The sequence below is a fragment of the Dysgonomonas sp. ZJ709 genome, assembly GCF_011039195.1.
Lineage (GTDB): Bacteria > Bacteroidota > Bacteroidia > Bacteroidales > Dysgonomonadaceae > Dysgonomonas.
The window spans coordinates 57,672-115,342 of the sequence record NZ_JAAKEM010000009.1 but is presented as its reverse complement, the minus strand read 5'-3'; the positions used below and the strand labels follow the sequence as shown (position 1 = coordinate 115,342).

At 35.8% G+C, this 57,671-nt stretch carries 53 protein-coding genes, 3 tRNA genes and 1 riboswitch (2 of these 57 cut by a window edge); of the genes, 31 read left to right on the top strand and 25 right to left on the bottom strand.

Going from position 1 to position 57,671, the window contains the following annotated elements:
* The 3 genes from G7Y56_RS08530 to G7Y56_RS08520 form a co-directional block, all read right to left on the bottom strand.
* On the bottom strand, nucleotides 1-2,726 hold the 5' portion of the coding sequence (locus G7Y56_RS08530) for a translocation/assembly module TamB (RefSeq protein WP_255498690.1). 1,738 nt of this gene lie to the left of the window's left edge; only the first 2,726 of its 4,464 coding nucleotides appear in the window; its start codon is at nucleotides 2,724-2,726; its stop codon lies off the left edge, out of view.
* Nucleotides 2,727-2,886: 160 nt separating this feature from the next.
* Entirely contained in the window at nucleotides 2,887-4,143 is a 1,257-nt protein-coding gene (locus tag G7Y56_RS08525) for a DUF5103 domain-containing protein (RefSeq protein ID WP_165042710.1), read from the bottom strand.
* Between the two features lie 90 nt (nucleotides 4,144-4,233).
* The gene (locus G7Y56_RS08520; RefSeq protein ID WP_165025708.1) at nucleotides 4,234-4,959 is read right to left on the bottom strand and encodes a YebC/PmpR family DNA-binding transcriptional regulator; all 726 of its coding nucleotides are present in this window, start codon (nucleotides 4,957-4,959) and stop codon (nucleotides 4,234-4,236) included.
* A gap of 212 nt (nucleotides 4,960-5,171) precedes the next feature.
* Here G7Y56_RS08520 and G7Y56_RS08515 point away from each other — a divergent pair, with 212 nt between their 5' ends.
* The 5 genes from G7Y56_RS08515 (at nucleotide 5,172) to G7Y56_RS08495 (ending at nucleotide 12,655) form a co-directional block, all read left to right on the top strand.
* A complete protein-coding gene (locus tag G7Y56_RS08515) occupies nucleotides 5,172-7,535 on the top strand; it encodes a TonB-dependent siderophore receptor (protein ID WP_165042708.1) in 2,364 nt (787 codons plus the stop codon).
* 8 nt (nucleotides 7,536-7,543) lie between these two features.
* Nucleotides 7,544-8,707 carry a PepSY domain-containing protein gene (locus G7Y56_RS08510; protein ID WP_165042706.1) on the top strand — a complete coding sequence of 388 codons (1,164 nt, stop codon included), beginning with the start codon at nucleotides 7,544-7,546 and terminating at the stop codon, nucleotides 8,705-8,707.
* A gap of 103 nt (nucleotides 8,708-8,810) precedes the next feature.
* Complete coding sequence (locus tag G7Y56_RS08505) at nucleotides 8,811-9,704, top strand: PhzF family phenazine biosynthesis protein (RefSeq protein WP_165042704.1); 894 nt, start codon at nucleotides 8,811-8,813, stop codon at nucleotides 9,702-9,704.
* 12 nt (nucleotides 9,705-9,716) lie between these two features.
* Nucleotides 9,717-10,787 (top strand): glycosyltransferase family 4 protein, encoded by a 1,071-nt coding sequence (locus G7Y56_RS08500; RefSeq protein WP_165042702.1) that lies wholly within the window; start codon nucleotides 9,717-9,719, stop codon nucleotides 10,785-10,787.
* 57 nt (nucleotides 10,788-10,844) lie between these two features.
* Nucleotides 10,845-11,106, top strand: a riboswitch (cobalamin riboswitch).
* 145 nt (nucleotides 11,107-11,251) lie between these two features.
* Nucleotides 11,252-12,655, top strand: coding sequence for a DUF5074 domain-containing protein (locus tag G7Y56_RS08495; RefSeq protein WP_165042700.1), 1,404 nt, complete (start codon nucleotides 11,252-11,254; stop codon nucleotides 12,653-12,655).
* Between the two features lie 103 nt (nucleotides 12,656-12,758).
* Here the strand turns inward: G7Y56_RS08495 and htpG are convergent, their stop codons facing one another.
* Nucleotides 12,759-14,648 carry a molecular chaperone HtpG gene (gene htpG / locus G7Y56_RS08490; protein WP_165042698.1) on the bottom strand — a complete coding sequence of 630 codons (1,890 nt, stop codon included), beginning with the start codon at nucleotides 14,646-14,648 and terminating at the stop codon, nucleotides 12,759-12,761.
* Nucleotides 14,649-15,041: 393 nt separating this feature from the next.
* Between htpG and G7Y56_RS08485 the strand changes: the two genes are divergently transcribed.
* From G7Y56_RS08485 to G7Y56_RS08470, 4 genes are all read left to right on the top strand, one after another.
* Nucleotides 15,042-15,578 carry an RNA polymerase sigma factor gene (locus G7Y56_RS08485; protein WP_165025691.1) on the top strand — a complete coding sequence of 179 codons (537 nt, stop codon included), beginning with the start codon at nucleotides 15,042-15,044 and terminating at the stop codon, nucleotides 15,576-15,578.
* 162 nt (nucleotides 15,579-15,740) lie between these two features.
* Nucleotides 15,741-16,196: a DUF4494 domain-containing protein gene (locus G7Y56_RS08480; protein ID WP_165025689.1), complete on the top strand. Its 456-nt coding sequence runs from the start codon at nucleotides 15,741-15,743 to the stop codon at nucleotides 16,194-16,196.
* Nucleotides 16,197-16,212: 16 nt separating this feature from the next.
* On the top strand, nucleotides 16,213-16,881 hold the full coding sequence (locus tag G7Y56_RS08475; protein ID WP_165042696.1) for a YggS family pyridoxal phosphate-dependent enzyme: 669 nt from the start codon (nucleotides 16,213-16,215) through the stop codon (nucleotides 16,879-16,881).
* Nucleotides 16,882-16,901: 20 nt separating this feature from the next.
* Nucleotides 16,902-17,843, top strand: coding sequence for a hydrogen peroxide-inducible genes activator (locus tag G7Y56_RS08470; protein WP_165025683.1), 942 nt, complete (start codon nucleotides 16,902-16,904; stop codon nucleotides 17,841-17,843).
* Between the two features lie 141 nt (nucleotides 17,844-17,984).
* On the opposite strand, the gene G7Y56_RS08465 is transcribed toward G7Y56_RS08470, so the two are convergent.
* Complete coding sequence (locus tag G7Y56_RS08465) at nucleotides 17,985-18,722, bottom strand: hypothetical protein (RefSeq protein WP_165042694.1); 738 nt, start codon at nucleotides 18,720-18,722, stop codon at nucleotides 17,985-17,987.
* Nucleotides 18,723-19,005: 283 nt separating this feature from the next.
* Here G7Y56_RS08465 and G7Y56_RS08460 point away from each other — a divergent pair.
* A tRNA-Ala gene (locus G7Y56_RS08460) sits at nucleotides 19,006-19,079 on the top strand.
* A gap of 192 nt (nucleotides 19,080-19,271) precedes the next feature.
* Here G7Y56_RS08460 and G7Y56_RS08455 read toward each other — a convergent pair.
* Entirely contained in the window at nucleotides 19,272-20,123 is an 852-nt protein-coding gene (locus G7Y56_RS08455) for a GNAT family N-acetyltransferase (protein ID WP_165042692.1), read from the bottom strand.
* A gap of 153 nt (nucleotides 20,124-20,276) precedes the next feature.
* Nucleotides 20,277-20,438 carry a hypothetical protein gene (locus G7Y56_RS08450; RefSeq protein ID WP_165025298.1) on the bottom strand — a complete coding sequence of 54 codons (162 nt, stop codon included), beginning with the start codon at nucleotides 20,436-20,438 and terminating at the stop codon, nucleotides 20,277-20,279.
* A 393-nt stretch (nucleotides 20,439-20,831) separates the two neighbouring features.
* Between G7Y56_RS08450 and G7Y56_RS08445 the strand changes: the two genes are divergently transcribed.
* Nucleotides 20,832-20,972: a hypothetical protein gene (locus G7Y56_RS08445; protein WP_165042690.1), complete on the top strand. Its 141-nt coding sequence runs from the start codon at nucleotides 20,832-20,834 to the stop codon at nucleotides 20,970-20,972.
* A gap of 122 nt (nucleotides 20,973-21,094) precedes the next feature.
* Here the strand turns inward: G7Y56_RS08445 and G7Y56_RS08440 are convergent, their stop codons facing one another.
* From G7Y56_RS08440 to G7Y56_RS08415, 6 genes are all read right to left on the bottom strand, one after another.
* A complete protein-coding gene (locus G7Y56_RS08440; protein WP_165042688.1) occupies nucleotides 21,095-21,262 on the bottom strand; it encodes a hypothetical protein in 168 nt (55 codons plus the stop codon).
* Between the two features lie 135 nt (nucleotides 21,263-21,397).
* Nucleotides 21,398-22,603, bottom strand: a complete 1,206-nt coding sequence (locus G7Y56_RS08435; RefSeq protein WP_165042686.1) for a DUF418 domain-containing protein — start codon at nucleotides 22,601-22,603, stop codon at nucleotides 21,398-21,400.
* Between the two features lie 74 nt (nucleotides 22,604-22,677).
* Nucleotides 22,678-23,097 (bottom strand): helix-turn-helix domain-containing protein, encoded by a 420-nt coding sequence (locus G7Y56_RS08430; protein WP_165042684.1) that lies wholly within the window; start codon nucleotides 23,095-23,097, stop codon nucleotides 22,678-22,680.
* A gap of 349 nt (nucleotides 23,098-23,446) precedes the next feature.
* Entirely contained in the window at nucleotides 23,447-23,839 is a 393-nt protein-coding gene (locus G7Y56_RS08425; protein WP_165042682.1) for a hypothetical protein, read from the bottom strand.
* 23 nt (nucleotides 23,840-23,862) lie between these two features.
* Nucleotides 23,863-24,264, bottom strand: coding sequence for a hypothetical protein (locus G7Y56_RS08420; protein ID WP_165042680.1), 402 nt, complete (start codon nucleotides 24,262-24,264; stop codon nucleotides 23,863-23,865).
* 330 nt (nucleotides 24,265-24,594) lie between these two features.
* On the bottom strand, nucleotides 24,595-25,872 hold the full coding sequence (locus G7Y56_RS08415; protein ID WP_165042678.1) for a porin: 1,278 nt from the start codon (nucleotides 25,870-25,872) through the stop codon (nucleotides 24,595-24,597).
* Between the two features lie 453 nt (nucleotides 25,873-26,325).
* On the opposite strand from G7Y56_RS08415, the gene G7Y56_RS08410 reads away from it, so the two are divergent.
* Nucleotides 26,326-27,633 carry a Na+/H+ antiporter NhaC family protein gene (locus G7Y56_RS08410; RefSeq protein WP_165042677.1) on the top strand — a complete coding sequence of 436 codons (1,308 nt, stop codon included), beginning with the start codon at nucleotides 26,326-26,328 and terminating at the stop codon, nucleotides 27,631-27,633.
* An 89-nt stretch (nucleotides 27,634-27,722) separates the two neighbouring features.
* Here the strand turns inward: G7Y56_RS08410 and G7Y56_RS08405 are convergent, their stop codons facing one another.
* Complete coding sequence (locus tag G7Y56_RS08405; RefSeq protein ID WP_165042675.1) at nucleotides 27,723-29,399, bottom strand: M23 family metallopeptidase; 1,677 nt, start codon at nucleotides 29,397-29,399, stop codon at nucleotides 27,723-27,725.
* 236 nt (nucleotides 29,400-29,635) lie between these two features.
* Between G7Y56_RS08405 and G7Y56_RS08400 the strand changes: the two genes are divergently transcribed.
* Together G7Y56_RS08400 and rpsT are read left to right on the top strand one after the other, a co-directional pair.
* Nucleotides 29,636-29,707: transfer RNA gene (locus G7Y56_RS08400), tRNA-Glu, on the top strand.
* Nucleotides 29,708-29,746: 39 nt separating this feature from the next.
* Nucleotides 29,747-29,998: a 30S ribosomal protein S20 gene (gene rpsT / locus G7Y56_RS08395; protein ID WP_165025325.1), complete on the top strand. Its 252-nt coding sequence runs from the start codon at nucleotides 29,747-29,749 to the stop codon at nucleotides 29,996-29,998.
* An 87-nt stretch (nucleotides 29,999-30,085) separates the two neighbouring features.
* On the opposite strand, the gene G7Y56_RS08390 is transcribed toward rpsT, so the two are convergent.
* Together G7Y56_RS08390 and G7Y56_RS18575 are read right to left on the bottom strand one after the other, a co-directional pair.
* A complete protein-coding gene (locus tag G7Y56_RS08390) occupies nucleotides 30,086-30,694 on the bottom strand; it encodes a hypothetical protein (protein WP_165042672.1) in 609 nt (202 codons plus the stop codon).
* 73 nt (nucleotides 30,695-30,767) lie between these two features.
* Nucleotides 30,768-31,613 carry a hypothetical protein gene (locus tag G7Y56_RS18575; protein WP_255498689.1) on the bottom strand — a complete coding sequence of 282 codons (846 nt, stop codon included), beginning with the start codon at nucleotides 31,611-31,613 and terminating at the stop codon, nucleotides 30,768-30,770.
* A gap of 368 nt (nucleotides 31,614-31,981) precedes the next feature.
* On the opposite strand from G7Y56_RS18575, the gene G7Y56_RS08380 reads away from it, so the two are divergent.
* Both G7Y56_RS08380 and G7Y56_RS08375 read left to right on the top strand, forming a co-directional pair.
* Complete coding sequence (locus G7Y56_RS08380) at nucleotides 31,982-32,428, top strand: helix-turn-helix domain-containing protein (RefSeq protein WP_165042670.1); 447 nt, start codon at nucleotides 31,982-31,984, stop codon at nucleotides 32,426-32,428.
* 136 nt (nucleotides 32,429-32,564) lie between these two features.
* Nucleotides 32,565-33,275, top strand: a complete 711-nt coding sequence (locus G7Y56_RS08375) for a DUF1003 domain-containing protein (protein WP_165042668.1) — start codon at nucleotides 32,565-32,567, stop codon at nucleotides 33,273-33,275.
* Nucleotides 33,276-33,279: 4 nt separating this feature from the next.
* Here the strand turns inward: G7Y56_RS08375 and G7Y56_RS08370 are convergent, their stop codons facing one another.
* Entirely contained in the window at nucleotides 33,280-35,268 is a 1,989-nt protein-coding gene (locus G7Y56_RS08370) for a DUF4954 family protein (protein WP_165042666.1), read from the bottom strand.
* Nucleotides 35,269-35,455: 187 nt separating this feature from the next.
* On the opposite strand from G7Y56_RS08370, the gene G7Y56_RS08365 reads away from it, so the two are divergent.
* On the top strand, nucleotides 35,456-36,355 hold the full coding sequence (locus tag G7Y56_RS08365) for a PfkB family carbohydrate kinase (RefSeq protein WP_165025331.1): 900 nt from the start codon (nucleotides 35,456-35,458) through the stop codon (nucleotides 36,353-36,355).
* A gap of 79 nt (nucleotides 36,356-36,434) precedes the next feature.
* Here G7Y56_RS08365 and G7Y56_RS08360 read toward each other — a convergent pair whose 3' ends face one another.
* Entirely contained in the window at nucleotides 36,435-37,433 is a 999-nt protein-coding gene (locus G7Y56_RS08360; protein WP_165042664.1) for a class II fructose-bisphosphate aldolase, read from the bottom strand.
* 116 nt (nucleotides 37,434-37,549) lie between these two features.
* Nucleotides 37,550-38,455, bottom strand: a complete 906-nt coding sequence (locus G7Y56_RS08355; protein ID WP_165042662.1) for a sugar phosphate nucleotidyltransferase — start codon at nucleotides 38,453-38,455, stop codon at nucleotides 37,550-37,552.
* A gap of 212 nt (nucleotides 38,456-38,667) precedes the next feature.
* On the opposite strand from G7Y56_RS08355, the gene G7Y56_RS08350 reads away from it, so the two are divergent.
* The 4 genes from G7Y56_RS08350 to G7Y56_RS08335 all read left to right on the top strand — a co-directional run bounded on the left by G7Y56_RS08350 (nucleotide 38,668) and on the right by G7Y56_RS08335 (nucleotide 41,558).
* On the top strand, nucleotides 38,668-40,182 hold the full coding sequence (locus G7Y56_RS08350; protein WP_165042660.1) for a DUF3078 domain-containing protein: 1,515 nt from the start codon (nucleotides 38,668-38,670) through the stop codon (nucleotides 40,180-40,182).
* A gap of 124 nt (nucleotides 40,183-40,306) precedes the next feature.
* Nucleotides 40,307-40,378, top strand: a tRNA-Met gene (locus G7Y56_RS08345).
* A gap of 118 nt (nucleotides 40,379-40,496) precedes the next feature.
* A complete protein-coding gene (locus tag G7Y56_RS08340) occupies nucleotides 40,497-40,997 on the top strand; it encodes a hypothetical protein (protein ID WP_165025339.1) in 501 nt (166 codons plus the stop codon).
* 171 nt (nucleotides 40,998-41,168) lie between these two features.
* The gene (locus tag G7Y56_RS08335; RefSeq protein ID WP_255498688.1) at nucleotides 41,169-41,558 is read left to right on the top strand and encodes a DUF1398 domain-containing protein; all 390 of its coding nucleotides are present in this window, start codon (nucleotides 41,169-41,171) and stop codon (nucleotides 41,556-41,558) included.
* A 62-nt stretch (nucleotides 41,559-41,620) separates the two neighbouring features.
* Here the strand turns inward: G7Y56_RS08335 and G7Y56_RS08330 are convergent, their stop codons facing one another.
* A complete protein-coding gene (locus G7Y56_RS08330) occupies nucleotides 41,621-42,322 on the bottom strand; it encodes a hypothetical protein (RefSeq protein ID WP_165042658.1) in 702 nt (233 codons plus the stop codon).
* A gap of 98 nt (nucleotides 42,323-42,420) precedes the next feature.
* Between G7Y56_RS08330 and G7Y56_RS08325 the strand changes: the two genes are divergently transcribed.
* Nucleotides 42,421-42,708, top strand: coding sequence for a hypothetical protein (locus G7Y56_RS08325; RefSeq protein ID WP_165025346.1), 288 nt, complete (start codon nucleotides 42,421-42,423; stop codon nucleotides 42,706-42,708).
* 62 nt (nucleotides 42,709-42,770) lie between these two features.
* Here the strand turns inward: G7Y56_RS08325 and G7Y56_RS08320 are convergent, their stop codons facing one another.
* Nucleotides 42,771-43,919, bottom strand: coding sequence for an FkbM family methyltransferase (locus G7Y56_RS08320; RefSeq protein ID WP_165042656.1), 1,149 nt, complete (start codon nucleotides 43,917-43,919; stop codon nucleotides 42,771-42,773).
* Between the two features lie 168 nt (nucleotides 43,920-44,087).
* Between G7Y56_RS08320 and G7Y56_RS08315 the strand changes: the two genes are divergently transcribed.
* Nucleotides 44,088-46,244, top strand: coding sequence for a S9 family peptidase (locus G7Y56_RS08315; RefSeq protein ID WP_165042654.1), 2,157 nt, complete (start codon nucleotides 44,088-44,090; stop codon nucleotides 46,242-46,244).
* Nucleotides 46,245-46,257: 13 nt separating this feature from the next.
* Complete coding sequence (gene lipA / locus G7Y56_RS08310; RefSeq protein WP_165025354.1) at nucleotides 46,258-47,100, top strand: lipoyl synthase; 843 nt, start codon at nucleotides 46,258-46,260, stop codon at nucleotides 47,098-47,100.
* A gap of 155 nt (nucleotides 47,101-47,255) precedes the next feature.
* On the opposite strand, the gene G7Y56_RS08305 is transcribed toward lipA, so the two are convergent.
* Nucleotides 47,256-47,699, bottom strand: a complete 444-nt coding sequence (locus tag G7Y56_RS08305; RefSeq protein WP_165042652.1) for a helix-turn-helix domain-containing protein — start codon at nucleotides 47,697-47,699, stop codon at nucleotides 47,256-47,258.
* Between the two features lie 378 nt (nucleotides 47,700-48,077).
* Between G7Y56_RS08305 and G7Y56_RS18570 the strand changes: the two genes are divergently transcribed.
* Genes G7Y56_RS18570 through G7Y56_RS08285 form a run of 4 tightly spaced genes read left to right on the top strand, consistent with a single transcriptional unit; the run spans nucleotide 48,078 to nucleotide 51,635 of the window.
* Nucleotides 48,078-48,749, top strand: a complete 672-nt coding sequence (locus G7Y56_RS18570; RefSeq protein ID WP_255498687.1) for a hypothetical protein — start codon at nucleotides 48,078-48,080, stop codon at nucleotides 48,747-48,749.
* Nucleotides 48,750-48,755: 6 nt separating this feature from the next.
* Entirely contained in the window at nucleotides 48,756-49,532 is a 777-nt protein-coding gene (locus G7Y56_RS18565) for a hypothetical protein (RefSeq protein ID WP_255498686.1), read from the top strand.
* Nucleotides 49,533-49,538: 6 nt separating this feature from the next.
* The gene (locus G7Y56_RS18455) at nucleotides 49,539-50,594 is read left to right on the top strand and encodes a pyocin knob domain-containing protein (protein ID WP_185153987.1); all 1,056 of its coding nucleotides are present in this window, start codon (nucleotides 49,539-49,541) and stop codon (nucleotides 50,592-50,594) included.
* A gap of 6 nt (nucleotides 50,595-50,600) precedes the next feature.
* Nucleotides 50,601-51,635: a hypothetical protein gene (locus G7Y56_RS08285; protein ID WP_165025363.1), complete on the top strand. Its 1,035-nt coding sequence runs from the start codon at nucleotides 50,601-50,603 to the stop codon at nucleotides 51,633-51,635.
* A 67-nt stretch (nucleotides 51,636-51,702) separates the two neighbouring features.
* Here G7Y56_RS08285 and G7Y56_RS08280 read toward each other — a convergent pair whose 3' ends face one another.
* From G7Y56_RS08280 to mdh, 3 genes are all read right to left on the bottom strand, one after another.
* Nucleotides 51,703-54,060, bottom strand: coding sequence for a family 20 glycosylhydrolase (locus tag G7Y56_RS08280; RefSeq protein ID WP_165042650.1), 2,358 nt, complete (start codon nucleotides 54,058-54,060; stop codon nucleotides 51,703-51,705).
* 159 nt (nucleotides 54,061-54,219) lie between these two features.
* A complete protein-coding gene (locus tag G7Y56_RS08275; RefSeq protein WP_165042648.1) occupies nucleotides 54,220-54,708 on the bottom strand; it encodes a hypothetical protein in 489 nt (162 codons plus the stop codon).
* A gap of 120 nt (nucleotides 54,709-54,828) precedes the next feature.
* The gene (mdh, locus tag G7Y56_RS08270) at nucleotides 54,829-55,770 is read right to left on the bottom strand and encodes a malate dehydrogenase (protein ID WP_165042646.1); all 942 of its coding nucleotides are present in this window, start codon (nucleotides 55,768-55,770) and stop codon (nucleotides 54,829-54,831) included.
* Nucleotides 55,771-56,026: 256 nt separating this feature from the next.
* Here mdh and G7Y56_RS08265 point away from each other — a divergent pair, with 256 nt between their 5' ends.
* From G7Y56_RS08265 to G7Y56_RS08255, 3 genes are all read left to right on the top strand, one after another.
* On the top strand, nucleotides 56,027-56,917 hold the full coding sequence (locus G7Y56_RS08265) for a hypothetical protein (RefSeq protein WP_165042644.1): 891 nt from the start codon (nucleotides 56,027-56,029) through the stop codon (nucleotides 56,915-56,917).
* The gene (locus G7Y56_RS08260) at nucleotides 56,917-57,411 is read left to right on the top strand and encodes a GNAT family N-acetyltransferase (RefSeq protein WP_165042642.1); all 495 of its coding nucleotides are present in this window, start codon (nucleotides 56,917-56,919) and stop codon (nucleotides 57,409-57,411) included. The genes G7Y56_RS08265 and G7Y56_RS08260 overlap by 1 nt, the downstream gene beginning before the upstream one ends.
* A 123-nt stretch (nucleotides 57,412-57,534) precedes the next feature.
* A protein-coding gene (locus tag G7Y56_RS08255; protein ID WP_165042640.1) for a hypothetical protein crosses the window boundary here: on the top strand, nucleotides 57,535-57,671 show its 5' portion. The gene runs 865 nt beyond the window's last position; the window shows 137 of its 1,002 coding nt (coding positions 1-137); the start codon lies at nucleotides 57,535-57,537; its stop codon lies beyond the right edge, outside the window.

The following is a 57,671-nucleotide window of genomic DNA, read 5'->3' as shown; positions in this document are numbered from 1 at the left end:
TTACTTATTATTGCTCCGCTAAGAATAACTTTATTAGTTTCGTCGTCAAGCTCACTGAATAGTTTCAGTTTACCGAGTTCAGTGCCATTAAATTTGAAATCTTCTACTTCCAGATTCGTATTAGCATAAGGTTTCTTTTCTATACTCGAAAGGAATAAACTACCCGTTGCTTTTCCGCCGAATTTCAGGACATCGATAGCAAGTGTTTGAAATATATATTCAAGATTAATATTCTTGAGTTCAGTCTTTAAAATTTCTTTAGGACTGTTATTCGAGTACTTCCCATTGATCTTTATTTCCTGACTACCATCATCATTATATACCAGGAAATTATCAATTCCGACAATATTTTCTTGTATATGGATGTGTGATTGTTCCATTTTCCAAACGGCATTGTTAAGTACCAGTTCGCTAGGTAATACATCTACATCGATTTGTAATGGCTCTTTATTTTCTCTTGTAAACAAAGTTGAGATTGCAAATTCTCCTTTGGCTTTCTGTTTTCCATCGTTAGCAAACGTTATGTTAGTGGTAACAAGATTATTTGATGCAGTTGCTGTAAGTGCAATGTCGTTAATCGAATTATTTTTGCCGGCCATCAGTAGATTCACTTTAGTCGTAATCAGGTTATTCTGATTGTCAGCGACAACATATCCCGATTTTATATTTGATCCCGCAGCTTTAATCGATGGAGCGAATACCTCTACTTTAAATTTATCCTGAACATTATTATAAAACCCTATAATCTTAGCGGGGCTAAGTACCACTACAGGTAAATTGAGAATATTACTCAGGCTCTCTGAATTATTTATCTGAAACTCGAATGTCAGATTATTTTCTTTTTCGTCCGGCTTCTTTTTTTGCGGAGCGTTGATTAATGCTGGTAAATAAGGATGCAGTGTTTGCAATACACTATTAGCCATCGTGGTGAAAGAATACGCCCCCTTAACTTCACCATTTAGTATATCCGATTTTATATTCAATTGATTCATAGCAGAATCTTTCGACGCTTCTATCAAGAACTGATTCATATGGAAATGTTTATCTCCACTCACAAAATCCAACGTATCTATTCTAAGGTAGCCTACCGCATCGTCTATATTTGCTCCTTTGAAATTAGCACGCATTACAAAAGACAGATTAGAGTCTTTTAATTTATCTGCCAACTTCAAATCGTCTAATTCCAGATTGTATGCGTGGGCTTCGAAGTTGAGTTCCGGTAAATTTTTATCAGATAAATCAAATAAACCTTTTATGTTTAATTCGCCATTAGGCGTGTTTGCATGTAATTTTCCATCGACACGCAGACCATCATAATCCGCGTCGAACGTGATATCTTTATATTCGTAGGTTTTGTATGCAAAATCGTGAATTATACCTTGTGCATTCCCTCTTAGCTTACCATATTTGGGTTGTTCGAGGTCAACAGTAATATTTAGCGATGTTTTGCCAATATCTTTATTGTCTAATAGCCTGCCTAAATCGAAATTTGAGGTGTATACTTTTCCTTTTGCGTATGAGTTTATTCCTTTTGTCGGATTGATTCCAAAAAGTATATCTGTCTTGACGATGCCAAGTTGTGTATCTAGGCTACCAAATGCAGTCAATTGGTTGAGATATCCCGATATATCACCTTGGAACGAGATAGTCCCCAGATTGGTTATTTGCTTTGGTAGTTTATTTTTGTTTTTGGAAAGATTGCCGACTATTTCTTGTATTCCTTCACTACTAACAGTCAGGTTATCTATGCTTCCGAGTATGTACATCTTATCAGACTGTCTTAGATCCTTTATTTCTACATTCGAGATGAGGTGCATCTTATCGCCTAAGTCGAGTGAGAAATCTTCTACTTGTAGATTGTCTATCGTTCCCGATATATGCCCTCTCAATGTCACATAATTGTTGAAGTTTTTCAGAAGCGGTACAAAGGCTGATACATCTTTGGGCGCTATGTACGATGGTGCAATTATAAGATCTAGGTTCGCGTAATCGAGAATGTCTGTATGTACCGAATCCGCAGGTTTAGCAAGATTGACTTCGCATTTGTCGAACTGTAGAAATGACGAAGGCATATCGAGTCTGAACCCTCTCAGGTACGCTTTATTGTCTTGAGTGATAAGCCGACCGGTAAGATTTGTGATTTCAAGTCCGCTTTTCTCCTTTAGGTTTATACTCTTTATCTGGATGTTGAGAGAGTCGGGTAGGAGTGATTTTAGAGCGATTTTTGCGTTTAGATTCGAAACCTGTATGTGATTTTCATCGAATATATTCTCTTTAGCGGGTTTATCCTTTACATTGTAATAAAATTGTCCGTTCGAAATATTAACAGCACTCAACTTGATGTCGAGCTGACTTTTAGGTTTATCGTCTTTTGATTTGAATGCTTCGATAATGTACTGAATATTCAATGGCGCATTCGTAGAATCTTTTGATAAATGGACTTCGAAGTCAGACAGCCATGCAGAGGTAATAACTATCTTACTCTTAGCTAAAGCAAAAAGATCGATGCTGGCTGATATTCTATCTGCCATTAATACTTTTTCGTTCGATTGATCGTAAAGGTAAACGCTATCCAACTGGATGGAGTTGAACGGTTGGAAGCTAAGTTTTCCTATGCCTAATTCTGTGCCTATCTTAGCTTTAAGCTCGTCAACAATAATACCTTTGGCATATTCCTGCACTGCCGGCATATTCAGTAATCCGAATACTAACGTGATCAGTCCCAAGATTACACCCAGAAAGGTTAGAAATATATGCTTAAATCGTTTTATAGCGCGATATTTTTAGTACTACAAATTTATTAAAAAAAAAGGGTTTGCACCAGTTTATCGTTTGCTATATTTTACTATAATTTAGCTATTAAGAATATTTAAGGACATGAGCTCGCTATTTCTCTCTCGATTGTAACCTTGTTAATCCAATAAGGCTGTCATATCGTTCTCCGATAGGTCGATAATAGACAAAAATAGTGTATTCGTTTTCTGTCTCGAAGTAATTCCCTTCGATTGGGCCTGTCGAATAATTATTCCCCATTTTGGTGAGATATTGGTAATTATATAACCCTTGTTTCAGTAATAGAGTAAGTTTATATTCTTTTGTATTATAATCGTATTTCATCTCATATTTATCAGAGAATGTATTATTTGTAAAGTCTCCGTTTATATAGATACTTTCAAGTAGAGGTTCGTTCATAGCTAACGTAAAATGAGTGAAGAAATAATCGGCCTCAGTGTCGCTGAAATTGCTTTCTCGGCTACGTATTACGAAACGTCCGTTTTGGTCTTGGTCGTAACTGTAAGAGCGATTTGCCCGTACATTGTCAGTAGCTATATACATCGAATAATAAGGCTTGTCGTATTTGATATGCGCAACATTCATGCCATTAGCTCTGTAACTACCGGTTTCGAATCGGCGATATTCGTTTCCTGCTTCAAATATGAGATCACGACTGTGCTCATAGATCATTCTACTGGTATTTATAAAGCTTGGTTTGGTCAATTGTCGTTCATTATCTATTCTGTTATTCTGTTGAACGAATACTTTTAGTTCAGACAGTGGCTCCCGAATACTTAGATTGGGAAAATTGACGGTGATTCCTAATTGCTGGTGTTCCTTATTTGAATCTATATCTGTATTTGTCGATATCACATAACCGACATTTACCTTTGTGTCGAGTACCGAAAAACATGCCATTAGCAGTATGTTATCAGGATTATCTTCTTCGTATACCTCTACTGCATAATTTCCTGCAAACCTCAATTTCACATCTCTATTTGGAATATCCAGATTGAAATGTGTATATATCATTGTCGTATTTATAGATGGAGCGTCATCTTCTATCGGATTATCGTTAAATCCATCGAGATATTCTATATCGGATAGTTCTTTCGATTTTTTCCAATTGGCATCACAGTGTGTAATGCGGTATCTAAGTCTGTGAAACGAATTTTCCGAAATCCGGTCAAACCCAATATGGACATATTCATTGCTGTTTAGCTTCATGATAGGCTCTCTATTCCAATCGCCATTTATATTCACCTCGATAGTATGTATTTCGGGCGATATAGCTAGTGTTCTATAAGCTTGCGACCATGCTGTAATACAGGTCAATAGAAAGATGACAGTAAGTTTGAATCTATTCATGGGGATATAGAAATGGGTATACGCAAATGTAATAAAAAAAACTGCAAGGTGTAATTCTTGCAGTTTTAGTTATATAATTTAACAGAGTTATTATTCCTCTATATCTTCTTTCATATTGTGGAATACATTCTGAACATCTTCGTCATTTTCAAATTTGTCGAGAAGTTTCTGTATTTGCTCTTGTTGTTCCTTATTAAGCTCTTTCAGATCATTCGGGATGCGTTCGAATTCTGCACTATGAATTTCAAATTCATTTTCTTCAAGATATTTTTGAATATCAGAATACGACTTGAATTCTCCGTAAAGAATGATATCCTCGTCGTCGTTTTCTATTTCATCTACACCATAATCGATAAGTTCCAGTTCCAGATCTTCGAGCGAAACACCTTCTTTGGGTGCTATTTTGAAAACACATTTATGATCGAACAAGAATTCAAGGCTGCCCGATGTTCCTAGCGAACCACCAAGTCTATTGAAGTAGCTGCGTATGTTGGCAACAGTACGGGTTGGATTGTCGGTAGCAGTTTCCACGGCAATAGCAATACCATAAGGGCCATATCCCTCATATAGAACTTCTTTGTAGTCGGCTCCGTCTTTGGCTGTAGCTTTCTTTATGGCGCGCTCCACATTTTCCTTCGGCATATTCTCTTTCTTCGCTTGTTGCATCAATACACGAAGACGAGGATTTGTATCAGGTTCAGGACCAGCCTCTTTAGTTGCTATTGTAATTTGTTTACCAAGTTTAGTGAACACACGAGCCATATTGCCCCAGCGTTTCATCTTAGTTGCTTTGCGATATTCAAAAGCTCTTCCCATAGGTTTTTCTATATATATGTACGGTAATAAATTTTCTGTATGCAAAATTATAAAAAATATTCATATACCGCTAAAAAGAATGCACTCACTAATTATAATGATTTTTATTAGTGAATATAGCAATATTTAGGGATTGCCGCAGTGTTGATCTTTCTTTTCCTTTGCGTCGTTTTACCAACGTAAAAATAAATTCAATAAAAACAATCTTAACAATGAAAAAAAATAGCATTTTGCTACTTATTCTGTGCTGTATTACTGTTTTTTGTCAGGCCAAAGATATTCGGGGATCAGTAAAAAGTTCGGACGGTGAAAATCTCGAATATGTAGCTGTTCATATAGTTGGTACCCAGAGTGGTAGCATAACCGACTCTTTAGGTGTATTTATGATCAAAAATATAAATCCCGGTAATTATAAATTGACAGTTTCTTTACTCAATTATAAAACAAGGACAATCGATGTAGCTGTCCGTTCAAATACGGAGGTAACGGATGTTCCGGTAATTATATTGGAAGAATCTGCTCAGAATTTGGGCGAGGTTGTTGTCTCGGCTCAAGCTCACAGATATACCACTCAACGTATATCGGGTTCTATTCGTCTCAATGAACCATTGATTCAGATTCCTCAGAACATACAAGTTATCAATAGCGATATAATGCTCGATCAGCAAATAACCAGTATGAGTGACGGTATTACCCGTAATGTCAGCGGGGTAACCCGTCTTGAGCACTGGGGCGATTCATATACGCGCGTAAACATGCGTGGTAGCCGTGCTGCTGCGTTTCGCGAAGGTATGAATGTTACTTCCAACTGGGGGCCTCTAACGGAGGATATGAGCTTTGTAGAACGTATCGAATTTGTAAAAGGACCAGCCGGCTTTATGATGTCGAACGGTGAACCTAGTGGTATTTATAATGTGGTAATGAAGAAACCCACAGGACAGAGAAGAGGACAAGCTTCGTTTATGTTCGGTAGCAACGATCTGTATCGTGCTACATTAGACCTAGATGGTGTAATGGATAAAGAAGGTAAACTATTATATCGTTTAAACCTGATGGGACAAACGATGAATTCGATCAGACAATATGAATTCAATAAGAGATATAGTGTTGCTCCGGTTATTACATACGATATAGATGATAAAACGAAGTTGACAGCAGAATACGCTTACCAATACATGGAGTCTTCTAATACAGGATCGTTTTACAGTTTCTCTCCGAATGGATATGCCGATCTTCCATACGATTACTCAATATTAGAGCCAGGGCTAGAACCCACAGTTATAAAGGATCATAGTCTTATCCTTAATCTTCAACATGAGTTGAGTAAAAACTGGAAGTTGACCGCTCAGGCTGCATACTTCAATTATAATAAAGAGGGTAGTTCTATGTGGTATGGATCTGTGGCAAGCAATGGTGATATGATCAGAACCGTAAGTATAGGTGATGCTATTAATGAGATGAAGTTTGGTCAGGTCTTCGTAAATGGAGAAGTGAAAACGGGAGCCGTCAACCATCGTATATTAGGAGGTTTGGATATTGGTGATAAACATTTTTGGGGAGACTGGAGCCAAACTCATGCATTGGATTCAGTTGGTACATATAATATTTATGACACAAATCGTAAATCGGGTAATCCATATTGGGGATATCCTCAATTCGACAGAACCCGAAGTATGAAAGAGAGAGCTAATACTACTCAAATTTCGCAATCGTATACAGGATTGTATGTGCAAGACGAATTAGGTTTCTTTGACGAAAGACTAAGATTAACTCTTGCCGGTCGTTATACATTTGTGAAAGATGATTCGTATGGAACTACTGTGACTGATGAGAAACATTTCTCACCCCGTGTCGGTCTTAGTTTCTCTATGGATAAAAACTCGTCAGTGTATGCTCTTTTCGATCAAACTTTCAGTCCGCAAATGGGATTGCTTCGTGGCGGAGATAAAGTGAAACCGATAACCGGTAGTAATTGGGAATTAGGTTTGAAACGTATGTGGTTTGGTGGTCGATGGAATACAAGTCTTTCGGTATATCAAATAATGAAAAATAATGAAACAACTTCTGACCCTGATAACAAAGGAGATGAAACTTACCTTATTCAAGTTGGTCAATCGAAAGCTCAAGGGGTAGAATTCGACATGATGGGTGAAATCGTTAAGGGGTTGAGCGTTGTTGCTAACTATGCTTATACCGATTATAAAGTGACAAAATCGATAAACGAAAAACGACCTGTTGGTATGCGTTTACCAGGACATGCTAAGCATCTTTTCAATATATGGTTGAAATATCAGTTTTCAGAAGGTATTCTTAAAGGCTTCAATATTGGTGGAGGTCAAACCTCGATGCTCGATCGTAGTACATGGGGAGGGCTTGTCGATGGCAAGTCGGGTTTACCTGATTATTATAAGTTTGATGCGGTTGCAGGTTGGCGCAAAGGAAATTTGATAATAGGATTGAATGTATTTAATGTCTTCGATAGATATTTATACAGTGGTTCTGTGTCGGGTAATGTATATTATTGGCAGTCCGAGCCTAAACGTAACTTCAGAATGGGTATTACCTATAATTTCTGATCGTTGAAATGAAAAAACTATCATTTAGAAAAATAGCTTACTGGTTGCATCTTTGGCTCGGGGCACTTTCGTCACTTGTAATATTCATTGTAGCTGTCACAGGATGTATTTACGTTTTTCAATTAGAATTACGAAGCATTTTTCAACAATCGCAATATGTGGAGATACAAGATAGACCGTTTTTGTCACCCTCGGAGCTAAAAGAAAAAGCTAACCAGTATGTATATGCAGTGGCGGCCGATAGCGCCAATGTTATCTATGGCGTAGCCTATGGCAAGAGGGATAAGGCTGCCACGCTTGCGTATAATCATTACGAGGATGGATATACAATATTAATGTTGAATCCTTACTCGGGAGATTACATTTATAAGCAGACATTGAAAGGCGATTTTTTCAGAATCATTCTTGCAGGACATCGTAGTCTGTGGTTGCCTTACGATATTGGACGTCCTATTGTAGGCTGGTCGGTTCTGGTATTTGTTATTGTAACTATTTCGGGAATCGTACTTTGGATACCTAAAAGATGGAATAGAAAATCGTTGAAATCTATTCTTACGATCAAGCGGAAATCAAATTCATATAAGCTCAATTACGATTTGCATAAAGTTATAGGATTCTATGTGGCACTGATCGCCCTTATAATATCTATAACCGGTCTGACATGGAGCTTCAAATGGTTCGCAAATTCTTATTATACTGTTATCTCGGGTGGAGAAGAACTGAAACAATGGAAACCGGCTTTGTCTGATACGACATTGACAGCCTCGACTCTCAACTTGGATGATCGACTATGGGATCAGGTGAAGCAAGAGTATCCGATAGGAGAGCAAGGTACATTTATGTTCGATTTCCCTAACAAGAAAGCGGATGCTTATCGCATTTGCTTCAATCCGGCGAATGATGATACATATTACAAAAGACATTTTCGTTTCTTCGATCAGAACACGCTGGAAGAACTCGAAGGTGGTGGTATCTATGGCACTGCTTACGAAGATTCGTCTGCCGGTGATAAGCTTTATCGTATGACCTACGATATTCATGTTGGAGCTATTGGCGGACTACCGGGTAAGATAGTCGTTTTTCTTGCAAGCTTAGGTATTGCCAGTTTGCCGGTCACCGGATACATCATTTGGCATAAGAAAAGAAAGAAATCAAAGAAGGGGAAGAAATAGATATATAAACTTTCTACCGATAAAAAGCAGATATAATTAATATGAATTATATTTGCTTTTTCTTTTATACGAAAATATCTACACATAGCTTGAAAACAATAAGATGGAAAAACTTAGATATCTGAAACTAGATGCTTTTATTGCCGGAGAGTCTAATGGGAATCCTGCTGCATGCATATATCTTGAAAAGGATCAGATTTTATCTGAATCTGATATGCAGAATATAGCTAAGGAGCATAAAGGCTTTGTGTCCGAAGTTATTTACTGTGCTATGGTTGATAGCTCTTCGTGTAATTTGAGATATTACTCGTCGGAATGCGAAGTCGATTTTTGCGGACATGGTACAATTGCGTGTATGTACCATTTATTAAAAACGGATGAACAGCTCAAACAACTACCCGAAATAAAAATAAATACAAAAAAAGGCAGTTTAGTAGTTTATAACGAGCTTCAATCTTTAGATGCAGTTTTCATAACAGCTCCAAACCCCGAGTATTTATCGGTGACAGTTGCAGCAGAAGAAATCTCCGAGAATTTAGGTGTTATACAAAATATGCTTGATAAGCAATATCCTATTAATTTTATTAATGCCGGCTTAAGAACTCTTATAATACCGATTACCAATCTGGATAATATATTAGCCTTAAATCCAGATGAAGAAACATTGAAAGCTTTCTGTATAACAAATGAGATTGACATTATACTTGTTTTTACTACAGATGTAACTAATGAGAATAATAAGATAAGAACTCGTGTGTTTGCTCCTAAATTTGGTTATCTGGAAGATGTAGCCACAGGATCGGGCAATTCTGCTATGGGTTACTATATGCTTAAGCATAATCTATGGAACAGAGAACCTATTTCTATTGAACAAAACGGAGAACAAAACGCTTATAATGTAGTTAAATTAAAAATGAGTGAAAGAAAAGTTCTTTTTGGAGGCAGTGCTTCTGTGAAAATAGAAGGAACTTATTTTCTTAATACAAGTGATAAGTAAAATAAATACGTAGTGAATAAATCGACTAAGATAAATTTTATTCTACCATTCAAACCTCGCCGTCCGGCAGGTGGATTTCGGGTAATGTATGAATATGCCAACCGATTAGCAAAGAAAGGATATTCGGTTCATCTTACATATCCTATCCGTACACAGTATATGGAATATCGTTTGCCTTATGTCGCTCGTTATATTCTGTCTAAGGTAGAAGGCTTTCGTAATGACAAGTGGTTTAATTTCGATCCGTCTATTACGATGTCTTATGTTCCCCAAGTAGATGACAGATATGTAGTAGATGCAGATGTTGTAATTGCTACATGGTGGTCTACTGTCTTAGAAATGGGTAGGCTAGGTGCGGCGAAAGGTAAAAAGATAAATCTTATTCAAGGTTTTGAAAACTGGACAGGGCATGAAGACCTATTATATGCTTCGTACGATATGCCTGATACAACAAATGTTGTTGTAGCCTCTTACCTTAAAGAGATTGTAGAGCAGCATACATCTAAGCCTGTTGCATTAATATATAATGCTGTCAATAATAAAGAGTTTTTTGTAAAAGATAAAATAGAAGAGCGAACGCTTGCAACAGTTGCGATGACCTATTCTATACAAGAAATAAAAGGGTCTGAATATGGTCTGAAAGCATTAATGCTTGTGAAAGAAAAATATCCTGAGTTGCAAGCCTATCTATTCGGTGTGTGCCCTCAGCCGGAAGGTTTGCCCGACTGGATCAAGTTTTATCGTGCGCCAGATAATCTTTGCGATATATATAATCGTAATGCGATATTTCTTTCTAATAGTTTTACCGAAGGTTTCCCACTTACACCTGCCGAAGCTTTATTCTGTGGATGTGCATTAATTTGTACCGATATAGCCGGACATCGTGAATTTGCTATTGATGGAGAAACGGCTTTACTTGTTGAGGTGAAAAATGCAGAGCAGATGGCTGAAAGAATTTGTTATTTGATCGATAATAATGAAGAGCGCATCTCATTGGCGCATAGGGGTAATAATTACATTCAACGTTTTAGTTGGGAAAGTGCCATTGAGAAGATGGAAAATTTAATTAAACAGATTGTATAATATATTGAAGATTGTAAATATTTTGCACATTTACTTGTTATCTCTTAAATAATATATATTTTTGTAAACGTATTTGGTTTGGATAATTCATTTCGGATTATCTGATTAAAAGGGAATCAGGTGAAAATCCTGAACAGACCCGCTACTGTAAGTTCTAACGAACAACATTTTGACATTACCCTCGCCACTGTTAGAAACAGTAAGCAGTGAACAGTAAACAACAATTTGGTTGATAACTGATGACTGACAACTGATATGATGGGAAGGCCGTTCAAAATGAGAACAAGTCAGGAGACCTGCCAGACAAAATAAATATTCAGACTTTCGAGGAATAAAGTCTTGAGATCAAATGCACATGGTTGCACGTTTGTATTTATACATTTTGATTATCATTTCATTTCTTCTGTTAAGACTATTCAACTTTAGTCTGGATTAGTATTATACTAAATAAACTGATAATTATAATGAAAAGAAAGTACTTAGGTTTAGTGGCATTTTTTGCTTTGACTTTTACATTCGCATCATGTTCTGATGACGACGATGTAACAAATTCTGATGAAACGGTTGTAATAGAAAATGATAAAGCTCCGGCTACTATGGCTGCCGATGGTTTTTATATTTTGAATGAGGGTAATTTTACTACAGATAATGCCAGTTTAAGTTTCTTCAATAATGACGGAGCTATATCTTATCGCGCGTATGCTGCTGCAAATTCGGGAGAGACTCTAGGTAAAACAGGGCAATTTGCAACAATTTATGGTGATAATGTTTATATAGTATCGTTTGGCGGAAATAGGCTTGTAGTAGCAGATGCTAAAACATTGAAGAAGAAGGCGGCTATTGAAAATATTGCAGGGAGCGACAATGCGGCACGCTCTTTTGTAGGGGTGAATAGTAAGAAAGGCTATATATCTACTAATAGTGGAATTAGCCTCTTTGATATTGAGCAGTTGAAAGTAGGTACAACTATTGCTGGTATTTCCGGCGAAGTTGTTAATATGTGTCTTGCAGGTAAATATGTATTTGCAGCTGTTATCTCGGAAGGTATTTATGTTATAGATACTTCAACTGATAAAGTAGAAAAAGTTATAAAAGACAATACAATAAATTCAGTTGCACAAAGCAAGGACGGAAATATTTGGGCTGGTGCTACCAGTAAACTGATTAAGATAAATCCATATACATTTGAAGCAACGACAGAAGTTTCGTTTTCAGATACCCATATCGAATATTCTTGGAATGTAGGGAGTTTTTGTGCCAGTACTCAACAAAATGTTTTGTATTGGAAAGATGGGAATAAAGTTGCTAAATATGATATAAATAGTAAATCGCTTAATTCAGCATTTTATACGCTGGGTAAGCATGATAATGGTGACCAGCTTCTTTTTTATGGTGCAGGATTAAGAGTAGATCCTTTAACCGACAATATAGTTTTGTCAATGACAACAGGTGTATGGGGTAATGATATAAATGTAGTACAGTTATTGACACCTCAAGGAGCATTGAGTAAAACGATAAACGTAAAAGGAGGTGCAGATAATACCGATTACTATTGGTTTCCGGCTATGCCATTCTTTAAAGACGTAAACGCTCCTGCTATATTGACTAATCAAATCGTGTTGAAGCCTAACGAAGAAAAGACAATTGATCTGAATGAAGTAATTATAGATGCCGATAACGCATCATCATCTATAATTAAGAGTCTGCTTACTTCGTCTGCTGAGGGTGATATTGCTCAATATGAATTGCAAAAAAATATGCTGACCCTGAAATCTTCGGCTAAGACCGGAAAGATGGTTATTAAACTACAAGCAAATTCAAATGGCAAGATCGTAGAAAAAGATATAAGAATAGATGTCAGAAATTGACGCTTGTTTTATTTGTGTATAGGTAAAAGAGAGAGGCTGTTCGTGGTGGAACAGCCTCTCTTGATTTAAGCCCTTTTCGGATTCACTACTTTACTTAATTTATTTAGATCATATCAGTGCTTCTCTTGATGAAATTGTTCAGAGCTTCACCTTTCAGCATGCCATTCGATAATAGAGCCAAATCGATAAGTTGACGTACGGTTTTGCTTTCAGCTGCATAAGCCGTTACAGCATCTTTTTCTTTGCCCTCTACATCTGCCATAACCTTTTTGATCAGTGGATGTTCGGTATTCAATACCAAATTGTAATTATTAGGCATTTCACCATAGAACGACATTCCGGTTTGCATAGCAGACATCTCTCTCATACGACGCATAAACTCGTTTTGAGTGATTTGTATTGGCTGCGCTTTTTCACCTAATGCTTTATAATCGATTGTAAACTCTGTTTTCTCAATTTTAGGAAGTTGAGAAGTGAATGTTTCGCTCAATTCTTCTTTTTGTTTATCGGTGAGATTAACCTCTACTGCGTCTTCCTTTGCAATAAGATTGTCAGCTGTATCGCTATCTACACGCACGAAGCGGCTTTTCTCGAATTTTTGTTCAAGTAGTCCGGCCATGTGTACATCTAGCTGCCCATCGAATAAAATTACATCATATCCCTTTTCGGTAGCATTGTTAATATAGGTATATTGCTCGTCTTTATTACTTGCATACAAATATATCAGATTACCTTCTTTATCTGTTTGATCGGCAGATATAAGTGTCTTATATTCTTCGAACGTAAATGCTTTTCCATCTGTATTTTTTAGTAGACAGAATTTTTGAGCACGATCGTAGAATTTCTCGTCAGTCAGCATGCCATATTCGATAAATACTTTCAAGCTATCCCATTTTGCTTCAAATTGGGTGCGATCGTTTTTGAATATTTCCTCTAATCTGTCAGCTACCTTCTTTGTGATGTGATTAGATATCTTTTTCACATTCTGATCGCTTTGCAGATATGAACGGGATACATTCAACGGAATATCCGGAGAATCGATAACACCATGCATCAGTGTTAAGAACTCAGGAACGATTCCTTCTACCGAATCGGTTACGAATACCTGATTGCTGTATAATTGTATCTTATTTTTGTTGAGATCTACATTGCTCTTTATTTGAGGAAAATATAAGATACCTGTCAGTTTGAACGGATAATCGACATTCAGGTGAATCCAGAACATCGGTTCGTCAGACATCGGGTATAGATCCTGATAGAATTTTTTATAATCTTCGTCTTTCAGGTCTGCAGGTTTACGTGTCCAGATTGGATTCGTGTCATTGATTATGTTGTCTTCTTCGGTTTCTACCGATTTGCCATCTTTCCATTCTGTTTTTTTACCAAAAGCAACAGGTATAGGTAAGAAGTGACAATATTTCTTTAATAAACGACTGATTTCACCTTCTTCAAGAAAGTTCTTGTTCTCATCATCTATATATAAGATAATGTCGGTACCTCTTTCAGCTTTTTCTACATTCTCCAATGTATATTCAGGAGAACCGTCGCAGCTCCATTTAACAGCCTGAGAATCTTCCCTGAATGATTTAGTAACGATTTCTACCTTTTGTGATACCATAAATGAAGAATAGAAACCTAACCCGAAGTGTCCGATGATAGAATTCGCGTCATTTTTATATTTATCGAGAAACTCATTTGCAGAAGAGAAAGCTATCTGATTGATATATTTTTCAATTTCTTCGGCATTCATTCCTATACCTTTATCCGATATAGTGAGTGTACCTTTCTCTTTATCAATGCTTACACGTACAGTGATATCTCCAAGTTCTCCTTTGAATTCGCCCAAAGAAGAGTATGTTTTTAGCTTTTGTGTAGCATCTACTGCATTCGATACTAATTCACGAAGAAATATTTCGTGATCGCTATACAAGAATTTCTTTATGATGGGGAAAATATTATCGGTTGTAACCCCAATTTTGCCTTTTTGTTCCATAATGATATTTTAAGTTATTAGTTATATTATTTTGATTCTATTAAAGCAAATAAGATGCCAGACAGATCGGACGTGTCATATTGTCTTGTTAGATCCTTAATGTTCTTAAAATGAATAAATTATTGAGGGCTTAAATTGTTAAAAATAGGCTTATTTTGGCTGATAGATTTTTTTTATGTCATATTTAACATGTTTTCTGCATGTGTTAAATATCTATTAATCAATACATTAATTTGTAGCTATTAGTTGTTTTGACAATTGTTTCTTAAAAAAACTATATTTATTTCATTTTAACTAAAAAAACTCGTTACATTTGCTTTATAATTAATAAGAAATAAAGATTCTTATGACTTGAAAACTAATGGATTATTTATCACGCTAAATACTGAAATTATGAACACAACTAATCACAAAAATAATAAAGAGTTTGAAGATAAATTAGTCGATCTTCAAAACAATATGATGAATTTTGCATTAACTCTTACATCTAACAGAGAGGAAGCAAAAGATTTGCTACAAGAAACAACACTAAGAGCGCTTGATAATAAAGAGAAATATTATGAAAACGTAAATTTCAAAGGTTGGGTGTTTACTATTATGCACAATATATTTGTGAATAACTATCGTCGTGTGGTTCGTAGCCAAACAATGATAGACCAAACCGAAAACCTGTACCATTTGAATATGCCTCAGGATTCAGGCTTTGATACTCCTGATGGTGCTTATACAGTGGCTGAGATTACAAAAGTGATCAATAGTTTCTCTGACGAGTACAAGGTGCCTTTTACAATGCATGTTTCAGGGTATAAATATGAAGAGATTGCTCAAAATCTTGTTTTACCTATCGGTACAGTAAAAAGTCGTATTTTCTTTGCAAGAAAAAGACTGCAAGAATTGTTGAAAGATTACAGATATCAAGATAAAGACTAACTTCCGATATAAGTTCGCAAAAGGGTCTGCAATACAATATTGCAGACCCTTTTTATTTTGAGAAATAAACCTCTTTTAATAAATAAAACAAATGTTATATCACGTTTATTTATTAAGTTTGTACAAGAAATTATAAATAATCACGATTTTAATTAAGTTTATATGCACAATTGGTTTGAATGTAAGGTGAGTTACGAAAAAATGCTCGAAAATGGAATGCAAAAGAAAGTAACAGAACCTTATTTGGTTGATGCCTTATCTTTCACTGAAGCAGAAGCACGCATTACAGAAGAAATAAGACCATATATAACAGGCGAATTTACAATAGCAGATATAAAAAGAGCAAAGCTGTCGGAGTTGTTTTTTAATGATAATGGAGATCGCTTTTTTAAAGCTAAAGTTTTCTTTATCACACTGGATGAAAAAAGTGGATCAGAAAAGAAAACTGCAGTGCAAATGTTGGCACAGGCCTCTGACCTTAAGGAAGCTCTTCGAGTAGTTGAAAAAGGTATGGAGGGAACGATGGCCGATTATACTATTGGATCGCTAGCCGAAACATTGATAATGGATGTTTTCCCATATTCGGAAGATGCCAAAAGGAAAATTATATTGACTTAAGTTTAGTATTTGGTAGATGAGTGTTGCTGAAAATATAATAAAAATAAAAAAAGACTTACCAGCTAATGTAAAGCTTGTTGCTGTATCTAAATTTCACCCGGCAGATACTGTCCGCGAAGCTTATGATACAGGGCATCGTATTTTCGGCGAAAGCCGAATGCAAGAACTGAGTGAGAAGCATCAGCAACTGCCCGACGATATAGAGTGGCACTTCATAGGCCATTTACAGACAAATAAAGTAAAAGCTATAATTCCATACACTCATGCAATACACAGTGTAGATAGCTGGAAGCTATTCGCCGAGATAGAAAAGCAGGCTGCAGCATTTGAGAAACCTATATGCTGTTTACTGGAAGTGCATATTGCAAAGGAGGATAGTAAATATGGTTTTTCTTTCAACGATTGTCGGCAATTTATGGAGCAAGGCGAGTGGAAGAAGTACAAATATGCTTATATTGGTGGTTTGATGGCAATGGCTACTAATACTGAAGACGAAACTCTGATACGAAAGGAGTTTAAAAACCTAAAATCTTTCTTTGATGAACTGAAGGCTAACTATTTTTCAGAGGATGATTCGTTCTCCGAAATATCAATGGGAATGTCAGGTGATTATAAAATTGCTGTAGAAGAGGGATCAACTATGGTGCGCATAGGTTCGTCCATTTTCGGAAATCGGGAGTATTAATGCAAAATACAAAATAGATTATGAATATACAACAGTTGGAATATATTATCGCCGTAGATAATCATCGGCATTTCGCTAAGGCTGCTGAAGCGTCTTTTGTAACTCAACCTACCCTGAGTATGATGATTCAGAAGCTTGAGGATGAGTTGGGGGTGAAAATATTCGACCGTAGCCAGCTACCTGTTCAACCGACTGTTATTGGTACGCAGATTATCAATCAGGCACGTGTTATCGTTTCGCAGGTTAAACAAATAAGAGAAATTATTCAGGAAGAAAAAGGTGTTGTGCAAGGGATATTCAAGTTGGGTATAATCCCAACGATTGCTCCTTACCTTTTGCCAAAACTAATGCAGATTCATGACAAGAATGGTTTCGATATAGTACTTGTGATAGAAGAAACTACGACAGGGCAGATAATAGATAAGCTACTGAATGGTGCACTTGATGGCGCTATTTTGGCCACACCATTGAAAAATGATAAGATTAGCGAGCATCCGATTTACTATGAACGATTCTATGCATATGTATCTCCCCGCGAGACTTCACTATATGCCAAGAAAGAATTGGAAGAGGATGATTTGAATGTTAATCGTCTATGGTTACTCGAAGAGGTTCATTGTTTCCGTAGTCAGATATTACGTATTTGCAACACTCGAAAACGTAAGAGTTCTCATTCTTTATTCTCGTATGAGGCCGGAAGTATCGGGACTTTGGTAAACATTGTCGACAACAATAGTGGATTGACTATAATACCCGAAATGGCGATTGAAGAACTGTCTGAAAAACAAAAGAAGAATATTCGTCCATTAAAAGGGATGAATCCTGTTCGTGAGATCAGTCTTATTACCCGTCGCGAATTTTTGCGCGAGCGCGTACTTGATATAATTATTTCGGAAGTGAAAGAATCTGTGCCTAAAGAATTATTAAATCCAGATTTGAAGAAATTTGTTGTGGATATTTAATGAATAGTATACGAGAGTTGTATTATTGAATATAAAAAGAGTGATAGAAAATAGACTATCACTCTTTTTTTGTTAGATTCATCTTAGGTATTGTTATAATACCGAGGTGTTATATATTACATAATACCGAAGTGTTATATATTACTGGATATAATTCCCAATAGTTAATGATGAAGATATGCTTTCAGTTGATTTCTTTGTTTGGTTATATTCTGTTTCACTGATAACTTTGACATACTTATCGGTAAACAGACGTCCTTCCCCGATAGGTATTAGAGTAGAGTTTCCATAATTTTCTTTCATAATTATGACATATTCATGGTTCTTTATACCAATTATTTTCCCTTCATTATCTCTATCTAATTGTCCTGATAGTACAGTGAAGAAAATATGATCCCTTCCCGGACTAGAAATTTTCTCATCAAGGAAAATAGTAAAATTATCTCCTTCACCAGAGATAAAAGTACCTTCCGATTCATGTTTGGCTCTAAGAAAATCGGTATTAACTATTACTTCATGTGATTCCATATCAATATTCAATCCCTGTAGGTTATAGAATTTCATTTTATGATCTACAGGATATGTATTAAGCATAGCATCTCCATCTATGGTTGATTTCTCGCATAGAATGTGAGCTCTATAGAAACCTTCGATGTTAGGAGGATTTACCCCTCTATAGATTGTAGCTTGAAGTTTATTGAGCAATACATCTTCCATTGCTGGGGTGACAATTTCATTGTATCTGTCTTGTTCTAGTTTGACTAATAAATTGTCATCATTGCTATCATTGTCATCACTGCTACAAGAATAGCTGGCGATAATGAGAACCGATAAAATTAAAGAGAATGTAGCTGATTTTAAAAAATGCATTTTTTTCATGTAAGTTTGTTTTTGATATATTAAGGATGCAAAGTTAGTGCTTATATTTTAAAATATATAAGTATTTAATAAATGAAAAAAAGAAAGTAGGAAAGATCTTGGTTGATGCTCCTTAATGCTGAATAATCAGAGGATAATCGACAAAATATTCTGTCGAATTGTAATCTGCCGTTGAAAAAAGTGTATAAAGATTGGCAACCTGTGCAATTATTACGGGAAAAGTTTTATCTTTGCGCTATTGGTGGTATATCCTTGGGAATTTGTCAATGATACCAAAATATATGGGGAATTAGCTCATCTGGCTAGAGCGCAACGCTGGCAGTGTTGAGGTGATCGGTTCGAGTCCGATATTCTCCACAATAGTACGAATAGAGGCTTTCAGAAATGATTTGCTTCTATTCTTTTTTTATGAAAAAATCAATAAATACATACTTTTATGAACTGATTGACTTGAATGTTTTACAAATGTTTTACAAAACATATTAAAGCTAATATTTTTATAAAAATCAGTGCTGTACTCCATCGTGTAATTATCAATTTGCAGGAATTTTATATTTCTTTTATCATTTCAAACTGCATACCTGTAATTTCAATATTTTTTGATTTTAAGAATTTAGTAATCGAACTACATGAAATATCAGTATTTATAATTTTTACAACATTATTTTCATTGAGTCTGACTATTTCTTTAAGCAGTAGTGATGCAACTCCTTTTCTTCTGTTTTGTTTGTCAACTGCTATTTGAGTAATATCTCCTGAAGTAGGTTCAAAAACGCAATATCCGATGAGTGAGTTTTCGAGAAAAACTCCTATACTAACAAAGCCTTTGGCTGTCCTTTTGATGGATTCAAAACTATTTTGCCATGATGGACAAAAATCCCAAAAAGTAGATATTGAATTAAAATTCTCAATATTAATTTGTTGTATTGAATATGGGATATCAGATGTTTTAAATTTTTTATCAATTAATTGATTTTTCTGTGTAAAATAGTTGAATTCACGAGTTACTTCGAAACCGATATTTTTATAGACAGAAATAGCCTTCGTATTGTGTTGTAAAACTTCCAAAAGATATTGTTCAATGTTCCTTTCTCTCAAATAAGGAATGGAATATTCAAAAATTTTGGTAGCTAACCCCTTCCCCCTATAATTCTTTAATGTTCCTGTTCCTGTATCGTAAGCTGTTAAGATTCCGTTGAAATATCCTGTTCCATTAAGAGTAAAAGCTGCTATTTCATTTCCGTCAAATGCAGCAAAAGATATATCAGGATCAAAGCCTCGTCGTTCCAACATGATTTGAAGTTGCTCTTTGTCCAGTTGAATTTCATAATCGGCAAATGCCTGACTGAAAGCCTGAAATATTGTATCAAAGTTTATTTTACTAAGGGATTTAATTTCCATTTATTAATCGTTTTTTATAAAGCTAATAAATTTCTCAAAATCCTCAAAAAAAGTTCAAGACTTTGGTGCGATATTCCACAAAAAATATAATCCTCAAACAGAAAATGTTCGAGGATTTTTATTAGTCATTAATTTAGTAATTTGTCTTAACTTTTACTTATTATGTCCGGGGGCATAATGCTTAGCAGACTGACTTCCCGTAATTTTTTTTGCTTGTCCTGGAGGAATTCCGTTTTTATTGGTATGTACTGTTTTACATGATGACATAAACAATAATCCAATAAGCAGAGATACGAATAATACTAATCTTATCATGACATTTTTGTATTGGTAATAGAAAATGTAACATAGTTTGAGTAGTATTTGTTCTGCCTATTTAGAATTATTGCACTAATAGTATAAGAAGGTTATTTAAAGCAGGTATGGTAAAGCCAACATTTTTTTGAATTCTTCCATACAGGAGTTTGAGGTTTGATATCAATTATTGTTTACAACTGTAATATATAATACTCTCTTTCTACATCAAAGATAAAGTCAGCAAAATTAATCACTTTCTCAAAATTCTCAATATATATGCTTTGTATTTTAAATTAATTGGTCGATTAACTTTCTTTATTTTTATTCAACATCTTTTCTATTAAACCATTACGATACAAATGCGTCAAATAGACATAAGAGGGTATTAGTGTTCAATTAACAAATTAAATTATGACGAATTGTAAAAGATGTGACGAGTTACTTTCCATTTTAAGAGATGTAAAAGCATTGATGGATAGCGATAGTTATTCGATAAGCTATGATAGCATCTATGACAGAGTCTCGGCTGCTGTAAACGAGGATAACAATTAACTTTTAAAATAAGGCTTCTGCAATCTGATTGCAGAAGCCTTTTATCGTCTCGAAATAACAAATCCCTACATCTTCATGTAGGGATTTACTTTTTATTTTCCGTGAAACAATAGAGGGGTATATTATCCTCTGCTTTCCATACTGTGTTTGTCGGGGTTGAGCCTTTTATTTACGCCCTCCACATTTTTATCACTTACCTCAGTTGGAGTTTTGCTTTGATCTTTTTCGTTTCTTGCATCTTCGTAGCCAATGGTTTCTTCCGACGATTTATTTACTTTTTCATTACTCATGGTTCAATAGATTTTAAAGTTGTTGTATATCTCTTTAACATACTCGATAGGGTTAATGTTTAGTATGAGTTAAAATAATAACCTAAAAAAAAGCCCATGATTTTCACCATGAGCTTATTATCTGTTTATCTATTTTTATTTGCGACGGAAAGCGATCGGCTTAAACCATGTCAATACTCTCCACAGCCATTCCACCGGACCGTAATAATACCGTTTCATCCACCAGTTGCTATATAGTATTTGCACAGTATATACCACCAAACCTACCAGCAGACATTGCAAGAAACTCAATTCTACGGCAAGGTTAGCACCGAACCCATAGAACAGTGTTACACCTATTATCGATTGTGCCATGTAGTTTGTCACACTCATGCGCCCCACAGGAGCCATCCTGTCCATGCCGCTACGTAGCCTTGTGTTGTAGTATAGCAAGGTGAAGCCCGAAATATAGATCATCATCTGACCAAGGTTAGCATACGATTTGAATAAGGTAGTGCCCACTTCGAGAGCAAAATCGGTAACGCCCAGATAAGGTAATATAAGAACGATTGTATAGAAAAAGATAAACCATACAATGCTGTAAGGTAATGCTTTACTACTGCATTTTATCATCTTTTCCTCACTCTTATGTATTCCGAAACGCCTAATAAGCATACCGGCAATAAATAATCCGATCAACTGAGGATAACGCAGGTTATTAAATACCCATAGTAATTTAGCTGCCTGTCCTTTCCACAAATTGAACTCAAGTACATCGGCAAAAGAGCCGTGTATGTATATATCTGCACACTGAGCATACAGCCCATCCATAAATGTTACCGCATTAGCCGGCTCGTTGGGAGCATTACCGTTTAATAGTGAGATGAAACTTACTATCTCAGGTATTTGAAGGAACAACAATGCCGCTATCGCAATCAGCCATTTTGTAGGCACTTTGAACAGTGGGATAAGGAATACTCCGAGAATAGCATATACAACGAAGAACTCACCCATGTATATCAATCCGTTCAGGTATCCTAGTACCAATAATATGGTCAGCCGCCACAGAAATCGTAGACGGAAATCGACTCCTTTGTCTGCCTGCGAATCCATTTGCATGAAAAAACTAAGACCGAATAGTAGGGAGAATATGGCATACGCTTTACCCGCAAAGAGAAAAGCAACTGTTGCATAGACAGCATTATCTACCGATTGCCAAAAAGGGGATGCCAGTTCGGGTACAATCATTAAATCGAAATGCTCCATACAATGGAACATCAGAATGCCGAATAATGCAAATCCGCGGAGAGCATCGATCGAATTAATACGTTTCTTGGGTGCAATAGCAGGTGTGTGATTCATTATATCTAAAAGGTTATCTGTACAGAAGGCTCATCGCAAATAGCATGAGCCTTCTTGTATTGATATTATATATTTTATTTCTTTTCTTTCAGCAGTTGCTCCAGCAGAGCAATCTTTTCCTGATCGGCTTGAAGCATACGCTCGCAAAGTTCAACGATTTTGTCTACGGGATTAAATGTATTTGTGCTATTATCTTCCTCTACATAAGCCTTAATAGATCCATTATTATTTTCAATAATATTATTCTCGAAAATAATTGTAACAGGGTCTTCCTCCATTTCTTTAAGAGTATCAACTGAAACATTTAGTGCTTCTGCGAATTTCTTTAGAATATCATCGTCGAGTGTCCTTTTCGATTCGTATTTAGAAATTGTTTGTTGTGCCAAATCCATTACATCAGCTATTGTTTCCTGTTTCATGCCACGCGACTCTCTTAGACGTTTAATATTATGTCCGTGATGCACTCTTTTTGTTGTTGTATTGCCTGTTTCCATGGTGTATTCTTTACTATTTACGACAAATATACTATGAAATATTGAGTTGATAACAAATGTACAAAATAAAATAAAGCAGTGGTAGTAACTACTATTTGTAAAAAATTGATGAACTCATATTATGTTATTTAATTTGTAATTATAATTGAACATTTAACTCCCCTTCATGCTTTTTTTAAGGATATAAAAATGTATATGTTTTACCTAGGAGCTCACCTAATACTGACAGGTGATAGTATGGAGGGGAGAACCAATAAAGACCGATAGTGCTTATCGGTCTTTATTATATGTTTTGTTCGCTGGTGGCTTTTAAGCCCCTCTATTCATTTACGTGCGAACCTCAATGTTTTTAGTTTGATACCTCAACCATAAACGAGCAATTTTTGTGAGTATATCCATCTTTATCTATGGCATCAATGGTTATCATCGCCCAGCCTGTTGCATTATTAAATTCTATCTTGCAATCCCGTTCGTACGCAGTTGATGTATTACCCGGCAAATTTAAATACCATGTAAAATTGGTACAACCCGACCAAAATGGAATTGAAGACAAGTTAAACTTAAAAGTAGAGTTAGGTTTAACTTTCATATTTCCGGATTGATAATAGAGTGAGCCGCTGGACTGAGTACTATAATAATTTGCAATGAGCTCATTATTCTTAGGAAATATATACGTCTGTGCCTGCATTTGGCTCCATGTAATACCCAAACCGATAATAACTAAGAATAAAATTTTCTTCATGGTTTTAACTGTTTGTTACTTTATTACTTTATTATTTCAATCATAAATGAGGAACTTCTATGGCGATACCCATCTTTATCTAAGGCATCGACCGATATCACAGCCCATCCTGTTGCACCACTAAGTTCTACTTTACAATCTCGTCCCGATATAACCGGTGTAGCGCCTCCGGGTAGATTTACGTACCATGTGAAATTGGTGCAGCCGTTCCAGAATGTAGCCGAAGATAAGTCGAATTGCAAAGTGGTATTAGCTTTAACTTTTATATCAGAGGATTGATTATAGAGCGGTCCACTAGTCGGAGTAGCATAATAATACCCAACCATCTCTTTATATTGAGGGTATATATACTCATAAGTTTGTGCCTGCATTTGGCTACACGCAATACCAAGACTGATAATAACTAATAATAAAATTCTTTTCATGATGTTAAATGTTTTAGTTTTAAAATGATCGTATTGGGTTAAAAATACACTATTTAATATAAATTAAAAAATAATTAATTAATTGTGCAACTTTTAATGTAGATAAATAAATAATTCATTGGTATTTGAGTCTAAAAATAAATATCGTCTATGGGTATGATGAATATTGTTGTTTTTATTATTCTTAGAGAGAGAGTTTTTGGCAGCAATCTTTTTAATAATTAAAAATAAACGGACGGTCGGAATTATTTCCGACCGTCCGTTTATTAAATCTCATTTTTAGGTTGTACCCTTCAATAGCTGATTGGTTCATCCCTCCACAAAGGAGGTTTAATATACATACTGTAATGTGAACGTAAATGTATTATCCGGTCTGTTTATTTCAAAACCCGGTAGGTTTTTAGATGTTTCGTTATTATTTATCTCATAATAAGCTTGCAATTGAGTGTTTTTGTACACTTTCCAGATAGCACCCAAGCCTATTGCATTATATGAAATTTCAGTATCCGTAGTAGCATTCAGACCAATATTATCACCCGATATTTTAGTATTCGGATCATACCATTGATATTTGAATACACCCGAGAAAGGATGTTTGCCAACGTCTTGTATAAGGATTACATACCCTCCCTTGAAATCGCGAAGATAAGTATCATGAGTCGGGCGATTAGGACTGTTGGGGCTGCCTGATGAAGTTAATGATGCCGGCTGTTGCCCGAAGATATATTCAGTTCTTAATTGTGTTCTGCCGATTGGTGCATTCGAGTTTGTACTCGCTAAGATTTCGGCACCGAAATATTCGCGTTTGGCATATTTACCGATATTGTTAGGATTGCTATTTACAACAAACACATTATCCCTCATGCTATATACATTTTCACTCCCTTGATACACACTACCCAGATAATAAGATGCTCCTATACTTAGGGTGATATCTTTACTGATCTTAGGTGAGGCACTGATATGACCGATAAAGTCGCGTCGGCTATCCGTTTCGCGAACCACGCCGTTTCCTGCGATAAGAGCTGTTTCGAGAAACATAAAGTGTAGGGGAGAGGTTTCTTTTGCCTGAAATTGGAGCATCACACCCAAGTCACGTTCGTTGGGGAATAAGGTATTGACAATTCTCGAACGTTCGGGCATTTCACGGCGAGAAGAAGAATAACGTACTTCGTGACCGAACGGACGGAAAAATACCCCTGCTTGCACAAAGTTGGTTTTGAAAAAAGGGTCTTTGAATTTCAGATAAGCATCTCTCACGATGATTCCTCTTTCGGTAATATCCAGTTGGAAAACGGCAGAGCCAAGTCCTTCTTCGTATGTTGTTTTTATACGGGCACGACGAATACCGATACGGCTGAAATTCTCGTTTGGATTTTCATTCGGAGCACCTATTCTCAAAACTGCGTCTTTCTCGGCATATATATATTGTGCCTGAAAGTATCCGCTCAGTTTAACGTTGCTGAGTTTATTAACAACTTTTTCTAAGTTATCCAACCGCTTTTCCAATTTTTGGGTATCGGTTATTGTAGTATCTTGTTGGGCAAAAGTCAGCCCGGTTAACGCCAAGCAATTAATAATGAAAAAGATGCGTTTAATAGTATTCATGCAACAAAAAAGTGTTTATAATATAACATTCGCAATTCTATAACAAATGTAGACTTAAATTTGTTATATATATTTCTTATGAAATTAATTTTTTGTTAAGTCCGGTTACGAATTATACCATGATATTCGGATAATAACCGGCGGATTGTAACTTGTGTTTCTTCGAATCTTCCATCTATACTTTATTTTAACGTGAGTCCGATATAAGTATAGTATATGAGCTATAATTAGTATCTGTCCTTTATCTATTCTGTCATCCCGATACGCAGTGAGGGATCTCTCTCTTGCGGTTATTAGCCAATAGCTATTAGCTAACGGCTTATTTCATTACAGATCCCTCACTGCATATCGGGATGACAAAGTTGAATGATGTTTTTTATTGTTTCTTTCCTTATATCGGACTCACGTTATTTTACTAATTTTGCATCGTATTTTATTCATAATCATAAAATAATGGATTTAGATAAAGAAGTTACACGTCATCCCAATGGTTGGGCATTATTGCCACTAGTAGTATTTTTTCTGCTGTATATACTTACATTCATATTCACCGGCGATTTGAGCAAGATGCCTATTTCGGTGGCATTTCTGTCAGCATCGGTTGTTGCTATTGTATGTTCGAGAGGAAGTAAGCTGACCGAACGGATCAATCTTTTTTGTAAAGGATGTGCCAATGATACAATAATGCTCATGGTTGTTATCTTTATTCTGGCAGGTGCTTTTGCCGGAACAGCTAAGGCGATGGGGGCTGTAGATGCATCGGTCAATGTGGTACTCTATCTTTTGCCGCAAAAAGCATTATTGGCAAGTGTATTTATTGCCGCCTGTTTTATATCCATGTCGATGGGTACATCTTGTGGAACAATTGCCGCTCTTGCACCTATTGCAGTCGGCATATCGTCTCAGACCGAAATCGGGCTTCCTACCATGCTCGGTGTGGTAGTAGGAGGGGCTATGTTTGGCGATAATCTTTCGTTTATATCAGATACTACCATTGTGGCGACCCGTACGCAAGGTTGTAATATGCTCGATAAGTTTAAAGTCAATATACAGATTGTATTTCCCGTTGTTATTGTTATTTTATTAGTGTATATCTATCAGGGATTAGAACTGACGGGTAGTACAGCAATTACAAGTGGCGATGTGGAGAGGGTAAAAGTTATTCCTTATATAGCGGTATTGGTTGCGGCTTTGGCAGGGGTCAATGTGATTGCTGTTTTGGTGCTTGGCGTCGTTCTTTCGGGTATAATAGGATTAGCATCCGGAGGATTCGGTATCTGGGGCTGGACAGGGGCAATGAGTACCGGTATTGTGAGCGATATGGGTGAACTGATTATTGTTTCGTTAATGGCTGGCGGTATGTTCGAGCTTATCCGGTTCAATGGTGGTATAGACTGGCTGATAACGAAGATTACAAAGAATATCAAATCCAAACGAAAGGCCGAATTTTCTATCGCAGGGCTGGTTTCTTTTACAAATCTATGTACCGCTAATAATACTATTGCTTTAATTATCAGTGGTCCGATAGCCAAGAAGATAAGTGATAACTTTGGGTTGGATAAACGTAAAGTTGCCAGTTTACTCGATACTTATTCGTGCTTTGTGCAAGGTCTGATTCCTTACGGGGCACAATTGCTTATTGCAGCAGGCTTGTCGGGCGTTAATCCGATGGAAATTATTCCTTACCTGTATTATCCTTTCTTATTGGGCATAGTGGCTACAATAGCTATTATATTCCGTTATCCGAAGCGATATTCATAATATTGCATCTTTGTCCTCCCGAAACAGTAGCCTCTCCAACCTCCCCGAAGGGGAGACTTAAGTCCCCTATAGGGGGATTTAGGGGGCTGTTAGAATGTTTGCTCGTAACTCTTGCTGTTGCCACAAGCATCGGTAACAGTGAAAACAAACGCATGTGTTTGTCCTTTTTTCAACCTTTTACTATCGAATGTGTAAGTATAAGTTGGTGATTTTGTATCATGTTCGAAAAGGACAAACTCTCCATCTATTGTTCCTCTATATGAGCTGATTCCACTCTTATTATCAGATGCTCTCATGGTTATCTTTCCTCGTGTAACCCATTTTTCGGGAGCAACAGCTGTCAGGGTAGGGGCTTCGTTGTCGAAGCTGACGGTATATGTATTTCCCAGTTCGCGTACTTTGGTAACCATGTAGCCATCGGTATATGTTCCGCCCACCCAATACTCTTTTGCTCCTACAAGGCGAACGATGCCGTATTGCGATTTGTTAGCAATGGAGTCGTTAGTTAACTTTATTTTCATATCCGAATAGCCATCGAGGGGCACATACGAATCATTTACGACGTATTGTTTCGATAAATAGTTGCTTGTGGCAGTTTCTTTGAGTGTGAAGCATATATCTGTATATAGATAATCTTTAGGTATGATTAGCGAAAACGATTCTGTGATATAGTGATTGTTGTGATTCCACATCATAGCCTGCGAACATGCTTTGGGCGCAGGTATATTCTGCTTCTTACCGATGACGGTGAATTTGTATGTGTTCTTATTGCCATACAAATCTTCGAGTTCATAACACATGTCATAAGTCTTCTCCTTATCTATATTTATGTATCCGCTGTTAACTGATTTGTAGATAGGAAGTTTGTTGCCCGGTTCTATAAATGATTTCATGTAGAACGATTTCTTGTTGTACCAGTAATCGAAATCGATCAGACTATTTATCATTCTGGTCTGTTCGAATAAAAAGGATGATATATCGGAAGAAAATACCTCTTTGTTGTCACATAATAATCGTACTTTTTTCACACCATAAATATTTGTCGTACCGTCCATTTTATCAACAGAATTGATGCCTAATCCTATTGTACCCCATACATAAATAGAGTCTTTGATAGGAGAGTAGGTGCCATTTTTCAATATAGTTATTGCACGACGAAACGGAATGTCTTTCTTATTTACAACGCCTTTGCCATAAATAGGGTATACGGCAATCCCTTTGACGATAGGTTTCTGAGTGTCCTTTATCTGATTTTTATAAAATACAAGTGGATCGAGTGCTTCTTGCGTATTGCTTTTCCTTATTTCGAAATGTACATGAGGACCCATTGACGAACCGGTATTTCCACTATATGCAATTAGGTCACCTTTTTTTAGAGGCAGCGCATTTTTGTCTACAGTTATATCAATACTATATCTTTCTTGCTCATATTGGCGTTCCTTTATGTATTCAGCTATCTTTGGCGCATATTTGTTTAAATGACCGTATACACTTGTTTGCCCATTAGGATGCGCGATATAAAGAGCAAGTCCATATCCGGAAGGTGAAACTGATATGCGCGAAACATATCCGTCCATAATGGAATATACGGGTTTGTTTACAACACCTTCTGTCTTAAGATCGATGCCGGAGTGAAAATGATTAGGTCTTAATTCACCAAAATTGGCACTTAATATTGCCGGAACATCTAGCGGATATCTATATTGTGATTGTGCATTTGCACCTAATGTAAATGTAAGAGCGATTGATAAAAGTATTTTTTTCATGCGGATTTTTTAATAATATGAGTAGAGTACAAAAATATGCAAATAATATGACTCTAACAATTGCGTATAAATAGTCTTGAAAATCAGATGGGTAGACGGATGTGGAAAATTAAAAAGAAAGATTTTTGAAAAAAAAGTATAGAAATGTTTGCACATATTCAAAAATGCCTTACCTTTGCATCCGCAATCGAGAGATAACGCAAGTTGTGAAAACAACAAAAAAGCGCTCTTAAGATGGTCCATTCGTCTATCGGTTAGGACGCCAGGTTTTCATCCTGGAAAGAGGGGTTCGACTCCCCTATGGACTACTGTAAAAATTATCAAATAACAATATAAGATTAGTCAACATGGCAAATCATAAGTCAGCAGAAAAGAGAATCAGACAAGCAGATGTAAAACGCTTGAGAAATAGATATGTAGCAAAAACTACTCGTAATGCAGTTAGAAAGCTTCGTGCTACTACAGACAAAGCTGAGGCGGATAAATTATATCCAAGTGTTTGCTCCATGTTAGACAAGCTAGCTAAGAAGAATGTTATCCACAAAAACAAAGCTGGTAACTTGAAATCTAAATTAGCTGCTCACTTGAAGTCTCTATAAGAAGATTTAATTAAACATATATATAAGGAAGCTAAACCGATCGGTTTAGCTTTTTTGTTGTGTTTAGCAAGAAGAAGCAGGATAGCCTTAATGGCTATCCGAGCTTATTTTGTTTAGTTGCTGCTGCAAGTTAAGGATTGTCTTATTTTGCTCTTGTATTGATTTCTCCTGCTCTATCATATATAATGTCAACTCTTCTATTTTCTGCAACAATTTTATCTGCATATCGGTAACATTTACGCCTTCTTCAATCATTTGCCTTTCGGATGGAATTTCGGGAAGATGTTTATTTGTTTTTACGAATTGTTCAACTTCTGATAAGGGTTTGAGATTGTAATCGGGTTGAAAAACAAAGTCTGCTCCCGTAACTACTTTAATTTCTATTTCTTTAGCCGTTAATTTACCATCTATAGCATGATCGCCTTTGCTATGAATGAGTTTAGCCCATGTCCCCTCTCCATTTATATATGTACTACGGACATACACTTGTGGATAAGTTACAGTAAAGTTTACAGCAAATGCAATTTGTCCGTTATAATGATATACTCTGCTTGTATCAAAATTACCGGTATGTCCCACATTTATTCCCCAATAATACATGTGAGTGCCAGGGCTATTCTGAGTATTACTTGTTAGTGATTCATAAAACCCTGATTTTCGAAGAGTATTCCAATCTCTTATTGCTATTGTGTTCAATTCTTGACTTTTTAATGTTATTGAAAACAAAATTAAAATTATTGTAGACACTATTATTTTCATAATTAATCTATTATTTACTATTTATTTGTTCTTGTAATTTTTCTATTTTCTTATCCTGCTCTATCACATACAACGTCAGCTCCTCTATCTTCTGCAATAACTTTATTTGCATTTCATTTACGTTCAAACCCTCTTCTATCATTTGTTTCTCGGATGGAATTTCGGGTAAATGCTTATTTGTTTTTACGAATTGTTCAACTTCTGATAAAGGTTTTAAATTGTAATCGGGTTGAAAGACGAAGTCTGCTCCTGTATTCACTTTGATTTGTACTTCATCAGCTATAATTTTTCCTCGCACATCAAGTTTTGCTTGGGGGCTTTCTGTTCCAATACCAATATTTCCTGAATAATCTGTTGTATAGATAATATTCTTTTTCACTTGACTGGTAACATCTTGTGAGGATCCGACATTGTATTTTTTAATTTCCTGTGCTGTAATTGGAGTAATTTCATTTCCTGTAGTGTATGTAAGCCAAACCTGTACAAAAATAGACATATATGTACTAGTACTTTCTATTACAAAGTCATAATTCGCATTTGTTTCATACACTTTTAGGTTATAATTACCAATACCACCACCACTTTGTTCTTGGTTCATTATTACCAAATTTTCTGTTCCATTACCATTTCTGGACGAAATAGAATATGTACGTGTTCCCAAATTATTATTATGAAAATTTCCTCCTAGTATCTCTATCTTTAATTTGTGATAATTGTGTGCACCTGTTTTGGGTAATGACGCAATAAGAAATTTATCTCCTATAGTAGCCCATGTTTGTATGGAAGTCCCTTGAGCAAAAGTGCTTGTTGCTAGTATATAAAGCAATAAGTATAGTATAAATGCTTGTTTTTTCATAATATTTTTATCAAATTATTTTAAAATTAACAACCTAAAAATACGTTAATTCAACGAGTCCTGCAATATACTTTAGAACATACCGATTAAATACACCGATTTTCAGGCTTGACTAAAAATAGGGGCTAATCACAATGATTAGCCCCTTGTCGGTACCTTTTTTCAAAGACTTCATACAGGTAAGGTTGGTGTTTCGTAGTGTTGGTGATATTTATTTATGGAGACAAAATAACGAAGAATATTAATTGATTGTGTGTATTATATAGCAAGTAATTACTTATATCAAGTGGGTAATTACTTGCTAATATTTATATTTGTGATGAAATCATTTTTTTGTATATTTGTTCTTAATAGAAAATATATAATCGATGGAAACAAATAAGATAAGCACAGATAAAATACACCACGGACGAAATATAAAACGTGTCCGCGAATCGAAAGGAATTAAACAGGATGTAATGGCAAACATGGTGAGTTTGTCCCAACAATCTGTTTCCCGATATGAGTGTCAGAAAGAGATCGATGATGAAACCCTGCAAAAATTTGCAGATGCATTAGGTGTTACTGCTGATATGCTAAAAGAGATGCCTGATCCAATGTGTATTATTATTGAAAACAATACATTTGAAAATAATGATAATGTGAGCATCGATAATCTTGGCGAGGATTATGATAAAGAAAATTCATATAACTTTAATCCCATAGACAAAGTTGTAGAACTCTACGAACGTTTATTAAAAGCGGAACAAGAAAAGAATACAACTTTAGAAGACAGGCTCTCTAAAATAGAGGAAAAGCTAAAAGAAAAGAAATAATCTACTGTCTGATTATAGATAATATAAAGAGATCGGCTGATAAGCCGGTCTCTTTTTGCAAACAATATTAGTATGTCTATTGTTAAATAGATGCAATTCTATATTTTACGCGTAAAATAATAAATGACAATATCTTATGAAATATTTTAAAAGTGATATGTCGGGTAAAGAGTACCCTGTTAATCAACGCATACCTCTATACTCAGTAAGAGCATCAGTAATAGATTTGATAAAGAAGGATTATCCTTCGATTGACGAAACGAGTAGTGCTGCCATTGAGGAGTTGGATTTATATAGACAAAAGTACATAGAGAAATCATTGAAGGAGGAATTTAAAGATCTGACTTCGTTGGAAGAAGATGTTCTCGATAAGTTGAAAAAGCATGAATTAGTATCTGCAAATGTTGATAGGGACTGGAATAAACGCATCACTTTCGGGCAAAAGATTGCAGATAAAGTAGCATCTTTTGGTGGGAGCTGGCGGTTCATAATAATATTTTTATTATTTATTCTGTGTTGGATTGCCTTAAATGTCTATTCAATCTTTTTCAAGAGCTTCGATCCATATCCGTTTATATTGCTAAATCTGCTTTTGTCGTGTCTCGCAGCACTTCAAGCCCCTGTAATTATGATGAGCCAAAACAGGGTAGAAGAGAAGGATAGAGAAAGAGCTAAAGAAGATTATAAGATAAACCTAAAATCGGAGTTAGAGATTCAGATGTTACACGAAAAAATAGATCACCTTATACTCACCCAACAGCAAAAATTGTTCGAAATACAAAATATACAGGTTCAGATGCTCGAAGAAATTATTTCGAATTTGTCAGTTAAAGATAAAAAGAAATGATTCGCTAGTTATTAACTTTCTCAAGCCTTGATATTAAATCATCTCCGAGTTTTGATTTTGCATCGATATGTGTAATGACGGCTTTTACAAAAGCATTCTCTTCGAATATACCCCGTACTTGTTCGAAATCAACTTTTTGTGCTTCCCTATTTCCATCGAGCCCAAAGCCTGTACGTGAAGATAGCGAGAATTCTTTCTTGGCATCTTCATAAATCATTCTATCAAGATTGATGACAGACTCCTTCCATTGCTCCACAATTCGGATTATATCGTTTGCCGTAATAGTATCGAGCGAAAGATTGTAGTATTGCTCTATCTTATCCCAAGCCCATGTCCATTCTAGAGAATAGTAATCGTTGTGCAGTTTCTCGAAAATGATATTTGCTTCTTCTATTTGGGTAACTCTTCCCGATTCAATATTTTCGATTAATCTATCTACTTCTGTTCGTGGAGCAAGCAATCCTGCCAGATCGCGCCACTCACATAATCCTACCGATGTATCAGGCTTTAAATAACCCCTTATTTCTTCATCATTATTGCATGGGCATCCGGATAGTCGGGAAATAATAGAATTGCCTAAAAATTTATTGATAGCCATGTTATATAGCTTCAATCCTTTTCGTAACGAGTTATTCTTTATTTTACAACTCTGATACGTGTAGCAACCCGAAGTCTCACCACATGTGCGTTGCAGTTCCTTCAATATTTCGATGCCTTTAAACATCTTCTGAACAGTATAGGGACTCAATAGATTAAAATTAATGTGATCCATTTTATTCGGATCTTTTCGTTTATCACGTTTCGGGAATTTCTGGGCATCTCTTATTGTTCCCACACTTCGGAGATTGATTCCGGGAACAAGTACTGACTCGCTATTCTCTTCGATCAGGTAAGAGAACGGAAGTTTCGAAGTATCCGAATTATGATAGTGTCTTCCCATAATCAATGAGAATGCACCTATTTTAGCAGGCCAAAGGATGTATGAGTCGCTGGTTGTTTTACCACCCCTTTCTACTATTCCCTGATGTATGGGACCCAGTTTATACATATGATTGCTCTGATTGGAACCTGAGCCGGCATTCATAAATGAGAACATTCCTGCAATCAGTAAAGTCGATTTATGATGCGTAACTGTATATGGACCGGCGAATATAGCACATGCCTCACCATTTTCACCCTGACAATTGCTAAAGAATAAAGAATCGCTGGCGGAATAGGTATGTCCGAGTTGACAAGCCTGTCCTAAAAAACAACGTGTGAGCATCGTACCGTCTTCGACATTCGAACCCGAGCTTATTATAAAGTCGTTGGCTATAACACTATATCCTATATGTACAGGGTCGTATTGATTACTATTTATGCTTCCATTTTCTAAATGACGAGTACCCTCTATTGTCGCATAGTCACCAATATATACATTTTTGATTGCTCCGCAATTTACTATCTTTACATTATTGCCGATTGTACCTATACCCGAAGTTTGTTTTTGGGTGTAGCGCATTACCATCTCTTTCATTTTGCTTATAAGCAGGGGTCGATGTCGGTAAAAAGAGTAGATATAAGCGAAATGGGCATTTAGCTTGTCATATATCATCACTTCACGACCGCCCGTTTCGTTGAGTACTGATATTTCTACACCATTACCGAAAGAAGATTCACCTTCCACGTGCATTTGGTGTATATTCTGGATAAATGTATCGTTTCCGATTTTATAATTAGCAATATAATTCTGGATATTAGCAACGTAGACGTTGTCACCAAGTTCACAATTGTGTAGTGTAGCATTATTAATGCCCGAATGTTTTTTCAATCCTCCCGGCAAGATAAAGTCTTTTTCGAAAACTCCTAGTTTTATATTTCCCGAGAAATTGGTGTTTTTAATCTGTGATGGCTCGAAACTGTTGTGTACCACAATATTGCTCCAGCTTTCGGCTGAACAATTTTGTTGTTTTAGTACCTCGATTTCTTGTAATGTAATATTTCTATAGTTCATAGAATAGATTATTTTAAGCTAAACGATATGCAAAGCTAACAATTTCTATTAATTTGTATGTGCATATTAACTGTTTAATGTATTTAGGTATAAATGTCTACTTTTTCGTCTAATACTTCTTTTTACTATGGTATTTATATGATTGATTTATTACCTTTGCACTTCATTTTAAAGAAAATAAAACATAATGCAGAAACATGATCTTTGTTGCGTTGGGCACATCACACTCGATAAAATAGTAACACCAAAGAACACAGTTCACATGCCGGGAGGTACTTCTTTTTATTGCTCTCATGCACTACGCCACTTCGACGACGTAGACTATGTATTAGTAACAGCATTGGCAGAGTCGGAAATGTCTGTAGTGGATGACTTACGCTCCAAAGGAGTCGATGTACATGTAATGCCAAGTAAACATTCCGTTTATTTCGAAAATATATACGGCGAAAATCAAGATAATCGTACACAACGTGTATTGGCAAAGGCTGATCCTTTTACAATAGATTATTTGGATACTATTGAAGCTAAAATATTCCATCTAGGAGCTCTTCTGGCAGATGATTTTTCTATAGAACTTGTTGAAAAATTATCGAAAAAGGGACTTATCTCGGTCGATTCACAAGGTTATCTACGCGAAGTGAGAGATGAGAATGTATATGCTATAGATTGGGCTAATAAAGAAGAAGCATTAAAATATATCCATATACTGAAAGCTAATGAGCACGAAATGGAAGTATTGACAGGGCACACCGATATTAAAAAAGGAGCTCAGCAACTTTACAACTGGGGTGTGAAGGAAGTATTAATCACTCTGGGAAGTATGGGATCGGTGATATATGATGGTAAAGATTTCTATCAGATACCTGCTTACAAGCCTAAGGAAGTTGTAGATGCTACGGGTTGTGGTGACACATATATGACAGGATATTTGTATCAGCGTGCCAAAGGTGCAAGTTTAGCCGATTCTGCAAGATTTGCAGCAGCCATGGCTACAATGAAGATAGAAGCTTCGGGTCCATTTAACGGAACGAAGGAAGAGGTATTGGAGTTGATGAATACAGCTGAACAGTATATTCCTGAGATTTAATTAACTAAGTTTCTCAACTTACTATAAATAAGAAAGGCAGTCAATCGACTGCCTTTTCTCTTTATGATTAATATCAGAATTATGCTTTTCCAGCGCTTCCTAATACTGTTTCAATTTTGTGTTTGTAAAGAGCTTTTAGGCTATCACGAGCAGGACCTAAGTATTTACGAGGGTCAAACTCTTCTGGTTTGTTAGCAAATACCTCACGGATAGCAGCAGTCATAGCTAGACGACCATCTGAATCGATATTGATTTTACATACAGCCGAAGCAGCAGCTTTACGAAGTTGTTCTTCAGGGATACCAATTGCATCTTTTAGTTTACCACCATATTTGTTGATAAGAGCAACTTGGTCTTGAGGAACAGAAGAAGAACCGTGAAGTACGATAGGGAATCCAGGGATTCTTTTTTCGATTTCTTCAAGGATGTCGAAACGTAATGGAGGTGGAACTAGTACACCGTTTGCGTCTCTTGTACATTGCTCAGGTGTAAATTTGTTAGCACCATGAGAAGTACCGATTGAAATAGCCAGAGAGTCTACACCTGTTCTTGTAACGAAATCAACTACTTCGTCAGGTTCAGTATAAGTGTGGTGTTCTGCAACTACGTCGTCTTCGATACCTGCTAATACTCCAAGCTCGCCTTCTACAGTCACATCATGTTTGTGAGCATATTCTACAACGCTTTTTGTAAGAGCTATATTTTCTTCGTATGGAAGGTGAGATCCGTCGATCATAACAGATGAGAATCCCATATCGATACATGATTTGCAAAGCTCTAATGAATCACCGTGGTCTAAGTGAAGTACGATAGGCACACCGGCACCTGCAGTTAATTCTTTTGCATACTCAACAGCTCCTTGTGCAAGGTAGCGAAGGAGTGTTTGGTTTGCATATTTACGAGCACCGCTAGATACTTGAAGAATAACAGGAGATTTTGATTCTGCTGCAGCACCTACGATAGCTTGTAGTTGTTCTAGGTTATTGAAATTGAAAGCAGCGATAGCATATTTGCCATCAATAGCTTTTTTGAATAACTCTTTTGAGTTTACTAATCCTAAATCTTTGTAACTTACCATTGTTTTTATAATTAATAGTTATAATAAAATTAGATAATCTTTAAATCCTCTACAAAAATAACAAAATTATACGATATAAGGTTGCTTAATTTAATATAAAATAGCCTTATCCGCTCTTATTGCCATAAAGGAGTCGGGTATTCTCCCGTATCTACCAGCTTTTGAAGTTTGTCAACTACGGAAGCTCTGTCTTCGGCATATGTTACACCAAACCATTTGGACGGAGTGTCTAATACTTTCACATCGGCCGTCTTGGTCGATATAAGGTGATCTACCATTAATGGTATGAAATATTCAGCTTTGAGATTTCCTTGATTTAGTTCAAGAAATTTCTCAAAATACTTTTCAGAATAGTTAAAATATTCTGGTGTAAATCCCCACATATTCATCGATACAGGAGTGTTTTCGCCTAATTCGAACCAATAATTTTCAGCATCCTTATATTTGATAACACCGTCTACACGTTCTATATGTGTTCGTTCAACTATACTTGTCAGGTAGTCATTCTCATCTTTTTCACAAACTCCGCGAGCTACTGCTCCACTTTCGGATAAGGTGTTATGTAAGCGGTAACCAACCATGCAATAATGATTTTCTTTTCCTTCCAGTTCTTTTAGTTTATCAGCCAGAATGCCAAAACTTTCTCGTCCATAGAAATCGTCTGCATTGATCACAGCGAAAGGTTCTTTAATAACATCTTTCCCCATCAATACAGCATGGTTTGTTCCCCAAGGTTTTACACGATCGGGGTGTAATTCAAATCCTTCGGGTAGATTATCCAGTTCTTGATAAACAACTTCTACCGGTATATGATTCTCATATTTAGAGATTACTTTTTCACGAAATTCTTTATCGAAAGATTTTCTGATAACAAATACTACTTTGCCAAATCCACCTCTGAGAGCATCATAGATCGAATAATCCATAATTGTTTCCCCATTGGGTCCCAGTCCGTCAATTTGCTTTAGATTTCCATAGCGACTGCCCATTCCGGCTGCCAAAATAAAAAGTGTCGGTTTCATAATTTAATATAGGTTTTGTACAATTTTACATTTTACACAAAGATAGTTTATTGGCTAAGAAGTTTCAACTAAAATATTATTTTATTCAGGCTATTTGCAGAATGCGCCTTATATTAATATAAATTAAAATAAAGATAAAGATTTAATTATTAACTTTGTAATCCAATTGATTGGAAAAAAGTAATAATGTTTTTTTCGGAATAAGATAAAAAATGAGGATTAATCGCTTCTGTTTCAGTCTGATTGTTTCTTTATCTATGCTATCTAATACTATCGTTGCACAGATAAATTCAGAGACTAACCTACCTAGAAAAGATAGTCTGTTGAATGAAATAACAGATATTAATAAACGTTTAAAAGAGTATTCGGTAAAGGATACTACTAGTGGCTATTCTATTCGTCAGTTGCTTGACTCGATAGAAGGAAAGAATGTGACGCCCTATGTTCCCGGAACACATATTCAACCTAATTTTGAGCAAAGAGATACGAATGGTTTGTTGATTGTTCAGAATCAATGGTCGCCTTTCAAAGATAATGTCTCGTTTGAAGATACCATTATTTTCGACCCGTCTTTTTTACCTGTTATTTTCGATGGTAGAATACTACCTCAGGATCTTAACTTTATATCGAAAGATACTATTAATCAGCGAGTACCTTATCATTTGATCGATCCGGATAGTACTTTTGCTCCTCAATTGGCTCGTATTGATAAAATACAGAATATGCGAAGAGCCTATTATATGAACTATCCGCTTAAAATAAAGTTGAATAGATTTGCATTTAGTGATGCTCCTGTAATCAATAAGGAAGTGGTTGAAAAAAGGAATATTTTCAATGAATTGTTAACTACAGATGACGCTATAAACTATGTTACTCCTGAGGTCGAAAAAATCGAAATAAAAAAAGTTTACTGGATTAAAAATGGAGAACATACAGTAGAAATTTCTCAAAATCAATTCACCGATAACTGGAACGGTACTGGTGGAGACAACAATTTAAGTCTGAGAAATGAACATAGAATAAACCTCAATTATAAGAAAGGTAAAATTCGATTCGATAATACATTTGAATGGAGACTTAGTCTTCTACAAACTCCTGCTGATACGATGCATAATATAAATGTATTGGAGGATATGGTGAGAGTATACAGTGTACTAGGGCTAGATGCTGCCTTTAAGAAGTGGTCTTATACTGTAAAATTAGAAATGAGAACACCTTTATTTAATAATTATCCTCTCAATTCGCCACATAAGCGAGAAGCTTTATTTTCTCCATTGATAATCAGAACCGGTATTGGTATGAGTTATAATCTGGAAAAAGTATCGCCTACGGATAAACATCGTAAAACCAAATTATCAGCAGATATATCGCCTTTGGCAGTCAATTATACTTTTGTTGGAGACAAAGGTGTCGATGAAACAAGGTTCGCTATAGATGAAGGGAAGAAAGCTAATACAGAGTTCGGATCAACGTTTAATGTTGTATTGGATTATAGTTTTAATCGATTCACGAAGCTGTATTCCCGCTTTAACTACTTTACAACCTATGACAGGGTTATAGCAGAATCGGAAAATAGGTTGAGTTTTGATGTTAGCCGATATTTTACAACGTCCATAAATCTATTTATGCGCTTCGATGATGGAATCGGAGTAGATAGTAAAGTTGATGGCTGGGGATATTTCCAATATAACCATAGACTAGGTTTTGGATTGAAATATAAATGGTAATTATTTTATATGTCTAAATAGTTTGTTATCAGAATCTAAGTGCAAATAAGAAAATAATAATGATAATTAAGTCCTATTTTATTTGGAATGTTATTAAAAAGCTCTATCTTTGCACTCACAATATCGCGGGGTGGAGCAGTGGCAGCTCGTTGGGCTCATAACCCAAAGGTCGTTGGTTCGAATCCAGCCTCCGCAACTAAAGAAAGGAAAGCAATCGAATTATCGGTTGCTTTTTTGTTTATATGCAAATTAAACCTTTTGTAGACTTTAATATCTAATAAGTAAGATTATAAACTTTTTTAAATTTTTAAGCCATGAAAAGATTTATATTAATATTTATTTGTTGTAGTGCATTCTCAACAATATGCATTAATGCACAGAATTATTCAGCAAAAGATTTGCAAAATGCGTCATTAGCCGAAATGAGGAGTGATGAATGGTATGCAAGTCAAATAGAAGATAAAGACTTAAGGTATGCAACATTAGCAAAAATAAAGAATGATGAATGGTATGCAAGTCAGATAGAGGATAAAGACTTAAGGTATGCAACGCTAGCACAAATAAAGAATGATGAGTGGTATGCAAGTCAAATAGAAAATAAAGACTTAAGATATGCAACATTAGCAAAAATAAAGAAAGATGAGTGGTATGCAAGTCAGATAGAGAACACGGATTTGCAAAATGCCATATTAGCTGAAGTTAAAGATGACGAATGGTATACAAGTCAAGTAAAAGATGCAAATCTTAGAAATGCATCTACTGCTAGAGTCAAGAAAGAAGAATGGTATATAAGTCAGATAAAAGAAGACGATTAAAGATAACTATCGTCCTCCAACCCTCTATAAAATCGTTCAATAATTAGATAGAGTGTTCAACTAAAGAAAAGCAATCTAGAAATCGATTGCTTTTCTCTTTTATACTAAGTCCGCTAAACATTACAATGTTTGAAATGTTTCTTTAGTATCTTACTAACTAATTTGATATAAATGATGTTTACATTAACTCAGATACAGGACTCTCATGCCAGAGTAAAGAGCGGAGCTGATTTTCCTCAATACATAAGAGATTTGATAGAACTGGGTGTTCAAAAATATACTGTTTATGTAGTAGATGGGCATAGCGAGTATATTGGGACTGATACGCATGTTGTGTCGGATACAGAATATTCAGTGCTGGAAATCAATCCGAGAGTTGATCTTGAAAAATTTAAACATTCTTTAAAGATACATCAACAAGGAAAAACCGATTATTTTACTTTCTGCAAAGATGCCGCAGAAGCAGGAATCTGTCGTTGGACTGTAGATACCTTTGCAAAAACATGTACATATTATGATGAATTATCAAACCTGATAATAGAGGAAAATATTCCAATATGAATACTTCAACTGAAAAGAAAAATATCTGGCGACTCAACTAAAATACTTTAGAGTTTATTAATCTAATGCTGAGGTAATAACAATCGTTTCTCCTCAAAATTTATTGACTGTTTAGTCAAAGTCATTACATATTTATCACCATTTAAAGTCTCAAAATTGAGATAAACAAAACCATACAGTTGCGAGTAATAAAAGGTTGATTTACTTTCACCAATAGCAGTCTTGCCAATAGCAATAATCTCAAAACACTCAATATATTTGTTTGTAGCCTTCAATAGCCATGAAATTTTTCTATTTACTGTATATTTGTTTTTTACAGTAATTTTACTTTTCGTTTTAGATTTAAGCACTCTATGATAATAATCGCCGATGTTATTCAGCTCCCATTCCCAGGTGTGTCCAACTTTTAAAGGAAAATGTACGAGAGGAAACGGACAGAATTCTAAAATTGAATATTCGAGAAGGCGTGGTGGATGCAAAAATATTTCTTCCGATGTTATTTTCACTCCCGTAGTTTCAATGTGTGATTTATCTGTTGAGCTCCATGTGACAGACCAATGATATTGTGGTGTGAATTTTTGATTCTTACCATTAGGAATCTTCCATGGTTTACCGCTGCAATCGAGATGTAATTTGCTTTTTACAGTATCATTTTCTAAAATATGATAAACTTCGTATTCCAACTTCATGGGTTTATCGTAAATTTGTCCGAAGAGGTTTAATTGATTTATGGATACTATAAATATGGCGAATAAATATTTCATGCTTGTTTCTTTATTTCCAAAAATAACTAATATCCGCATTGCTTTGAACTAATCAGCTGCTTTAATCGTTCAATAAATAGAATAAAAATAATTGTATTATGAAAAAAGTAATTTTTACAGTACTTATTGTCACTTTGCTCTCGGCTTGTGGATCAGTGAATCTGAAAAGGTATAACTCTGCTCTTAAACAAATAGAGTTGGGAATGACGAAAGAACAAGTTGTGTCTCTGATGGGTGACGACTACACTACGGTTGAGAAGATAACTGTAGAGAACAAAGATTACGAAACTATCGAATATAAGGATATGTTTAAGAATCACTGGTTTTTTTCTTTTATAGACAATTCTCTTAACAAATGGTATAAAGAGGTAGAGCCTGAGAAATAAAACCCTTTATTTTTTTGTAGGTAAGTGTATTTTAGCAAGAGTCGATTGGTTTCAATCGGCTCTTACTTATCTGTAAAATCAGGATATGCTATTAATATTTTTTCCGAAAAAGGATTAACGATCTCAATATTCATAAATCTGAATAGATACTCAGGAACCGCCTCCTTTAGTATCGGTGGTATTTCAAAAAAGTCTTTCCCCGTATGATACATCGATATTAGTAATACAGGTTTATCTCTTTTAATTGTTTCTAAGCCACCTATTATTGCTGAATATTCGGCTCCTTCAATATCCATTTTTATTAATCCTACTGTACGCGATTTGCATTCACTATCGATAGTCGTTACTTCTATAGTCTGTTTCATCCGTTGATTATTGATAGTCGTCTGGTTTGTAGAGCTGCCCGACAGATGGTCGATGTCTACAAATATTTCGAGAGAAGAGTTCTTGTCACCCAAACCCTTCTTTACAGGAACAATCAATTCCGATTTATTACCTGCTATTGTTTTTTCCAGCAATTCAATATTTTCTTTCACAGGCTCATAAGCATAGACTTGTTTGGGACTATATTTCTTGGCAAACAACAATGCAGTATCCCCAATAAAGGCACCCACATCAAGAAAATCTTTTCCTGCAATATATCTGATTACACTTTCAGGCAAATATTTCAACCCATATTCGTGAATGAATACCGGTTCTTCAAACGAATTATGAGGTAAAAAATAATTCTTATCATCTAACGAAAGAGTATATCCACCGGCTATTTTAGTTGAGGATTGGTACAAATAATTCCTTCTTTTAAACATTTCTGTTTGTTCACTTGTAGCAACTGTTTGCTCATATCCCGGAATAACAGATTTCAGTCGGTTATCAATAAATGAAACAATTGTGCTTTCATCCTCTTGCGGATAGTAATGTTTTGTATCTAAACCGATACTGTTTTCGGTACAGTATTTTACAAAATCTGTGGCAAATGGGTATAAAGGCTGTAAAGGGAACTTACCTTTTTTTCTTTTATTCTGCTTATAGTGTATATAGACGGAGTATACAGGATTGAACGGGTGGAATATTATCTGCCGTATCCATTTAGGAAAATATTGTTTTATTTTATATAGCTTATCGGCCGATGTTCTCGCTTGTTGATTAGATAGTTGTTTCTCATCGATAAGCTGAGTCATTCGTTGGATAATGTAATCTCTGTTAATTAACATTCTTATAATTTTAGTGTAATGATTTTCATAGTTTTATGTATAAACATGGAGTAAATGTACAAAATTTAATTATTCTAAAATTACTCTTTTTCCTATTTCTTCTAAGAACCGATAAAATCTATCATCAAAAAATAGGTATATTTGTCATATAAAATATAATTATAACCTATGAAGAAGATATTCAGTTTATTCGCTATTGGTTTGTTAACAGCAAGCCTGTGTGCACAGAGATTGGAACTTAAAGATATAACAGCCGGAAAATATGCCCAGCGTAGTGTACAGCCTGTAACCTCGTCTGCTGACGGTGAATCCTATTTTCAGGTAGATAGTAAGAATACGATGATTATAAAATATTCTTACAAGACCGGATTACCTACGGACACAGTGTTCGATGTCAATAAGGCTCGCGATTGCACGTTCAAATCTTTTCAGGGTTTTGTGATGAGTCCTGATGAAAAGCGCTTACTTGTTTACAACGATTACGAATCTCTTTATCGACATTCGTTCAAGGCTAATTATTATTACTATGATATTCGTCGGAATCTGGTACGGAAATTGACTCAAAATCCGTCGAAACAATCCATACCTACATTTTCGCGCGATGGTCGGATGCTGGCTTATGTATCGGATAACAATATATGGCTGGCGAAATTTGACTTCGATACCGAATCGCAGGTAACTAAAGATGGGGCAATAGGGAAAATTATAAATGGAGCTACTGACTGGGTTTATGAAGAAGAATTCGGAACAACATGTCTGATGGATTTCTCGGCTGATAGCCGTTTGCTCGCTTTTGTTCGTTTCGATGAAACGGAAGTTCCCGAATTTTCATTCCAATTATACGCAGATAGACTATATCCTGATTTATTCTCATTCAAATATCCAAAAGCAGGAGAGGCAAACTCTAAAATATCGTGTAATGTATTCGATATAGATGCAAAGACTATTCGCAAAATGAATCTCCCTACTAATAATGTAGAATATATTCCACGTATAGAATTTCTGCCCGCAGGAGACGAATTGGCTGTAATGACTCTCAATCGTGAACAAAACGATTTTAGCATGTATTATGCGAATGCTCGTTCGGCTGTTGCCCGTCAGATACTACACGAGAAGAACGATCGTTATATCGACTCTGAGCTGCTAAATACGATACAGTTTTTTGGTAACCAGTTTACTTATATCAGCGAAAAGAGTGGTTATAGCCATATCTATTTATACGAAAGTACTGGTGTGTTGCAAAAAACACTGACCTCGGGCAATTATGATGTGACAAAACTTCTGGCTGTCGACCCTGTAACTAAAGCTGTATTCTTCGAATCGGCAGAGGAAGGGGCTCTGTACCGTTCGATATACAAAGTTGATATGGTGAAAGGAATCAAAACAAAGCTGACAAATAAGCAAGGAACTAATAGTGCTACTTTCAGTCAAAATGGGAAATATTTTATCAACAGATATTCGAATACTACCACACCTGCACAGATTACGATGAATGATGCAGCAGGAAAAGAATTACGGGTTCTCGAAGCAAATACCAATTTGCAGAATTCATTGGCAGCTCTTCGTATACCTAAAAAAGAATTTATAACAGTGAAGGCTGCTGACGGTACAGACCTGAATGCTTATATCGTGAAGCCGGCCGATTTCAATGCTTCGCGTAAATATCCATTAGTAATGGTACAATATAGCGGACCTAACTCGCAGGAAGTACAAGACAAATTCGGTATCGACTGGACGGATTATCTTACAACACAAGGTTTCATCGTTGCAGCAGTAGATGGTCGTGGTACAGGTGCTCGTGGCGAAGATTTCCGCAAGTGTACTTATCTGAATCTGGGTATTAAAGAATCTGACGATCAGGTTGCCGCCGCACAGTATTTCGGGTCGCTGTCGTATATCGATAAAGATAAAATTGCCATCTGGGGATGGAGCTATGGCGGATATAATGTGCTGATGAGCATGAGCCGTGGCAATGGAATATTTAAGGCGGGTGTGGCTATCGCACCTGTTACAGACTGGAAATTTTATGATACGGTATATGCTGAACGTTTTATGCGTACACCGCAACAAAATATGGACGGATATAATGCAGGTTCTCCGATCAAATTGGCAAGTCAACTGCAAGGAAATCTATTACTTATACATGGTTCGGCAGACGATAATGTGCATTTTCAGAATTCGATGGACTATGTTAATGCCCTTGTTAAAGCGAACAAACAATTTGATATGTTTGTTTTTACAGACAAGGATCATTCTATAGGAGGAGCTGCCAATCGAACTTATTTGTTTGAAAAGGTAACTAAGTTCCTCAAAACAAATATGTAACAAATAATTATCAATGGAACACGTAAAAAAACCTGATTGGCTTAAAATAAAGCTGGGTGGGAACGAACGATACACCCAAACAAAAAATATTGTAGAGTCTCATAAATTACATACGATCTGTACCAGTGGCAGATGCCCTAATATGGGCGAATGCTGGGAACGTGGTACAGCAACCTTTATGATTGCAGGCGATATCTGTACACGCTCGTGTAAATTTTGTAATACAAAAACGGGTAGGCCATTAGCTTTGGACAAAAACGAGCCTGCCAATGTAGCCGAATCTATACGATTGATGGGTTTACGCCATGCAGTAGTAACTTCTGTGGACAGAGACGATCTTCGCGATTTGGGTGCAGATCATTGGGTGCAGACCATCCAAAAGATTAAAGAAGAAAATCCGAATACGACATTAGAGGTGCTTGTTCCTGATTTTAAAGGTAGGGTTGAGCTAGTTGATATGATTTGCGACGCTGCTCCGAATATTATATCACACAATATGGAGACCGTAAGACGCCTCACACCTCAGGTGAGAAGTGCAGCTAAGTATGATGTAAGCCTTAAAGTATTGAAACGAATAGCAGAGAGAGGATGTAAAGCCAAATCGGGCGTTATGCTCGGACTGGGGGAGACCATCGATGAGGTACTTCAACTGATGGACGATCTTCGTGCTGTCGATTGCTCGGTACTAACTATGGGGCAATATCTTCAGCCGTCACGCCAGCATCTTCCGGTAGTAGAATATATACATCCGAATACGTTTAAAGAGTTGAAAGAAGTAGCTTACAGCAAAGGTTTTAAACATGTAGAGAGTGGTCCGCTTGTACGTTCTTCTTATCATGCCGAGAATTCGCTGTAAGATTCACACACACACACACACTCTCTCTCTCTTGTCATTGAGGGCTTGCATTGTAATTTTACTTTGTTATCCCGAAACGTAGTGAGAGATCTATTCTTAAAATAAAAAAACGCATATCCTTAAAAGATATGCGTTTTTCTTATATGCTTTGGCTATTATTTTTTACCGTTTAGTTTTTCTTCTAATTTAGACAACCTGTCTTCTAAGGCTGTATTTCTTTCCTGTTCGGTTTTTAATAAACGTTCGTAAAGTTCAATAACTTTGTCTAATTCATTAAAAGTATTTGTGCTGGAATCATCTGATGCAACATTAATTTTAGCATTATCGTTAACACTCTCGAACGTATTATTTTCGATATAGATAGCAACAGGGTCTTCTTCGAGCATCTTAATCACATCTACGGAAATATCCAGAGCCTTTGCAAACTTTTGCAGGATCTCTTCATCCAGTTCTTCCATTTGCTCATACTTAGATATAACTTGTTGGCTTAATTCCAATTCGTGAGCTATGGCTTGTTGTTTAATGCCACGCGACTGACGCAGTCGTTTTACATTATGACCGTGATGTACTTTCTTTCCTGTTATGTCTTTCGTTTCCATTGGTGTAATTTTTTTATAATAACAAATATACAAATGAAATATTGAGTTGATAGCAAAAGTAAACAAAAAAGTTAAAGGCGTAGTAATTACTACGCCTTGCATGGTACTTTACAATACTTTATAGGTAGTCTTAAATAAAAAATCTTTTTTTCTTTGTTGAAATTTTAATTAAGCATCGCCAAAACATTCACTACACCAACCTTACCTGTATGAAGTCTTTGCTAGCAAAAGACATTTAGAAAGAGATTAATCATTTGATTAGTCTCTTTCTGTTTTAATTTATTATTGTTTGGATAATGTCCAATGGTCTATTGCAATGTCAGTTAATTTAACTTAATTTTACATTTTGGTTTTAAAAATTAATTTAATTGAAATAGTATGAGAAAGACATTTTTATTAATTGTGCTTATTTTTTCTTGCATAAACATATTAGCACAAGGAAATCAGTTTGTTGGTACGAACGATGAGTCATTACCTTTAGGATGGGGTACTAGACTTTATTTTGCAGGAAATGCACTTAACTCTGATGATATATGGATTGCAAAATATAATGTTGCCACTAATCAGACTGATTTACGAGTGAATATTGCCGATGATATTGCAAATAGTGACAGATTTGTTGTTGGAGGGCGTTATTATGGTGATGGAAAATGGTATGAGAGATTTATTGTAACAGCATCAGGAACAGTCGGAATAGGTGTTGCATATCCCAATTGTGCACTAGATGTTAAAGGAGAGATAAAAGCTGATAAACTAACTGTCGCCGGCGATATCAATGCTCGTCAAGTGAAAATAGAAATCAATGCAGGAGCCGATTTTGTTTTTCAGCCTGATTATAATCTCAAACCCTTATCAGAAGTCGAACAATTTGTAAAAACAAATAAGCACTTACCCGAAATTCCATCCGAGAAGCAAATGATTGAAGAAGGCGTAAATGTAATAGATATGCAAATAAAGCTATTGCAAAAGATAGAAGAGTTGACATTGTACACTATAGATCTCAACAAACAAGTTCAAGAATTAAAGAAAGAATTATACCTTAAAAAATAAAGAATTATGAAGAAAATATTAATTATAGCTGTTGCAATTATATTTTTCACACTAGCAGGCAAGGCTCAGAATATTTATAATACAGATGGTATTCTTATTGGAAATCGAACTATAACTATGAATACAAATAGTCTGACATTTCTAAATGAAGGTAGTGCTCTATCTGTGGGAAATAGTTCTCAAATGTCGGGATTTTTATTGAAAGGTTCGACTGGAGGGAAATTTTTGGATAAAGGTGTCGGATTAGAATTTGCATTACCAGCAGACACTGATGGTAGTAATTTTTGGAGCTTTGGGAGAATAATGACAGTTCCTGGAAATACTTATACACGTAATGCCACGGGAAAAATGGTATTCGGTACCCGAAGGATGTTTAATAAATATAACTCTGGAAGCCAATGGTATTTTGGAGATGACCTTACCATTGATGGAGTTGGTAATATTGGTATCGGAACATTAACTCCACAATCCAAACTTGATGTACGAGGAAAAATTATCGCCGATGAAGTACAAATCAAAGTAAATACGGGTGCCGATTTTGTTTTCGAATCCGAATACAATTTAAAACCCTTATCAGAAGTCGAACAATTCGTAAAGACAAATAAACATCTTCCCGAAATTCCATCCGAGAAGCAAATGATTGAAGAAGGCGTAAATGTAACAGATATGCAAATAAAGCTATTGCAAAAGATAGAAGAATTGACTCTGTATATGATAGAGCAAAATAAACAAATAAAAGAACTTAAAGAAGAGAATCTAGAAATAAGAAAACTACTTAAATAATATATTATGAGAAATACATTTTTAGCATTAGCTTTCATTACATCTTTCAGTGTATTATCCAAAGCGCAAACAATAGCTCCTGAACACGATATACCTATTGGTCAAACCACTCAAATAACGGATTGGAATACCCTTCGCAGATCCGGTTTTTACGATTGTGACGCCGCAAAGACGCTGAATGCACCGAACAATAATTCTGGTTGGTTTTGGGGATTAAATATAGGGCATTCTGCCAATATACAAACAAATACTCAGTCTGGTCGCCCTTATTATTATAATGGGCAGATACTTATGGGGCTTAACCAAAGTGCGACCGGATTGCCATCCATGTATATTCGCAGTACTAATCAAGCTGGAGAAGGAGCATGGGCAAAGGTACTACACGATCAAGGAGAGCAAACTATTAAAGGTACTTTAAAAGTTGAAAACGGAATAACTCTGAAAAATGACGCACAAAACTCTGCTGCCTATGAAGCATATGGAGGTGGAATTATATTTGGAGAGGGATCGAATGGCAATGGTGACGGTATTTATATGGCAAGATATAATATCAAACAAGATATGTCCGAACTAAGAATTAATATTGGTGACGATAATAATGATAAATTTATTGTAGGACGAAAATTTTGGGATCAAACATCCTTTACTCCAATGCTTGTTGTTAAAACTGCAGGAGAAGGGCTTGTAGGGATAGGTGGTATTTATGAGCCTCGCTCTGCACTAGATGTTAAAGGAGAGATAAAAGCTGATAAACTAACTGTCGCCGGCGATATCAATGCTCGTCAAGTGAAAATAGAAATCAATGCAGGAGCGGACTTTGTTTTTCAGCCTGATTATAATCTCAAACCCTTATCAGAAGTCGAACAATTTGTAAAGACAAATAAACATCTCCCCGAAATACCTTCCGAAAGGCAAATGATTGAAGAAGGTGTAAATGTAACAGATATGCAAATAAAGCTATTGCAAAAGATAGAAGAATTGACTTTGTATATGATAGAGCAAAATAAACAAATAAAAGAACTGAAAGAAGAGAATCTAGAAATAAGAAAACTACTTAAATAATATATTATGAAGAAGACATCTTTCCTGATATTGATATTCATCAGCCTTTTTGCAATAGATGGCAAGTCACAAACTGCACCTGAAACACCTGTTATTCAAACCAGTCAAATAACAGATTGGAATACACTTCGTAGATCGGGATTTTACGATTGTGACGTCACCAAAACGCCAAATGCACCAAATAAGAACTTTAATTGGTTTTGGGGATTAAATATCGGGCATTCAGTTAATATAGATAAAAGTGTTTCTACGATACCATACTATTATAATGCTCAGATACTAATGGGAATAAATTCGCATGCAGCGGGATTACCATCCATGTATATACGAAGTACTAATAAAGAAGGATTAGGTTTATGGGCAAAAGTACTACATGATCAGGGTACACAAATAATAAATGGAGGATTGGTCGTTCAGGACGATTTTATAATACAAACAGGAGTAAATAATTCCACACCACTAGGTGAATACGGCAAAAAACTCTATTTCGGTAGTGGATCTAATGATAATAATGATGCTATATGGATTTCCAGATATAATTTAGCGGCTGATGAATCAGAATTAAGGATAAATGTTGGAGATGACAAAAGTGATAGATTTGTAGTAGGTAATAGTTACCATACAGATGGTAAGTGGAGGGGCTTCTTAACTGTGCAGACCTCAGGAGTAGTGACAGTTGGATCGCAGGATTTAGGAGGGAATCTAGAAGTTAATGGTGTTATCCGTGCTAAAGAAGTAAAAATAGAAGCAACTAACTGGCCTGATTATGTTTTTAATAAAGAATATAATTTGCCGACATTGAAAGAGGTAGAAGAACACATCAAAGAATATAATCATCTACCTAATATTCCATCCGAAACTGAGGTAAAAGAGAAAGGTGTAGACTTAGGTGATATGCAAGCGAAGTTACTGCAAAAGATAGAAGAATTGACATTGTATATGATAGAGCAAGATAAGGAAAATAAAGAACAGAGAAAATTAATAGAAGTGCAATCGGAGCAAATTAAACATCTGCAAGAGTTAGTAGGTAGCACAAAATAAATTACTTGTAAATAAAAACGCGTATATCTTTTGAGATATACGCGTTTTGCTTTTTATAATCTAGTTCTTATTTAAAATAAGAAGCATCCATTATTTTAAATTCAGGTTCGTCGGCTTTGCGAATAGATACACTTACGTTATCCCATTGCGTAGGCCATCCACCTAGTACAGCACCCAGTCTTACAATCTTCACAGGATGGTAACCTTTTGCTAAAGCAATCGATTTATCGTTGCGAGAAAATCTTCGGGCAGTAGGTGTGCCTTCATCGTTCGTGATTAATTGTTTGTCACCAAGCCACATCTCTGCATCAGTACTGAAATAATATACACCATCTTCAGGAATATTGATATATCCTGTCAATATAGTCGAATATAAATCTTCAGAATATACTTCCATATAGCCTTTAATACGGTACTTAGATTCTTGAGGAGAAGCTACAACGCCAGTCTCATCAGGAGTTTTTCTATCCAGATCACTAACTTTTAATGCATTTCCTTTGTAATATTCTACAACAAGACCCGGTTTGGCATCTTTAGCTTTTTCTACACTTGGAACATAAGTTTGTTTTTCTAATGTAATAGTACGAGTCTTGCTCATCTTATCAGATAGAAGAACAGAACGTATCTTCAATGTCGTATTTTCAGTAAATACTAAAGGTTTTTCGTATGGTGCCGATTCCAAAGTCGGTTCGCTGCCATCTGTTGTATATACCATTCTTGCAGGCTCGGTAGTCTTGAACTCGAGTGTAGTACTGTCGGTAAACGCTACGAAGTTGCTCGATGGTGCTCCAACTTGCTCAGGCATCGGTATATAATAATTTATATTGTGCATATCGAGGCGCACACGTTGGTTTTCGATACGACGCTCGAAGTCTTTATAATCTTTTCTGTCCTTAGCAGACCATGTTACTTCGGCAAGCGCTATAATACGAGGATATATATCGAATTCCATATCATCTTGCGTATAATTATACTCGTTCCACATGTTTGCTTGCGCACCAAGTATATGTTTTGTCTTATCAGCATCCAGTTTATCAGGGATAGGCTCATAGCTGTATGTTTTAGCTAGGGTAGTAAGTCCTCCGATTGTAACAGGAAGTACTTTAGAATCGCCTTGATAATGGTCGAAATATAACCAACCGCCCGGAGTCATAATCACATCATGCCCCATGTTTCCTGCATCTATACCACCTTGTTCGCCTCTCCAACTCATAACCGTGGCTGTAGGAGCTAACCCTCCTTCAAGAATTTCGTCCCAACCGATCATTTTTTTATTGTGCGTTAATAAGAATTTTTCGATACGTTGAACAAAGTAGCTTTGAAGTCTTTCTTCAGCAGAATGATCTTTATCCGATTTTAAACCAAGTTCTTTAATGCGTGCCTGACATTTAGGGCATTCTTTCCAACGATCTTTAGGACACTCGTCGCCTCCGATGTGGAAATAATCACTTTCGAACAAAGGAATAACCTCTGTCAGTACATCTTCAAGAAATGCAAATACAGAATCGTTGCCAGCACAGTATACATCTGTGGCTACTCCCCAATAGTTGCGTACATCTATTTGTTTTCCTGTGCACGAAAGTTCAGGATATGCACTTATAGCGGCAACACCATGACCGGGTAATTCTATTTCGGGTATAACTTCAATAAAACGTTCTTTAGCATAAGCCACAATATCTTTCACTTCGTCTTGTGTATAGAAGTTAGGGCCTACAGTATTGCCTTCTCCTTCCACTCTTTTTGCTCCGATCTCGGTTAGCTTAGGATATTTTTTTATCTCTATTCTCCAGCCTTGGTCTTCAGTCAAGTGCCAGTGGAATTTATTAATTTTGAACATAGCCAACACATCGAGCTGTTTTTTGATGAAATCGATATCTGCAAAATGACGGCAAACGTCTAAGTGCATGCCACGATAAGAGAAACGAGGCTCGTCTTTAACTTTCACCGCAGGAATGTTCCATGCAATGTTTTTGATACGTACAGGACTTTCTATTTCGGCAGGGAGTAATTGCAGAACAGTTTGCATGCCATAGAAAATACCTTGTGGTGTTTTGGCTTGTATATCGATACCGTTAGCTGTTACTTCCAGCAAATAGCCTTCGTTATTTACAGGAGCGTTGGCATCGATAGATAGAGTGATGTAGTTCATCGCAGGCTTGTCTTTTTCTATTTTAAGATCGAAGCCGGTTGAATTTTTGATTTTAGCAGCAAAAAATGCAGCTACTTTGTTTACATTTTCATCTTCCGATACAAATACTGTACCTTTCGATAAGTTGAAAATTCCTTCATTTTGGGTCAGTTCCAGAGGGGTAGGTGTTACGTTTATACCCTCATTGTAAGGTTTCTGTACAAGTGGTTCGTTATTTCCACACGATGATACTAGCAATGCTAATGCCATAGAAACCATTGGTATTAATTTTTTCATGGGCGTAAAAAGGTTTTTTAATTTAGCTTTTGCAAATATATAATTCTTTAGGTTAGTAAAATAATTTATTAACATATAAATGCAAAAAGGAGATATTCCAAGAATATAATATTGTTTAGTATTGAATATATGAATCTGTATAATTATTTGATTTATTGATTATTTAGTAAAGGGTAGCAGAAGTAATAGATCCGTTTTATCAGAGTCTTTTGGATTTATATATTTAAATTTTTTATGCCCGTCTTGAAACTCGATTTTTTTTACATTATTTATATTTAAGCATTCATTTGTATTTAAGAAATAGGATGTATTGCCGCAAATCAGAGAATCTTCTCTAAAGAAAACCTGATCTAAATATAAGATGGTTTTCTTATTATTATTTTGTGTAATTCTCATTTCATGACTAGGCTTTTTCTTAAATTTCTTAGGGTTATTATTTTTATCTACACATTCTATGCTATCAATCGAATTTGTTAGATAGGAAGAAACCAGACCTAGAGGATCTCTAACATATGCAACATTTAGTTTTGCAGGATCATTGTCTTTAAATTGTTCTTTAAAACTCTCAATAGGGATATAATAAGTAGTACAATTTGTGCAGTTTATAATAATTATTACAATAATTATTAACCCAATAAGTTTTTTCATGTGTATAGTAAGGTGTTTTCGGAAGTTTGTTTATTTTGATATTTTATTTTTAGATATCTAGATGAAAAGAAGCCGACTCAACAGCCGGCTTCTTGCTCTTGTATATCTTAACTGTATAATTTAGATAGCTCCTGTTTCTTTCAGTACAGCATTTGTTTTGTGTACAGCAGCGGCAGATGCTTCGAACTTTTCTTTTTCGTCAGCAGTCAGTTTGATATCGATGATTTTTTCCCATCCGTTCTTACCAAGAACAACAGGTACACCAATACAAATATCGTTTTGTCCATATTCTCCTTCAAGAGCAACACAGCAAGGGATTACTTTCTTTTGGTCGTGTATAATAGACTCTACTACATAAGCTCCGGCAGCGCCCGGTGCATACCAAGCCGATGTTCCAAGAAGACCTGTAAGGGTAGCACCACCAACCATCGTATCAGCAACTACTTTGTCAAGAACCTCTTTAGATAAGAATTCAGATACAGGGATACCTTTGTATGTAGCAAGGCGTGTAACAGGAATCATTGTAGTGTCACCGTGTCCACCGATAACCATTCCTTCAACTTCGTTAGGATTGCAACCTAAAGCCTGAGTCAAATAATATTTGAAACGAGAGCTATCTAATGCTCCACCCATACCGATTACACGGTGTTTAGGAAGGCCTGTAACTTTAGATGTCAGATAAGTCATAGTATCCATCGGATTAGAGATAATCACAAGGATAGCATTCGGAGAATGTTTTAGAATATTTTCAGATACAGTTTTAACAATACCTGCATTTACACCGATTAGTTCTTCACGAGTCATACCCGGTTTACGAGGTATACCCGAAGTGATAACAACTACATCAGAGTTTGCTGTTGCCGAATAATCGTTTGTAACACCTACGATACGGGAATCGAAACCCAATAATTGAGCTGTTTGATTCATATCCATAGCTTTACCTTCCGAAACTCCTTCTTTTACATCAAGCATTACTACTTCGTCTGCTACTTCGTTTAATGCAAGCACGTTTGCACATGTTGCTCCTACATTACCGGCACCAACAACTGTTACTTTAGACATAATAATTTAGTTTTGATTTTTATATAATATAATAATTTCTTCTTTTTTGGTATACTAAGATAGCTGTAGCTGTTATATAGATGCTATCTATGATGCTTTTTATTCTAACAAATGTACATGCTTATTCTGAAATAATGAAGATATTTGAATGTAAAATTCTTTTGAAGTATTAAAAAAAACGAAAGAGTTTTATCATTTTGTACAATCTATTTAAAACATATATATTTGTACTCAAAGTTATATAGTCGAAAATTATATGGAAACAGAATCGAAAAGTAATACTAAATTATTAATAGGAATTATAGTTGTACTGATAATAGGCATGGCTGTAGCTGGTTATTTTATTTTCCATCAGAAGACCCAACTGGATGAGATGCAGGAGGAAAGCTTACTTACTAAACAGCAGCTCGAAGATGAATATGAGAGCATGACTATGCAGTACGAAGGATTTAAAATCAATCTAAAAAACGATTCTTTACTTCATCAATTAAATAACGAACAAGCTAAAGTTCAACGCTTATTGGACGAGCTGAAAACGGTAAAAGCTGATAATAAGGCAGAAATCAGTCGTCTGAATAATGAATTGGCTAGTTTACGTAAGATTCTTAAGTCATATATTGCCCAGATAGATTCACTGAATCGGGCAAATGCACAGTTGAGACAGGAAAATAAAGAAATAACTGATAAATATCAGGCTACTAACAGGACTCTGAATGAGGTTTCGCAACAAAAAAATAACCTGACAGAAAAAGTTACTTTGGCTGCTAAGCTGGATGCGACAGGTATTAGTGTCTCTGCTACAAATAAAAAAGGGAAAGTTCAAAAGAAAATAGATAAGGTTGAACAGCTTATTGTAAACTTCACAATAACAAAAAATATTACAGCCGAACCAGGCGAACGTACTATCTACGTACGAATAATGAAGCCCGATGATGATGTACTGGTTAAGAGCAGAACAAATGTTTTCCCTTTCGAAAATGGTGAAATCAACTACTCGATGAGGAAAATAATCGAGTATGGAGGTGAAGAAGTTCCTGTAACTATGTACTGGAATGTAGAAGAATATCTTATGCCGGGAACATATCGTATAGATATATTTGCTGATGGTAGTCGTATCGGGTCTAAATCATTTTCAATGGATAAATAATGAAAATACACGAAGCAAAAACAGAGCATATCTGGATTATTCAATCATTATCGAGCCGTGTGTGGCCTCATACATTCAGGGAGATTTTGTCCGAACAGCAGATTGCCTACATGATGGATATGATGTACTCCGATCAGGCGCTCGAAAATCAAATGAAGGAGCTTAATCACCATTATCTATTAGTTGAAGAACAGGGTGAATATCTGGGATATGTATCTTACGAATTAGATTATAAAGGGAAACCTTGGACTAAGGTTCATAAAATTTATGTTCTGCCTTCTACTCAAGGTAAAGGTGTGGGGCGTTTGTTTATAGAGGCTGTCGGTAAAATAGCTAAAGAATATGGTAACTTGGAGTTATCCCTCAATGTAAACCGATACAATAAGGCTGTTGATTTCTATAAGAGAATGGGGTTTGAAATCATTGGAAACGAAGATATTGATATTGGTAATGGTTTTTTAATGGAGGACTTTATCTTAAATAAGAAACTGTAAATAATCGTTAATTGTAGGTTAAATTTAATAAAATTCGTAAGTGCACTTACGAATTTTCTGTTTTCTTAAGGGTGTATTTCTTATCTTTGCACATATTAAGATTTTAAACTAAAAGAATTTACTATGAGATTAAGAAATCTATTTATTTTATTCGCAGTGGTGGGATTGTTACTCCCAGGTTTTTCATCGTGTAGCAGTGATGATGACGATGATGTTATAATTAACCCTAATGGCGTATATTCTGCTGAAAAATTGGAGTT

Bases quoted from the DNA above. Each gene is read 5' to 3' on its own strand.
- G7Y56_RS08525 (WP_165042710.1), bottom strand. From the start codon at position 4,143: ATGAATAGATTCAAACTTACTGTCATCTTTCTATTGACCTGTATTACA.
- G7Y56_RS08520 (WP_165025708.1), bottom strand. From the start codon at position 4,959: ATGGGAAGAGCTTTTGAATATCGCAAAGCAACTAAGATGAAACGCTGG.
- G7Y56_RS08515 (WP_165042708.1), top strand. From the start codon at position 5,172: ATGAAAAAAAATAGCATTTTGCTACTTATTCTGTGCTGTATTACTGTT.
- G7Y56_RS08510 (WP_165042706.1), top strand. From the start codon at position 7,544: ATGAAAAAACTATCATTTAGAAAAATAGCTTACTGGTTGCATCTTTGG.
- G7Y56_RS08505 (WP_165042704.1), top strand. From the start codon at position 8,811: ATGGAAAAACTTAGATATCTGAAACTAGATGCTTTTATTGCCGGAGAG.
- G7Y56_RS08495 (WP_165042700.1), top strand. From the start codon at position 11,252: ATGAAAAGAAAGTACTTAGGTTTAGTGGCATTTTTTGCTTTGACTTTT.
- htpG (WP_165042698.1), bottom strand. From the start codon at position 14,648: ATGGAACAAAAAGGCAAAATTGGGGTTACAACCGATAATATTTTCCCC.
- G7Y56_RS08485 (WP_165025691.1), top strand. From the start codon at position 15,042: ATGAACACAACTAATCACAAAAATAATAAAGAGTTTGAAGATAAATTA.
- G7Y56_RS08480 (WP_165025689.1), top strand. From the start codon at position 15,741: ATGCACAATTGGTTTGAATGTAAGGTGAGTTACGAAAAAATGCTCGAA.
- G7Y56_RS08475 (WP_165042696.1), top strand. From the start codon at position 16,213: ATGAGTGTTGCTGAAAATATAATAAAAATAAAAAAAGACTTACCAGCT.
- G7Y56_RS08470 (WP_165025683.1), top strand. From the start codon at position 16,902: ATGAATATACAACAGTTGGAATATATTATCGCCGTAGATAATCATCGG.
- G7Y56_RS08465 (WP_165042694.1), bottom strand. From the start codon at position 18,722: ATGAAAAAAATGCATTTTTTAAAATCAGCTACATTCTCTTTAATTTTA.
- G7Y56_RS08455 (WP_165042692.1), bottom strand. From the start codon at position 20,123: ATGGAAATTAAATCCCTTAGTAAAATAAACTTTGATACAATATTTCAG.
- G7Y56_RS08450 (WP_165025298.1), bottom strand. From the start codon at position 20,438: ATGATAAGATTAGTATTATTCGTATCTCTGCTTATTGGATTATTGTTT.
- G7Y56_RS08445 (WP_165042690.1), top strand. From the start codon at position 20,832: ATGACGAATTGTAAAAGATGTGACGAGTTACTTTCCATTTTAAGAGAT.
- G7Y56_RS08440 (WP_165042688.1), bottom strand. From the start codon at position 21,262: ATGAGTAATGAAAAAGTAAATAAATCGTCGGAAGAAACCATTGGCTAC.
- G7Y56_RS08435 (WP_165042686.1), bottom strand. From the start codon at position 22,603: ATGAATCACACACCTGCTATTGCACCCAAGAAACGTATTAATTCGATC.
- G7Y56_RS08430 (WP_165042684.1), bottom strand. From the start codon at position 23,097: ATGGAAACAGGCAATACAACAACAAAAAGAGTGCATCACGGACATAAT.
- G7Y56_RS08425 (WP_165042682.1), bottom strand. From the start codon at position 23,839: ATGAAGAAAATTTTATTCTTAGTTATTATCGGTTTGGGTATTACATGG.
- G7Y56_RS08420 (WP_165042680.1), bottom strand. From the start codon at position 24,264: ATGAAAAGAATTTTATTATTAGTTATTATCAGTCTTGGTATTGCGTGT.
- G7Y56_RS08415 (WP_165042678.1), bottom strand. From the start codon at position 25,872: ATGAATACTATTAAACGCATCTTTTTCATTATTAATTGCTTGGCGTTA.
- G7Y56_RS08410 (WP_165042677.1), top strand. From the start codon at position 26,326: ATGGATTTAGATAAAGAAGTTACACGTCATCCCAATGGTTGGGCATTA.
- G7Y56_RS08405 (WP_165042675.1), bottom strand. From the start codon at position 29,399: ATGAAAAAAATACTTTTATCAATCGCTCTTACATTTACATTAGGTGCA.
- rpsT (WP_165025325.1), top strand. From the start codon at position 29,747: ATGGCAAATCATAAGTCAGCAGAAAAGAGAATCAGACAAGCAGATGTA.
- G7Y56_RS18575 (WP_255498689.1), bottom strand. From the start codon at position 31,613: ATGAAAAAACAAGCATTTATACTATACTTATTGCTTTATATACTAGCA.
- G7Y56_RS08380 (WP_165042670.1), top strand. From the start codon at position 31,982: ATGGAAACAAATAAGATAAGCACAGATAAAATACACCACGGACGAAAT.
- G7Y56_RS08375 (WP_165042668.1), top strand. From the start codon at position 32,565: ATGAAATATTTTAAAAGTGATATGTCGGGTAAAGAGTACCCTGTTAAT.
- G7Y56_RS08370 (WP_165042666.1), bottom strand. From the start codon at position 35,268: ATGAACTATAGAAATATTACATTACAAGAAATCGAGGTACTAAAACAA.
- G7Y56_RS08365 (WP_165025331.1), top strand. From the start codon at position 35,456: ATGCAGAAACATGATCTTTGTTGCGTTGGGCACATCACACTCGATAAA.
- G7Y56_RS08360 (WP_165042664.1), bottom strand. From the start codon at position 37,433: ATGGTAAGTTACAAAGATTTAGGATTAGTAAACTCAAAAGAGTTATTC.
- G7Y56_RS08355 (WP_165042662.1), bottom strand. From the start codon at position 38,455: ATGAAACCGACACTTTTTATTTTGGCAGCCGGAATGGGCAGTCGCTAT.
- G7Y56_RS08350 (WP_165042660.1), top strand. From the start codon at position 38,668: ATGAGGATTAATCGCTTCTGTTTCAGTCTGATTGTTTCTTTATCTATG.
- G7Y56_RS08340 (WP_165025339.1), top strand. From the start codon at position 40,497: ATGAAAAGATTTATATTAATATTTATTTGTTGTAGTGCATTCTCAACA.
- G7Y56_RS08335 (WP_255498688.1), top strand. From the start codon at position 41,169: ATGATGTTTACATTAACTCAGATACAGGACTCTCATGCCAGAGTAAAG.
- G7Y56_RS08330 (WP_165042658.1), bottom strand. From the start codon at position 42,322: ATGAAATATTTATTCGCCATATTTATAGTATCCATAAATCAATTAAAC.
- G7Y56_RS08325 (WP_165025346.1), top strand. From the start codon at position 42,421: ATGAAAAAAGTAATTTTTACAGTACTTATTGTCACTTTGCTCTCGGCT.
- G7Y56_RS08320 (WP_165042656.1), bottom strand. From the start codon at position 43,919: ATGTTAATTAACAGAGATTACATTATCCAACGAATGACTCAGCTTATC.
- G7Y56_RS08315 (WP_165042654.1), top strand. From the start codon at position 44,088: ATGAAGAAGATATTCAGTTTATTCGCTATTGGTTTGTTAACAGCAAGC.
- lipA (WP_165025354.1), top strand. From the start codon at position 46,258: ATGGAACACGTAAAAAAACCTGATTGGCTTAAAATAAAGCTGGGTGGG.
- G7Y56_RS08305 (WP_165042652.1), bottom strand. From the start codon at position 47,699: ATGGAAACGAAAGACATAACAGGAAAGAAAGTACATCACGGTCATAAT.
- G7Y56_RS18570 (WP_255498687.1), top strand. From the start codon at position 48,078: ATGAGAAAGACATTTTTATTAATTGTGCTTATTTTTTCTTGCATAAAC.
- G7Y56_RS18565 (WP_255498686.1), top strand. From the start codon at position 48,756: ATGAAGAAAATATTAATTATAGCTGTTGCAATTATATTTTTCACACTA.
- G7Y56_RS18455 (WP_185153987.1), top strand. From the start codon at position 49,539: ATGAGAAATACATTTTTAGCATTAGCTTTCATTACATCTTTCAGTGTA.
- G7Y56_RS08285 (WP_165025363.1), top strand. From the start codon at position 50,601: ATGAAGAAGACATCTTTCCTGATATTGATATTCATCAGCCTTTTTGCA.
- G7Y56_RS08280 (WP_165042650.1), bottom strand. From the start codon at position 54,060: ATGAAAAAATTAATACCAATGGTTTCTATGGCATTAGCATTGCTAGTA.
- G7Y56_RS08275 (WP_165042648.1), bottom strand. From the start codon at position 54,708: ATGAAAAAACTTATTGGGTTAATAATTATTGTAATAATTATTATAAAC.
- mdh (WP_165042646.1), bottom strand. From the start codon at position 55,770: ATGTCTAAAGTAACAGTTGTTGGTGCCGGTAATGTAGGAGCAACATGT.
- G7Y56_RS08265 (WP_165042644.1), top strand. From the start codon at position 56,027: ATGGAAACAGAATCGAAAAGTAATACTAAATTATTAATAGGAATTATA.
- G7Y56_RS08260 (WP_165042642.1), top strand. From the start codon at position 56,917: ATGAAAATACACGAAGCAAAAACAGAGCATATCTGGATTATTCAATCA.